The following is a 53,952-nucleotide window of genomic DNA, read 5'->3' as shown; positions in this document are numbered from 1 at the left end:
CGCGCAGGATTTCCATCTGCTGGATGTCGGCTGCAAGAAGATGCGCGTAGTCGAATGCGCCATTCGAGTTGCCGACATCACCGATGTCGATTCCATCGAGGATCACCTTGGTGTGGTTGGCGTTGGTGCCGCGCATGAAGACCGAGGTCTGGGCGCCTGGTCCGCCGGCTTGTATGACGTTCAAGCCGGGGACCGTGTTCAGGATGTCCGGAACGGTGCGGTGTTGCTGGGTCTGGATATCCTGCTCGGTAACGATGGTGAGCGTGCTTGCCAACTGGCCGGCTGGCGTCACGATTCCCGTCGGGCTGACCACCACCGGCACCGTTGCGCCGGGCGCGGCAGCGTCACCGGCCGGAAGTTGTTGAGGAGCAGCACGCACCGCGCGCCGCGAATGCGATGCTGCGCGGTGGGCAGGCGGCGGCGCATCCGCGCTTCTCACCGGCGGGGGAGCGATCTGGATTGGCGGCAGCAGGTTGGGCGAGGCGGATTGCTGCGCGAGGGAAGGCGCATTCAGGCCGATCGATCCCGCGGACGCGAGGAGGGCGGAGGCAAACAGGCTTCTGCGATTAAAGCTTTTGCGATTAAAAATGGCGGCGGACATGAGGAAACCTCGGCAGACGGCGGTGGCACGTCACAGCGAACGAGGTTTCACGAAAGCCCTGCGGCCCGGTGAAGCGGATGTCTGTAGTCCCCGACCGACATCTTCGCGTGTGACCACGGCTGACGGCAGGTCTCCTGGCTCGCGGATCGTGACCTTGCGTCGCCTTCCCGGGACCGAGATTCCCCAGTGGCTTGTGACGCAGATTAGCCGCTTACAGTTGCGGGGGCAGCCGTGGCGTTGGGATGATCCCGCACCACGTTCCCTTTTGATCTCCCAAGGGAGAACCGTCGTCGATCTGTTTGGAGGGGATCAAAGTCGATGTCAATTGACGGCGCGGTTGCGCAAAGGCTTTTCCCGTTGACGTTGCATATCCGCAGCACGACGGGGAGTGGTGCTGATCTGCCCCGCTTCCATTTTTGAAGATTGCCGACGTGAACAAGCCCGCCTGTTCGGCGGGCTTGTTGTTCGGCCATGGCCGGGAGTGATGCGCGGCCGGTACAGGTGTTTGCGTCAGACCAGTTCGCCCCGCGCCGCGGCGGCGGCGTTGCGGATCGCGTCCATGTTCGCCTTGTAGGATTCCATCGTGCCGCCCTTGAACACCGCCGAGCCGGCCACGAAGGCGTTGGCGCCCGCGGCGCCGAGTTCGCCCGCGACGTCGGGTCCGACCCCGCCGTCCACCTCGATGTCGATCGGCCGCCCGGCGATCATCGAACGCAGGTCCCGAATCTTGCCGACCGCTGAGGGAATGAATTTCTGCCCGCCGAAACCGGGGTTGACCGACATCACCAGCACGAGATCGACCATATCGAGCACGTATTCGATGGTGGAGAGCGGCGTCGCGGGATTGAGCGTGACTCCGGCCTTCTTGCCGAGGTTGCGAATAGCCTGCAGCGAGCGATGCAGATGCGGCCCGGCCTCGACATGAACCGTGATGTGGTCGCAGCCCGCCTTGGCGAAGGCTTCGAGATAGGGATCGCAGGGCGAGATCATCAGGTGGGCATCGAAGATCTTCTTCGTGTGCGGACGCATCGCCTTGATGACGTCGGGGCCGTAGGAGATGTTCGGCACGAAATGGCCGTCCATCACGTCGAGGTGGATCCAGTCGGCGCCCCCCTGATCGACGGCGCGAACTTCCTCGCCCAGCTTCGAGAAGTCCGAGGCCAGGATCGACGGTGCGATGACGAGAGGACGCGGCGCAAAAGTCTGAGACATGAACGTTTCCGGGAGTTTCTGCAGGGCTTGAGAGAGCCTCGCGTAACATGGGCCGCGCCCGGGGGCAATGCGCGGCATCGACTGATCGGGATGACGCGGGCGGCGGCAAGTTCTGCCGCGGACGGCATGTTCTGCCCCGGTTTCGCCGGGGCCTTTTGCCGAAACTCCATATTCTATCGGCTTTCCCAGGTGGCACGGCATTTGCTCGACTTGTTTCCGAAACGGGATTGCGCCGCGCGCGGCACGGATCGGGAGCTTGGCCATGCTGTTTGCCTTAGGGGCCGTGTCGTCGGCGATCGAAGCCTTTCAATCACTGGCGTCCTCGGCTTCCTCGAAGGTCAAGACCGGGGGCGGGCAGCCCGCACCGGCGTCATTCGATCCGGTCAGCGGCGCTGCGAGCCCAACGGCTTCATCGGGCTGCGGGTCGAAAGCCTGCATCTCGCCGGCCACCATGAGCGCCTTGCTTGCAGCACAGGGACAGTCGTCGGGCGCGCCAAGCGCCAGCGCCTCCGCTGCGTTGCAGGATCTGTTCTCGCAGATCGATGGCAACGGCGACGGCCGGATCAGCAAATCTGAGTTCGAAAGTGCGCTCGGCGCCGGCGGCACCAATCTGGCGCAGGCTGACGACGTGTTCGGCAAGCTGGACACGAATGGCGACGGCTCAGTGAGCCTCGACGAGATGTCCTCGGTCCTGAAGGGCGCGGGCGGACACGGTCATGGCCGCCATCACCATGTCGCGAGTTCGGATGGCTCCGGCAGCGCGGACGGATCGAACGGTGCCGGCGGGGCGAGTCCCGATTCACTGCTCGCGGCGATCGACTCATCCACTTCAACCACCAACAGCGACGGATCGGTCACCACCACAACCACGCTCGCGGATGGAACTCAGGTGACGCTGACGTCGCCGCCATCCTCGCCCCCATCCTCGTCGACATCAGGCACCGCATCATCGTCCTACAGCCTCATGCAGCAGGTGATCCCGCGCGAAGCCGAGGCGATCTCCTCCGCAGCCACTCAATCGCTCTCGGTCAGCGTCTAGGGTCCCGATTCCGAAGTTCGCATACCCTTGCAGCAACCTTTGATGCGAACCGTGTGGTTTAGGTTCAGAAGCTCGCTTGACGGACTCGATTGGGCATGAAGCGAACTTCTGAACCACCACACTAGCTGAAAGCCGAGTCGGGATAGCTGCGCCGCGGTCGGGAAATCCGGAAACCGTCGCTGTTGTGGCCCGCAACGGTAGCCATGGGTTCGCCCCATCCGTATCACTGCGCAGTCGATGCCGATTTTCATCATCCGATAACCATACGCGCCAAGTAATCGTTTCCTCTGCGAAGTATTGCGAGGAGCGTATGTATCTACCACAAGTATTTCTGCCCGCCGGCTGCCTCGGCCTCATCGGCTCCCACGCGTCCGCTGAAGACGACTTTACCGCGTCGTTCCGGTTGCGCGGCGGCTTCGATTCCAATCCTCAGTTTTCGAGCGGGCAGGGCAGCGGCAGCGCGTTCGTTGCTGCCGACACGGCATTGGCGGCGGGAACGAAAGCCGACGGCTATACGCTGGGCGTCGCGGCGGAAGCCGGTACGGTGCACTACGCCCAGCCGCTGTTGACGCCCTCGCGTGGCGGCAAGGTGATCCTGCGCGGTTCGATCGGCGACGATGATCTCAAACTGGATTCCACATCGACCATTGTCGACACCAGCACCTACAATCTGCGCTCGACCGATCTGATCCAGTCGGTCAGGGCTGAGGCCCGATACAAGTCGATCAAGTTGTTCGCGACCGCGGAAGGAGGCCGATCGAGCCTGAACCAGACCAATGCGATCTTCCAGGACTTTCTCCCCGATCCGCAGCAATACCTGCGGGGCACGCTGATCCCCGGCATCAGTCTCGTCAGCGGCAAGTCCGAACTCGGGGCGTCGGTGAACCTGTCGGTGCGGCACTATCTGCAGGAGTTCGACGTTTTCGGCTACCGCCGCAACAACGAGAGGGTGCAGCCGTTTCTGTTTGCGAAATATCGAGGCGACGCCGTGACTGCGTTTGTCTCCGTTTCGCGGTTATATGGAACGTGGCACGATCCGGATTTCACCAACGTCGATCGCACGCTGTTCGATGCAAGTTTGACCTGGCGCGCAGCGCCTTTTCGAATCGACCTGACCGCGTGGCGCCGCGCTGGCGAAACCACGTTTCCGATCTCGCCGATGACCATCGATACTGCGTATTCGGCGAAGGTGTCCTGGACCGCGGAACCGAAGGTGACGCTGGCGGCTTCGGTCGGTTATGCTGCGTCCGACTATCTGGACTCGCCGTTCCATGCGCGGACGCTGACCTGCGGCGTCGGCGCGTCCCGCGACGTTGACGATGATCTGACGCTCGGTATCGACGTCGCCTATGCGAAGGGCTCGCTGATCTCGGGCGATGATGTGAACGCGCTTGTGGTCACCTCGTCGATCACCAAGCGCTTTTCCGCAAGGCCGCCGGAGAAGAAACACGCTGGCGTGTAAGCTGCCGCGCGGACGGGGGTCAACCCGTCCGCTTTTCCAATCTAGTGGCAGCCGCATCCGCCACCGAGCAGCCCGCCCAGCACATTGCTGCGGCCGAGCACCGCGCCGAGCACGCCGTTCTTGCCGGTGGTGACCGCGGTGTTGACAACCAGCGCGCCGCGTCCGTCGAGCAGGCCAACCACGCCGCCTCGACCGGTTAGCACGTTTGCTCCGATGCCGATGCCCTGGCCCTTGGCGAAAGCCGGCGCAGCCATGAGCGTGCTGGCGGTCGCGGCGAGAACGAGGATCTTCTTCATGACGTTTCTCCACTGTTGACGTGCGCGATTGCGCGCACCGGGAGACCATCGGCCGGGTACATCGTCATCTCAAGCTATACTGTATATCAACCTTAAATTAGCCCGTTATTTCAAGTATATATACGTATTATACTTGAAAATGATACCGCGTTACATAAGCAAAAATCCTGCTCGCGCAAAATCGCGGCGGCCATCGCCGGTTTTAAAAGTGCGTGCAAAATCTTTATCGCGCAAACCGATCCTTCCATGCCGGCAGCGCATCGGGAAACGGCAGCGCCGTCGCTTCATAGACGCCGCGGGCGATTGCGCGGGCCACCGTATTGGCTGCGACCATGCCGAGTTCGGTCAATCCGATGAACGGATCGATCGGCTTCGCTCCGGTAGCAGCAGCAAACACGACATCGCCGTCGAGCGGGGCGTGCACCGGATAGATCGCCCGCGCGAATCCGGTCTGCGCGATGATCGCGAGCCGTTGTGCCTGCGGTTTGGTGAGTTCGGCGTCGGTGACGACGACGGCCAGCGTGGTGTTTTCGCTTGCCGTTGCCGCCGGGCCGCCCTTCAGCCGCATCGTCAGCATGTCCGGCGTGAACGATGGCGGCAATCCTCGTCCGCCATATTCGCCCTCGGATTCAAATGGCGCCGCCCAGAACCAGGGACCGTCGCCGATCGTGACGCTGCCCACCGCGTTGACTACCGCCAGCGCGGCTACCCGCACGCCGTCTGCCGTAGCGGCCGAAGCCGACCCGAGGCCTGCCTTCAAATTGGCCGTGGTGGCGCCGAGCCCGGCGCCGGCGCTGCCGAGCGCGAAATCGTCTGTCGCTGCCGCCGCGGCGGCGTAGCCGAGATCGCGATAAGGTGCGAAACGACCCCATTGCTTGTTGCCGCCGTTCAAAAGGTCAAAGCACACCGCGCCGGGCACGATGGGGATGACGGCGTCGCTGATCGCAAAGCCTCGCCCGCGTTCGGCGAGCCAGGCCTGAACGCCGCCGCCAGCCTCGATTCCAAAAGCGGATCCGCCCGACAGCGCCAGCGCGTCGACCCGCTCCACGGTGTTGACGGGATCGAGCAGGGTGCTGTCGCGCGTGCCCGGTCCGCCGCCGCGCACGTCGATTGCCGCGACGGCCGGAGAATCGAACAGGATCGCCGTGACGCCGGAGGCGAGCGCTGCATCGTCAGCGTGGCCGACACGAACGCCGGGAATGTCGGTGAGCAGGTTCTTCATGGTTCGGCCTCGTGGGGCTGGTGTGGTGGTGGCCAGAATTTGAAATTCGCCTGCCGGGCAGCGGCGGCGTCGTGAATTCCGGATAAACACTAACAAACCGACGGTTTTAGTGGGGTTTAGGTTCGGAGTTCGTTTTGAAGGACTTCCAGAGAAATGAAGCGAAAGTCTGAACCACCACACCAGACCGCTGGGGACCGGCCGGCCGCCAGATGACGCAGTGAGTCAGCGGGTCAACCGATCACGGTTCGATCACAAACGCAGTCGGACGGAAGCGAAGCTCTTGCGTCGGGGCGGCATCGCAGGGCAAGTAGCCCCATGATTCACGACGTTTCAATTCCCGCCGCGCTGGTCGCGGGCCTTGTCAGTTTCCTATCGCCCTGCGTCCTGCCGCTGGTCCCGCCCTATCTGATCTATCTTACCGGCGCGACCATCGAACATGTCTCCAACGACGAGACGGCGAAGGCTTCGAAGCGGGCCGTCATGCTGGCCGCATTGACGTTCGTGCTGGGATTTTCGACGGTTTTCGTCGCGCTCGGCGCCAGCGCCAGTTTCATCGGCAGCCTCATCCGGGCCTGGTCGGCGCAACTGTCGATCCTCGCCGGCATCGTCATCATCGTCATGGGCCTGCACTTCCTGGGACTGACGCGGATCGGATTCTTGATGCGCGAAGGACGGCTCACCGCGCCGAAGCCGGTTGGCCTGTGGGGCGCCTATGTGATGGGGCTCGCCTTCGCGTTCGGCTGGACGCCCTGCATCGGGCCGATCCTGGCGGCGATCCTGTCGGTCGCAGCGGCGGAGGCCACGGTCGTGAAGGGTGCCGGACTGCTTGCCGTCTATTCGGCGGGGCTCGGCATTCCGTTCCTGCTGGCGGCGTTCATGATCGAACGGTTCGCTTCGCTGTTCAACCGCATGAAACGCCACCTCAACACCATCGAGCGGGGGATCGGTGTGCTGATGGTGCTGACCGGCATCGCGTTTCTCACCGGCACGATCTCGAACGTCAGCATCTGGCTGCTGGAGACTTTTCCGGCGCTGCAGAATTTCGGGTGAGGTTCTCAAAAGCCCTCGTTGTTACTTCCGAAGTCGTGCCAGCGCTTGTCGCGAATCCAAACCGTCTGCGCGAGAAGATTGAAGGCGGGTTCGGCGCTCCGCGCCGCCTTCGGAAATGACGGCCGGGGAAATACCATCATGCCCTGTCGGGCTTACGCGATCAGGACCCGCGCTTGACAAAAAACGCCCCGGCGAACCGGGGCGTTGAATGTCGCGGTAAGGCATGTTGTTCAGGTACCCTTGCCGGGATCGAGTTCGGCATAATTGCCTTTGTCGTCCCATTTGTAGATGACGTAGTCGATCTGCTTGATGTCGCCCTTGGCATCGAACTCCAGCTTGCCGAGAACGGTGTCCCACGCACCCGCCTTGAGAGCCTTCATGACCTTCATCGGATCTGTCGTGCCGGCTTTGGCGGCCGCCTGTGCCCACACCTGCATCGCCGCATAGGTGTAGAGGGTGTAGCCCTCCGGATCGACGCCCTTGGCCTTGAATCGATCGACGATCGTCTTGGCTGTCGCCTTCTTGCGCGGATCGGGGCCGAAGGTGAACAGCGTGCCCGCGGCGGCCGGGCCGGTGATCGAAGCAAATTCCCTGTCGGCCAGCGCGTCGCCGGCCATCAGAACAGTTTTCATGCCCTGATCGCGCATCTGGCGCACAATCAGCCCGGCCTCCTGATGATAACCGCCGACGAACACGAGGTCGATATTATCCCGCTTCATGCGCGAAACGATCGCGCTGAAATCCTTGTCGCCCTTGTTGTAGGATTCGAACATTTTCTCCTGGAAGCCGGCCTTGTTGAGCGCCTTCTTGGTTTCGTCAGCGAGGCCTTTGCCATAGGTCGTCTTGTCGTTGAGAATGGCGACGTTCTTGCCCTTGTAATTTTTGAGAATGTACTCGGCGGAGACCAGGCCCTGCTGATCGTCGCGGCCGCAGACTCGGGCGACGTTCCAAAGCTTGCGCTCGGTGAACAGCGGATTGGTCGAAGCGGGCGTGATCTGCAGCACGTTGCCGTCGGCATAAGCTTCCGAGGCCGGGATGGACGAGGACGAACAGTAATGTCCCGCGACGAATGGAATGCCCTGACTCGCGATCTTCTCCGCGACCGAGCGGGCTTGCTTCGGATCGCAGGCGTCGTCGCCGACGAACAGAACAAGCTTTTTGCCAAGCACGCCGCCGGCCTCGTTCAGGTCGGCAACCGCTTGATCAGCGCCATTCTTGAGCTGGCGGCCGAACGCGGATTCGCTGCCGGTCATCGGGCCGGCCACTGCGATTGTGATGTCCTGCGCGAACGCGGCCGTCGAAAGAGCGAGCGATGCTCCCAGGGCCAGGCCGATGAGCTTCAAGGATGTCATACGTGGTCCTCGCGATGATGTTACGGAGGGTCCGGCGCGGTGCGAACCAGCGCCATTGTCGGCTGAATCGGCGGCGAAGTCATCGGCAATTTGGGGTTGCGCGACACCCAGCCACCTGAGCCGAGCGATGTTTTCACCCTCATTCCATCTTCTGATCGGGCGTGATCTTAGCCGAAACCCGGTGCTGTCGCGCGGCCTTTCGGTGGGGATCATGCCCTAGATTTTCCGGCCGCCCTCCAGATAGGCCGCGCGGATTTCCGGCTGCGCCAGCAGTTCAGCACCGGTTCCGCTGAGGGTGATCAGGCCATTGACCATGACGTAGCCGCGATGCGCCAGCCGCAGGGCATGGTTGGCATTCTGCTCGACCACCAGAACGGTCAGGCCATCCTCGCGATTGAGGCTGCGAATTGCATCGAAAATCTGGCGCGCGATCAAAGGCGCCAGACCGAGGGAGGGCTCGTCCAGCATCAGCAGTCGCGGGCGGCTCATCAGCGCACGGCCGATGGCCAGCATCTGCTGCTCGCCGCCGGACAGCGTGCCGCCGCGCTGGGTCAGGCGCTCCTTGAGGCGTGGAAACAGCGTCAGCACGCGATCGAGGCTCGCCGCGCGATCGCTTTGATTCGACTCGGTTGCATCAGCGCCCATCTGCAGATTTTCGGCGACGCTCATGCGCGGAAAAATCCGCCGGCCTTCGGGCGACTGTGCGATGCGCATGCGCGCGATCTCGTGGGTCGCCATGCCGGTGATGTCTCGGCCATCGAATTCGATGCTGCCAGCCTTGGCTCGGGGGCGGCCGAATATCGTCATCATCAGCGTCGATTTGCCGGCACCATTGGCGCCGATCAGCGTCACGATCTCGCCCGGCCTGATGACGAGGTCCACGCCCTTCAGCGCCTCGATCTTTCCGTAGGCCGCGCGGAGCCCGCGAATGACGAGGAGCGGCTGGCTCATCAGACGGCCTCCGCGCCCAGGACGCAAAGCAATGCGAAGCGTTGCTCTGCTGAGCCGTGGCGGCGCGCACGGTTCGTCAATGTCCTGGTTCCGCGGAGCGGCGCCGCAGCGTCGCAGCGCGCCCACGTTTTAGTGCGAAAGGCCGTCATGCGTCGTCCTCCATGACGGCGGCGGCGGTGTCCTCGTCGGTGCCGAGATAAGCCGCGATCACCTTGGGGTCGTCGCGAATGGCGCGCGGTGCGCCGTCAGCGATCTTGACGCCGTAGTCCAGCACAACGATGTGATCGGAAATCTCCATCACCACGGACATGTCATGCTCGATCAGCAGGATCGAGGTGCCGTAGTCAGCACGGATCGCCAGCAGAAGTTCGTTGAGCGCCGCGCTTTCCCGCGCGTTCAGCCCGGCGGCAGGCTCGTCGAGGCAGAGCAGTACCGGCTCGGTGCACATCGCGCGGGCGATTTCCAGGCGGCGCTGGTCGCCATAGGGCAGGTTGCCGGCGGCGTCATCGCCGCGTGCAAGCAGGCCGATGCGACCGAGCCAGGATCGCGCCCGCTCGATCGCGTCGCGCTCCGCTATGCGCCACGACGGGAGGCCGAGCAACCCGAGCAGCGTGAAGCCCGACGCGCGCATCAGCGTGTTGTGCTGAGCGACCATCAGATTCTCAAGCGCCGTCATCCCCGGAAACAGGCGGATGTTCTGGAAGGTGCGGGCGACTTTCGCCACCTTGGAAATCCGGAAATCATTCAGCCGTTCGAGGCGCAAAATGCCGCCCCCGGCCTGCGCCAGCCGTATCGAACCGCCGCTCGGTCTGTAAAATCCGGTGATGCAGTTGAAGACGGTAGTCTTGCCCGCGCCGTTCGGCCCGATCAGCGCCGTGATCCTGTTTCGCCTCGCCGAGAAAGACAGGTCGTTGACCGCGACGATGCCGCCGAAGCGCATCGACAGGTGCTCGACGGCAAGGATGTCGTCGCCGCCGTTCATCCGTGGCCTTCCTTGACGAGGTCGGACGAGATCGCCCGGTTGTGCTCAAGAAAAACGGTTGGCGAGCGGTGCCCGACCAGGCCGCGCGGACGCCAGATCATCAGGAGCACCATCACGGCTCCGAACACCAGCATGCGGTACTGGTCGAAACCGCGAAATAATTCGAAGCCGCCGATCATGGCCAGCGCTGCGAGCGCGACGCCGAGTTGCGAACCCATGCCGCCCAGCACGACGATGGCGAGAACCAGCGCCGATTCCTGGAAGGTGAAGGATTCCGGGCTGATGAAGCCTTGACGGGTCGCGAAGAATGCGCCGGCGAAACCGCCAAACATGGCGCCGGTGGCGAATGCCGTCAATTTCGTCGTCGTAGTATTGATGCCGAGCGCTCGGCACGCGACCTCGTCCTCGCGCAACGCTTCCCAGGCGCGCCCGATGGGAAGGCGGCGCAAGCGGATCGTCACCCAGTTCGTCAGCAGCGCCAGCGCAAGAATGATATAGAACAGGAACACGATGCGATGGGTCGGCGAGAATGGAATCCCGAGCTTTGCGGCAAGGCCGCTCTCGCCCGGCATCAGTGGGATGCCGAAGAAGGTCGGGCGCGGAATGCCGCTGATCCCGTTGGGCCCGCCGGTCAGATCCTGCCAGTTGATGATGACGAGGCGGATGATCTCGCCGAACGCGAGCGTGACGATGGCCAGATAGTCGCCGCGCAGCCGCAGCACGGGAAAGCCGAGCATCACACCCCAGCACGCCGCGAGCAATCCGGAGATCGGCAGCAGTACCCAGAATGCCCATGGGCCGAGCTGCAGGAAATCAATGGAGATATAGGGATAGCTGGTCGTGAGCTGCGGAAACGGCAGGCCGCTTTGCGCCAGCAGCGCGAAGGAATAGGCGCCGACGGCGTAGAAGGCCACATAGCCGAGGTCGAGCAGACCGGCGAGACCGACCACCACATTCAGGCCCCATCCCAGCATGACGTAGGTCAGCACGAGAATTGCAAGATCAAGGATGTAGCGGTTGTCGTAGAAGATCACCGGAACGAGAAGCGTGAAGATCAGGAGCGCCGGTCCGAGCAACCGCCCCGCGAAGCGGAGACCGGCCTGAAGCGGCAACGGAACGCCGCGCGCAGGGTCCGCCGGACCCCACCACAGCCGAAACAATTCGACCAAGATGCTGCCGGCGAACACGATGCCGACCATCATGGCGAGTTCGCCGAAGCGTGTTTCGTAGGTCAGTTGCCCGTTTTCACCGGGAAAGGTGCGGATGCCGACCATCAGGGAAAACAGGATCAACGCCACGAAAGCGCTGATCACGGATTTCTTCAAAATGAAGATGACGGCCGGTTCGCGCGCCACGGTCGGTTGTCTCGAAGCTGGCGCTGCCACGTCGGGTCCGTCAGACTTTTTCGACTTCGGGCCGGCCGAGCAGGCCGGTCGGCATGAAGATCAGCACGACGATGAGGATCGAGAAGGCGGCGACGTCCTTGTACTCGACCGAAAAATAGGCCGACCAGAATGTCTCGATCAATCCGATCGCGAGGCCGCCGAGCATCGCGCCCGGCAGTGAGCCGATGCCGCCGAGTACCGCCGCCGTGAACGCCTTGATGCCGGCGACAAAGCCCATGAAGAAATCAACGAGGCCGTAATAGAGCAGGTACATCATGCCGGCCACGGCGGCGAGCGCTGCCCCGATCACGAAGGTCATCGAGATCGTGCGGTCGACGTCGACGCCGAGCAGCGCCGCCATGGTCTGGTCCTGCTCGCAGGCGCGCATGTCGCGGCCGAAGCGGGTGCGCGACACCATGTAGCTGAAGATCGCGAGCAGCACGATGGTGGCGACCACCACCACGATCTGGATGTTGGACAATTGCACCGCGAAATTGCCGGAATCATGCAGCGTGTAGCCGCCGGTGATGAGGGGCGGTATCGGCTTGACCTGCGCGCCCTGGGCAACCTGTGAAAAGTTGGACAGCACGAACGACATGCCGATCGCCGACAGCAACGGCGCCAGGCGGAACGAGTGCCGCAGCGGCCTGTAGGCGATGCGCTCGACGACCCAGCCATAAACAGCGGTGATCGCCATCGAGACCAGCAGCACAATGAGCAGGATCAGCGGCACGGCCGAGATGCCCATCGATACCAGGATCAGGAAGGTGATGAGAGCGATGAAGCCGCCGATCATGAAGATGTCGCCGTGAGCGAAATTGATCATGCCGACGATGCCGTAGACCATCGTGTAGCCGATCGCGATCAGGCCGTAGATCGAGCCGAGCACAAGGCCGTTGATCAGTTGCTGGGCGAAATAATCCATGCGCTGCCGTTGCGTGTCCCCAAACGCGGCCAATCAGACGCGGGCGATGGAGGTCCGGCAGCCGGACCGGCGCGTCTTGAATCAATGTCTAACAGTGGCAACGGAGTGCGGCAACCGCAGGCGGCGATATCCCGGCGTCCGGCGGTTTGGCATTTCGCGCGCCTTCGGGTTCCGGCGGGGCCGTACGCGTGGGCGACCAGGGCAAAATGGCGGGAAGCTTGCGTCGATCGCCGCGAGAGTTCCCGGAGGCGGCATTGGGTTTTGCGGGGCAGGCTGGTCCCAAAGTTGTCCACAGGTCCGAGGGCCGATTAAGGTAAATAAAGGGTTTCAATTGTCCGCGCGAGTTTACGGGCGTTACCTCGCCGCCAAAGGCCGCGACAGATAGGCGGCCACGCAGAAGCGGGATGGCGGCATGGCGACGAATTCCTGGCGGATCAGCACCGTCAACGGTGCATTGCTGGCGCTCTATTTCATTCCGGCATGGACCATGGTGGCGTTCAACATCATGATATCGCCGGTACACGGGCTCTATACCCTTCCGAACGTCTCCGTGGCGCTCTTTCTCAGCGACCATATGAATTTCGCGACGGTAAGCATGGTGCGCATGGCCTGGCTTCTCGCACTCGGCAAGATGACCGTGGTCGCGTTCTTCGCGGTGTTTCTGATGATGACGATGCGCGCCTCGGTCCGGAAATCCGGTGGCTGCGACGAGGCGCTGGCGCTGGCGCTCGGTATCGGCAGCCTCATTACATTCGGCAGCATGGTGATGGCGTCACGAGTCGGCGAGATGGCGGCGCTGCGCCTGCACTCGACCGAACTGCTGTTGCTGGTCGGTGGTGCGATCCTGATGGCGATCGAGCCGCCGTTCCAGCGCAATCCGGCGCCGATGCGGCAATGGCCTCCGCAGCCGGAAATCCACCCTTTCAGCACTACCGGTTCCTGAACGGATCGCATTGCGGTCGCGGTTGTGCGAAGCGGCGTGAGAACGCCGCCTCGCGCCGGGACGCGCCTATCGTTGCATCAGGAAGCCAGCCACCGCCTCCGTGAAGGCGTGCGATTGCTCGACATTGGAGATGTGCGCGGCGTCGAGAATGGTCATGCTGGCGCCGGGAATCTGGCTGCGGATATATTCCGCCCCTGCGATGGGCGTCGACTTGTCGTGTCGGCCGGCGATGACGAGCGTCGGGCTCTTGATCCGCGGCAGCAGCGCACGCTGGTCGAGCGTGCTCAGCACTTCGCAGCAGGCGATGTAGCCCTCCGGCGGTGACGCGCTCAGCATGGCTTTTATCTTCGCCGCAGTCTGCGGTTCGCGTTCGCGAAAATCCGCAGTCAGCCAGCCGCTGATCACGGTATCCACGATCGCTTTGAGGCCACCGTCCCTGACGGCCTTAATGCGGGCGTGCCAGTTGGCCGGGTCCGGATAATAGCAACCGGCATTGGCGAGAACGATGCGGTCGAAACGCTCCGGGGCGTTGGCTCCGAGCCATTGCCCGACCATGCCGCCCATGGACAATCCGCACCAGTGCGTTTTCGCGATGTTGAGGTCGTCCAGAATCGCCAGCACGTCGCGGCCGAATCGCTCCATCGAGTAGGGACCGGGCGGCACACCGGACTTGCCATGGCCGCGCCTGTCATAACGAACGATGCGGAACAGTTTCGACAACGGGGCGATCTGCGGCTCCCACATCTGCATCGTGCAGCCGAGCGCATGCGACAGCATCAGGGTCGGGCCGCTGTCGCGCCCTTCGACGGAGACATTCAGCAGGCAGCCGTCGGCATCGATCATAGGCATTGTGTTTTCTCCTGCGCACAGCGAACGTTTTTGAGGCGCGGACTCAACCTCGTACGCAGCCGAATGCAGATGGATTATCGTGCGTTTCACCGGTGGTGTGCAAGGTGGGCGGACTACCATGCACCGCGTGAACTGGATGCAGATGTGCTGAACTGGTAGAACCGCGGCGGGCCGGTGGAGATCATCGACAACCGTGTCATGGAAATGCGAGGATGAAGCCATGCCTGGTCTTTTCCGCGACGAACTGCACGAGGATTTCGGTACCTGGCCGGTCGCTTACATTCCCTATGGCGGGGCGGACTTCGGAGAGGTCCAAGCGATCGCGGAGGCCATTGGCGACGGCGATGACAGCGCCTATTACGACGCTTGGACCGCCGCGGCAGGTCGGCTGAGCACTGAAGCTGACGATGCGCTCGCCAGGGGACATATCACGAGCGCACGCGCACTTTACCTCAAGGCCAGCGCTTTTTACGGCGCGTCCTTTCACCCCATCTACGGCGCCCCCGTCGATCCACGCCTGACAGCCGCTTTCGCCAGGCAGATGGCGGCGTTCGACAAGGGACTGGCGCTCGGTCCCAATCCTGTTGCACCGCTCGCCATTCCGTTCGGTCGGACGCCGCTTCCGGCTTATTTCATTCCGGCGGAAGGTTTCGAAGCTGAGACACGGCCGCTCATCGTCTTCAACAACGGCTACGACGGCACCATCACGGATATGTATTTCGCCAGCGCTGTCGCGGCGTCGCGGCGGGGCTATCACAGCCTGCTGTTCGACGGCCCCGGTCAGGGCGCCATGCTGTATAAATGCGGCGTCCCGCTGCGGCCCGACTGGGAGGTTGTCATCAAGGCGGTGGTCGACTTTGCCGAAACGCTGCCGCTGGTCGATGCGAAGCGCATCGTGCTCTCCGGCTGGAGCCTCGGCGGTCACCTTGCCCCGCGCGGCGCGTCGGGCGAGCCGCGCATCGCCGCACTGATCGCCGATCCCGGCACCTGGAGCATCGCGGATGGATTCCGCGATGTCTTGGTGCGCTCGTTCGGCGTTCCGCCTGAGGCGGCGGCCGATCTTGGCGCTTTGCACCAGGCTATCATCGACAAGGCGGATGCCTTCATCCGCAGCAACCGTCAACTGAACTGGAAAGTGGTCCAGCGCGGCTTCTGGGTGCATGGCGTCAACGATCTGCGTGCCTATCTTGCGTCGACGGAGCTTTTCACGATGCGGGGGCGGGCGAACCTGATCCGATGCCCGACCTTGATCACGCAGGCCGAGAATGACGGTTTGGCGGCAGGGGCCGGGGCTTTCTTCGACGCCCTCGAATGCCCCAAGACTCTGATGCGCTTCAGCGCGATGGAGGGTGCGGGCGGACATTGCGAGATGGGCAATCGCTCTCTCCTCAACGGGCGCGTGCTGGATTGGCTCGACGAGCAATTCGACAAGCATCGCTGAAAAAAGATTGGGCTGAAAAAGATCAGACAGCCGATCGGATTGGAATGGTTCGTTTCGCCACCGAATTGTAGTCCTCTTTCATTTGCCCAGATCGGCGCTTACCTGAAAGGTCGCTCGCCCTCGAACGGGCGGCGCGCGGACGGAGGAGGCAGCGCATGGCGATGACGATGAACGGCGAAGTCCAGCTTCCGGCATCCCGCGAAGCGGTCTGGGCCAGGCTCAACGATCCCGAGGTTTTGAAAGCCTGCATTCCCGGCTGCGAGGAATTGACCCGGACCGACGCCAACGAATTTCATGCCGTCGCTAAAATGAAGATCGGTCCGGTATCCGCTCGCTTCAAAGGCAAGATCACGCTCAGCGATCTCGACCCGCCGAACGGGTACAGGATTTCGGGCGAGGGGGAGGGCGGCGTCGCCGGTTTTGCCAAAGGTGACGCAACGGTGGTGCTGACCGAGCACGACGGCGGCACCCTGCTCAAATACGATGTGGAAGCGCAGACCGGCGGCAAGCTGGCGCAACTGGGTCAACGGCTGATCGGCGGTACGGCCAAAAAGCTCGCTGACGAATTTTTTGCGAACTTCGCCAGGGCAACTCAGGAATAAAGGCGGTTCAGGGTTAGGCCTGAGGTCGCGCTGATCGTGGCCGGCCGCGGACCACCCGCGAGGTTGCTCATTACCGGGATGGCCCATATCATGGATCACCTCGCGGACAACCGTTCGGATGTGCGGCACTGGATTCGAAGAGAGCGCCGATGGCCAAGATTTCGCTGATCGTGAACGGCAAACCGACGGCCGCCAATATCGATCCCCGCACGCTACTGGTGCAGTTCCTGCGCGAAAACCTCCGCCTGACCGGCACCCATGTCGGATGCGACACCTCGCAATGCGGCGCCTGTGTCGTGCATCTCGACGGCAAGGCCGTGAAGTCCTGCACCCTGCTGGCGGTGATGGCGGACGGTCACGAGGTCACGACCATCGAGGGTCTCGCCGCGGACGGCGCGCCGCTGCATCCGATGCAGGAAGCCTTCCGCGAGCATCATGGTTTGCAATGCGGCTTCTGCACACCGGGCATGATCATGAGCGCGATCGATATGGTTCATCGCAAGGGCTACGAACTCGACGATCAGACCATTCGTGAGGAGTTGGAGGGCAATCTCTGCCGCTGCACCGGCTATCAGAATATCGTCCAATCGATTGCAGCCGGAGCCATGGCGATGGCGAAATCGGATCCCGCATGAGTCACGGCGTGATGATGCCGAGGACCTGAGCCATGTACGAATTCAAATATCATCGACCGGCGACGGTGCGGCAGGCCGCCAACCTGCTGGTCAGGAACGAAGACGCCAGGCTGATCGCCGGCGGCCACACGCTGCTGCCGGTCATGAAGCAGCGGCTCGCCAGTCCTGCGCACCTGATCGATCTCTCCCACATCGAAGGTCTCGACGGCATCGAGATGAAGGGACGCTCGCTCGTGATCGGCGCGACCGCGAAGCACGCCGACGTCGCTGGCTCGCCTGTCGTAGGCGAGGCTATCCCGGCACTGGCCGAACTCGCCGCGCTGATCGGCGATCCGGCCGTGCGCCACAGTGGTACCATCGGCGGCTCGCTCGCGAACAACGATCCGACCGCCGATTATCCGGCGGCGTGCCTGGCGCTCGACGCCACCATCGTCACCAACAAGCGCCGCCTGAAGGCGGAGGAATTTTTTCAGGGAATGTTTTCCACCGCGCTGGACAGCGACGAGATCATCACCCGGGTGATGTTTCCGCTGCCGAAGAAGGCGGCCTATCAGAAATTCCGCAACCATGCCTCGCGCTATGCGCTGGTTGGCGTCTTCGTCGCCAGGCGGCCGTTGGATGTGCGCGTCGCGGTTACCGGCGCCGGCGCTGGTGGCGTCTTCCGCGTGACGGCATTCGAAGAGGCTTTGAAGAAGAGCTTCAAGTCGAAATCGCTGGAGGGATTGACGGTGCCTGCCACGGGCCTCAACAGCGACCTGCATGGCAGCGCGGACTATCGCGCGCATCTGATCGGGGTACTTGCGCGGCGTGCTGTCGATGCCGCGAACGGCAGGGCATGACATTCATGACGACATCAGCGCTGCCGCCGTCCGTCGACGCGACGCTCGATATGCTGGCGAAGCACAGCTATTTCGCCGAGCGATCGCTGGCGACGGTCGTGTTTCTTTCGCTGCGCATGGGGCGACCGCTGTTTCTCGAAGGCGAGGCCGGCGTCGGCAAGACCGAGATCGCGAAAGTGCTCTCGGCCGCCTTGGGACGCAAGCTGATCCGGCTGCAATGCTACGAGGGGCTCGATATCGCGTCCGCCGTTTACGAATGGAATAGTGCGGCGCAAATGATTGCCATCCGGCTGGCGGAAGCAGCCGGCGATGCCGATCGCGAGCAGTTGTCCAGCGACATCTTTGCCGAGCGATATCTGATCAAACGGCCGTTGCTTCAGGCGCTGGAGCCGGATGTGGCGGGGCCGCCCGTGCTTCTGATCGACGAGCTTGATCGCGCCGACGAGGCTTTCGAGGCCTATCTTCTGGAAATCCTCAGCGACTTCCAGGTGACGATTCCCGAATTCGGCACCGTCAAGGCGTCGACACCGCCTATCGTCATCGTGACCTCAAACCGGACCCGCGAAATTCATGATGCGTTGAAGCGGCGGTGCCTCTATCACTGGATCGATTATCCCTCGGCCGAGCGGGAGCTTGCGATCGTCAAATCGCGGGTGCCGGGCATTTCCGCGAAGCTGTCGCAGCAGGTGGTCGATTTCGTGCAGGCGCTGCGCAATCAGGATCTCTACAAGAATCCGGGCGTCGCCGAGACCATCGACTGGGCGACGGCGCTGACCGAACTCGACGCGCGGTCGCTGACGCCGCAGGTTATCGGCGACACCGTGGGCGCGCTCCTGAAATACCAGGACGATATCGGCCGAATGCAGGGCGATACCTTGCAGAAGGTGTTGAAGGAAGCGAACGGCGATCGATAGAGCAGGACTGCATGGCCATCAATCATCTCGATCCGCCGACCGGACAGATCGCGGACAACGTCGTCGGCTTTGCGCGGACGCTGCGCGCCGCAGGCCTTCCGGTCGGGCCGGGCGCTGTGATCGACGCATTGAACGCTTTGCGCTTGATCGACATTGGAAAGCGCGCGGACGTCTTCACCACGCTTGAATCGGTTTTCGTCACACGCCACGATCACGCACTGATCTTCGCCCAGGTTTTCGATCTGTTCTTTCGCGCTGCGGAGGAATGGAAGAGCATGCTGGATTCGGTTGCGCTGCCGGTTCAGGCAAAGAAGTCGCCGCCGCCTGCGACGCGGCGCGTTCAGGAGGCGCTGGCGCAGCCGGCGATTGCCGGCGATAGCGACGTGTCCGAGGAGCGGGAGGTCCGGCTCTCGGTCTCCGACCGCGAGGTGCTGCAGAAAAAAGACTTTGCCCAGATGAGTGCGGCGGAGATCGTCGAAGTTACGCAGGTCATCGCGAAGATGAGGCTGCCGCAGGCGGAGCTTCGCACCCGGCGCACCCGGCCCGATCACCGCGGGCTGCGGCTCGACCTGCGCCGGACGCTGCGCGGCAGCCTGCGGACCGGTGGCGATATCGTCGATATCCATCGCCTGGGCCTCGTCGACAAGCCGGCTCCGATCGTGGCGCTCCTGGATATATCGGGCTCCATGAGCGAATATACCCGGCTGTTCCTGCATTTTCTCCATGCCATCACCGATGCGCGCAAGCGCGTCTCGGTCTTTCTGTTCGGGACGCGGCTGACCAACGTGACCCGCGCGTTGCGGACGCGCGATCCGGACGAGGCGCTGGCCGCCTGCTCATCCGCGGTCGAGGACTGGGCCGGCGGAACGCGGATCGCGACCTCGTTGCATGGTTTCAACAAGCTGTGGGGCCGGCGCGTGCTGGCGCAGGGCGCGATCGTGCTGTTGATCACCGACGGGCTGGAGCGTGAGGCCGACTCAAGACTGGCGTTCGAGATGGACCGGCTGCACCGCTCCTGCCGCCGATTGATCTGGCTCAACCCACTATTGCGCTATGATAGCTTTGAACCGAAGGCGCAAGGAATTAAATTGATGCTGCCGCACGTTGACGAATTTCGCCCGGTGCATAATTTGTCGTCTATCAAGGGGCTGATGGCCGCGCTGTCCCCGGCGCCCGTATCGCGTCGCCGCGATCTCCACCGCCATGCAGCTTGAATAGAAGTAGTCCGCCATGCTCGATCGCGACGAGGATATTCTGAAGGCTGCCGAGGACTGGCGGAAAGCCGGTCACGGCGTTGCGCTCGCGACGGTGGTTGAAACCTGGGGATCGGCACCACGTCCCGCCGGTTCGAACCTCGTCGTCAACGACGACGGCACGTTTCTCGGCTCGGTCTCCGGTGGCTGCGTCGAAGGCGCCGTGGTGACCGAGGCGCTGGACGTGATCTCCAGCGGCACGCCCAGGATGCTCGAGTTCGGCGTGACTGACGACACGGCCTGGAAGGTCGGACTGTCTTGCGGCGGCACCATCCGTGTCTTCGTCGAGAAAGTCGGCTGAGCGTGAAATGAAACTCGCCACGCTCGCAGAGATCAACAGGGAGCGGGCCGCGCGGCGGCCGGTGATCGTGGTGACCGATATCGCCAACGGCGAGCAGCGTATCGTCAAGGCAGCCGATCTCGCTGGCGATCCATTGCATACGGAACTGGAAAGACACCTGCGCATGGGCAAGAGCGGAACGGTCGAAATGGACGGCCGAAAACTGTTCCTGAATGTCCATGCGCCGACGGCGAGGCTTGTGATCGTCGGCGCGGTCCACATCAGCCAGGCATTGGCGCCTCTCGCGCGGTCGCTTGGCTATGACGTCACCGTGGTAGATCCGCGCACGGCATTTGCGAGTCCTGAGCGGTTTCCGGACATGCCGCTGATCGCCGAATGGCCGGACGTCGCGCTGCCGCCGCTCGATATCGACCACTATACCGCCTTTGTCGCGCTGACCCACGATCCCAAAATCGACGATCCGGCGCTGCTGCACGCTCTCGAGCACGATTGCTTTTACATCGGCGCGCTGGGTTCGCCGAAAACCCACGAGAGGCGCGCAGAGCGATTGAAGGCACAGGGGGTTTCCGACGCTGGCCTCGCGCGCATCCATGCGCCGATCGGGCTGGAGATCGGCGCTATTTCGCCCTCCGAGATCGCAGTAGCCATCATGGCGGAAATCACGGCGCAGCTACGGCTGCCGAAAGCGAGCGCGGCATGAAATTTGGTCCTGCTGCCCCGGACGATGCGATCGGCGGCGTCACCGTTCATACCCTGCGTCAGGGGGCATTCGTGCTCAAGAAGGGCACCACTATCGGTCCGGTGGAGGTCGAGGCTCTGAACAGGGCGGGCGTGAAGGAGGTGGTCGTCGTCCGTCTCGAGGACGGCGATGTGTCCGAGGACGAAGCGGCGTCGGGTGTCGCCAAAGCCGTCGCCGGCGAGGGCGTCACGGTCGAGCGGGCTTTCACCGGCCGCGCCAACCTGTTCGCAGCGCGCACCGGCGTGCTGGTGATCGATCGCGCGGCGGTCAACCGCATCAACAATGTCGACGAAGCCATCACGTTTGCAACGCTTCCGGCCTACAAGCCGGTGGTTCAGGGCGAGATGATCGCAACCGTCAAGCTGATCCCATTCGGTGTCAGGGCGGAACTGCGCGACGCAGCGGTGGCGGCCGCGCGGCGCGACGTTCTGCGCGTCGCGCCTTATCGCATCAAGCGCGTCGGTGTCGTTTCCACCATCCTTCCCGGCCTGGCGCCGAAGGTGATCGACAAGACATTGCGGGTGACCGCCGATCGTCTTGCGCCGGCCGGCGCGACGATGATCGCCGAGCGGCGGGTGCCTCACGACCAGACGGTGTTGTCGGCCACGATCAAGGAGATGCTCGATCTCGGCGCCGAACTGGTCATCGTGTTCGGCGCGTCCGCGATCGCCGATCGCCGCGATGTCATTCCCGCGGCTCTCACTGCCGCCGGCGGCGTGATCGAACACTTCGGCATGCCGGTCGATCCCGGTAACCTGCTTCTGATCGGAAGGGCGCGCGGCGTGCCGGTTGTGGGTGCGCCGGGCTGTGCTCGTTCTCCTGTTGAAAACGGCTTTGATTGGGTGCTGATGCGCCTGCTCGCCGGATTGAAGGTCGCACGACGCGACCTGACCGGGATGGGGGTGGGCGGCCTGCTGATGGAAATCGTGACGCGGCCGCAACCGCGTATTTCGCCAGGAGCCGACAGCAACAACAATATTGCGGCGGTGATCCTCGCGGCCGGACGTTCGACCCGCATGGGCGGCCATAACAAGCTGCTGGCCGAACTGCATGGCAAGCCGCTGGTTCGCGTCGTGGTGGAGCAGGTACTGGCGTCAAAAGTATCAAGCGTGACTGTCGTCACCGGCCATCAGGCCGCGGAAGTCGAGCGCGCGTTGCGCGGGCTGAACGTGACGTTCGTGTACAATCCGGATTTTCCCACAGGGTTGGCCAGTTCGCTCAAGGCCGGCATCGGCGTGGTTCCGAAAGAGGCGGGCGGCGCGTTGATCTGTCTCGGTGACATGCCGCTGATCGACGCGCATCTCCTCGATCGGCTGATCGCGGCCTTCGCGCCGGATCGCGGCATGCTGATCGCGGTCCCGGTCAGCGATGGCAGTCGCGGCAATCCGGTGCTGTGGTCGCGCCGGTTCTTCGGCGAACTGATGTCGCTCGAGGGCGATATCGGAGCGCGCAATCTGATCGCGCAGCACACGGAGGTCGTGGCGGAAGTCGCGGTGGAAGATCAAGGGGCGTTTCTCGACATCGATACGCCGCAGGCGCTGGCGGCGATGCAGCGCGGCTGATCGCGCCTCCCGGCAAGCGGTTCGCCTTCCTCAGCCTATCCGATCCGACCAGATGTGCCGATAAGACGCCTCTGTCTGAAATTCTCTAGATAATACAGTAATATGATTGGCATCACGGCGGATTGAGCGCTCGCGTCACATACATATCTTGAATATGACTGACCAGTCAGTCATATTGTTTTTATGAAAGCTGCAAAAGCAAAGCCACGAAAAACCGCAACCGCGACCGCGAGCTCCGCCAAATCGCGAGCGATTGCAGGCCCAGAGGGCGCCGCGGGGTCCGCGCAAACCGGCAGGACTGTCAAACCCCCGAACCGCGCGGCGCGCGCGGCGCAACGGCGTGCGGCGATCATCGCGGCGGGCCTCGATGAGTTCACCGCGCGTGGTTTTGCCGCCACCCGTCTGGACGACGTGGCGAAGCGGGCCGGAGTGGCCAAAGGCACGATCTATCTGCACTTCAAGGACAAGGAGGCGCTATTTCAGGAACTGGTGAGAACGGCGCTCGTGCCGCTGATCGGAAACCTGGCGGCCGCGCCTGCTGCCGGTGGATCGGTGCGGGATATCCTCGAACGCTTCGCCGAGACTTTTGTGCGCGAGATCGCTGAGACCAAGCGCGGCGATATCGTTCGTTTGATCGTCGCGGAGGGCGCGCGCTTTCCGTCGCTCGCCGATTTCTACTTTCGTGAAGTCGTTTCGCGCGGCCTCGCGGCCATGCGCAAGCTGATCGAGAGTGGCATCGCGCGCGGAGAGATCCGTCATGAGCGCCTTGCCGACTTCCCCCAGATCGTCGTTGCGCCTGCTTTGGTCGCCGTGATGTGGCAGGGCCTGTTCGGCCGGCATGCGCCGCTCGATGCCGTGGCGATGCTCAAGGTCCATCTCGATCTGATCTTTGGCGAACGGAGGGTGTCATGACCACTCGGGGCGTCATCGTGCGTGCCGGCGCCGTGTTGGCGTTGACGGTTCTCGTTGCCGGCTGCGGTGCGAAGTCGTCGCCGGGTTATCAGGGCTGGGTCGAGGCCGACATGATTTTTGTCAGTCCTGACGAGAGCGGCCGTGTCACCAGACTGAATGTGCGCGAAGGCGACGCTGTCGAGGTCGGCGCACTTCTCTATTCGGTCGACGACGACCTGCAACAGGCCGATCTCAATCAGAACAAGGCGACGCTGGCGAATGCGCAGCAGACTTATGACCGCGCGGCATCGCTGAGGAAGACCGGGGCGGGCACGCAGGCCACCCTGGATTCCGCCGTTTCGGCGCTGCGTGTCGCCGAAGCGCGGGTCAACACCTCGGAAACGCGGCTGGCGCGCCGCAAGGGTTTTGCGCCGGTCGCGGGGACCATCCAGCAAATCTATTTTCGCGAAGGCGAGATGGCGCCGGCGCAACGGCCGGTGCTGTCGATCATGCCGCCCGGCAACATGAAGATTCGTTTTTTTGTGTCGGAGCCCGATTTGCCGAAACTCAAGATCGGGCAGGACGTCCGCATCACCTGCGATAACTGTGTGTCCGATCTGGCGGCCAAGATTTATTTCATCGCCACTCAGGCCGAATACACGCCGCCGGTGATCTACAGCCTCGAGGAGCGCAACAAGCTGGTGTTCCTGATTCAGGCGCGACCCAACAGGCCAGACAATCTTCGGGTGGGGCAGCCGATCACCGTTCAACTCGACGCCGCGACACACTGAGGGCCGCGCCATGAGTCAGGCAGCCGTGAAAGCATCCGACATCGCGATCGAGGTTTCCGGCCTCTCGAAGTCGTTCAAGGGCCGCGAGGTCGTGCATGATCTGTCCATGACGGTGAAGCGTGGGATGATCTACGGTTTCCTCGGTCCCAACGGCTCCGGCAAGACAACCACCATCCGTATGCTTTGCGGACTGCTGACGCCGGACAGCGGCGAGGGCACCTGCCTCGGCTATGACATCCGCCGCGACGCGGACAAGATCAAGCGCCGGGTCGGCTACATGACCCAGCGCTTCAGCCTGTATCAGGACCTGTCGGTGCGCGAGAACCTGGAGTTCGTCGCACGGCTCTATGGCATGCGGAATGCGCCCGGCGCGGCGTTGGCAATGATCAAACGGCTCGGTCTCAATGGCCGCGAGGAGCAGCTTGCGGGCGAATTGTCCGGGGGCTGGAAGCAGCGCCTCGCACTCGGCGCCTGCACGCTGCCGAACCCCCAACTCCTCCTGCTCGACGAGCCGACCGCCGGTGTCGATCCCAAGGCGCGACGCGAGTTCTGGAACGAGATTCATGCGCTGGCCGCGGATGGCCTGACGGTGCTGGTCTCGACGCATTACATGGACGAGGCTGAACGCTGTCACGAGATCGCCTATATCGCCTATGGTCATCTGCTGGTGCACGGCACCGTGGATGACGTCATCGCAAAGTCGGCGCTGACCACCTATACGGTCGCGGGCGGCGATATCAATGCGCTGTCGGCCGAACTCGCAGGCAAGCCGGGCATCGACATGGCCGCGCCCTTCGGCGCCAGCCTGCATGTCTCAGGCCGCGACAAGGCCGCGCTCGAAGCGACGATCGCGCCGTATCGCGGCCGTGGCGATCTGCACTGGCAGCAGAGTGAGCCGTCGCTGGAAGACGTGTTCATCGAACTGATGAACCGTTCGAAGGATAATTTCCAATGAGCGCCGCGGACGACCATTCCGCCGAAAGGGAGATGTCGTTCGGCTTCTGGCGGCGCAGCTACGCCATGCTGGTGAAGGAGTTCATCCAGCTCCGGCGCGACCGGGTATCGTTCGCGATGATCGTGATGATTCCGGTGATGCAGCTTCTGCTGTTCGGCTATGCCATCAACACCACGCCGCGCCATCTGCCCACCGCGGTTCTGATGCAGGAGGACAGCGATCTCGCACGCTCGATTCTCAAGGCGCTGGAAAATACATCCTATTTCCGCTTCACGCAGGAGGTGCACGACGTTGAAACCTTCGACAATCTCCTGAAATCGGGCAAGGTGCTGTTCGGCGTCGAAATTCCGCGCGGCTTCGAGCGCGGCGTGCGGCGTGGTGACCGTCCGGCGCTGCTGGTTGCCGCCGACGCCACCGATCCCGTGGCCGCCGGCTCCGCATTGGGTGCGCTCGGCCCGATCGTACAGACCGCGCTGGCGCACGATCTGTTCATCGGCAATCCGCCTGATCCGCCATTCGAAATCCGGGCGCATGCGCGTTACAACCCTGCGGCGTCTTCGCGGCTGAACATCGTGCCCGGGCTTGTCGGCACCATCCTCACCATGACCATGCTGATCTTCACGGCCTTGTCGGTCACGCGCGAGATCGAGCGGGGCACCATGGAAAGCCTGCTGTCGATGCCGATCACCCCGGTCGAGGTGATGATCGGCAAGATCCTGCCTTACGTGCTGGTGGGTTTCATCCAGGCGGCATTGATCATCGGCATCGGGGCGTTGCTGTTCGGCGTGCCCATCGACGGAAGCCTGACGCTGCTGGCGTTGCTGTCGACGCTGTTCATCACGACCAATCTCGCTGTTGGATACACGTTCTCGACAATCGTGCAGAACCAGCTCCAGGCGATGCAGATGTCGATGATGTTCTTTCTGCCAAGCATCCTGCTGTCCGGCTTCATGTTCCCGTTCGCGGGCATGCCGGTTTGGGCGCAGTATGTCGGTGAATGCCTGCCGCTGACGCACTACGTCCGGATTGTCCGCGCCATCATGCTGAAGGGAGCGACGCTGCAAAACCTGCAATACGATACGCTCGCACTGCTGGCGCTCATGCTGGTGGCGATGGTGATCGCGGTGACACGATTCCGCCGCACACTGGATTAGGGCATGATCCCGAAAGTGGAAAACGGCTTTCGGTCAGCCCGATCAAATGATTCCGAAAACGTCACTTCCGGAACAGAACGCCGATCCGCCCATAGATGCCGTTGCGGTCGAAACTGTCCTCAAGAAAGCCGGCGCCGACCGACCATTCCGCCGGTCCGGTCCTGAAACCCGTGAGGTGCGCGCCGATCCGGTATTGGGTGGAATACTCGTCGGCGGATGCGGAGATTTCAGGCCCGATCCAGAATCTGTCCAACAAACGCCAGCCGGCCGCCGCGCGAGCGCTGTATCCCGATCCGATCGTCGTGGCCGAGGCGGCCGCCGCCACCATCATCGTGGGCGTGGGCTCCCACCATACCTCGGTCGCGATGCGAGCGCCGAAGTGGCTGCCGCGCAGCTTGTCGGTTGGAACATCCGGTTTCAACGCATGGCTTTCGAGGGCGGGCCCCGCGAAGATCTTGATCTCGACATTGCCGCGCTTGACGCGCCATCCCGGCAAGACAGAGGCGCGGAAGATGTTGGTGGTGAAGCGCTGCGTCGGCGTGTCGTAACGCTCGAAATCATCGGACATGAACAGGCGGACCAGAAAGCCGTCGTTATTCAGGCCGCCTTGCGGCGCCAGCAGCATCCCTGCATAGCCGGCCTGGCCGTTGCGCCAGAGATCGACGCCGCTGAAAAACAGGAAACGTTCGGGTTTTGAGCCGCCGATGAGTGTGTCGGCCAACGGGGGACCGGCTGCCGGCTGGGCCAATGACCGACCCATCACCGCGCATGCCAGCACGGCGGCCAAAGCGATTGCGCGCTTTTCACAACGCACTGAGCCCCCCAAGCCCTCATCCGTACAACTACTGATAGCAGGTGGGCACAACGTCGCGTAAGGGAACAATGAGCGAACTTCCACATGGCCCGGAGCTGCTTCTGATAGAATCGGACAGGGCTCCAAGCCCGAGGACATGCTTCGCCCGAAAATGATTCAGGACGCCATCGGCTCTCGCATCTGCGGTGCGGCCAGATCCTGGCGCCGACGCGGTCGTTGATGATCTCGGCGATCCAGCGGCGGTGGCAATGCCAGTGATCGCGCTCATAGCAGAGAATGCAGACCGGTCCAGCTTGCTGGACGAGCGCTGAGAGTTCGTCCAGTTCCTCGCGCGCCTGCGGCGTCTTCAGATGCGCTGTGTAGATGTCGTGCAGCACATCGAATTTGCCGCTGCGCCGGGCCAGCCGGCCCTGCTTCGGCGTGCCGAGCCCGCGCAAGTGCAGGTAGGCAATGCCGCGGCCGTCGAGGCTCGCGGCGAGCTGGTTCTTTGAAAAGCCGGGACGGCGGGATGAGGTGACGGCGCGGACATCGACGAGCAGTTTGACGCCGACGTGTTCCAGTTCATCGAGCACGGCTCTAGCTGGCGCTTGCTCATAACCGATGGTGAAGAGCCGGCTTTCCGGCGTCATGTCGTGTCCTCCCGTCACCTGACGCGTTCGATCAGCTCCATCGCGCCTGCCGGTGCGCGCACCTTGCCTTCGTGGATCACGTAAGCGAAGACGTCGCGCGGTATTTTCTTCGGTCTGGCAGTGTCGATGCGGGGCAGGTCGTCCGGCTCGCCGCCTGAGGCCCACGTCTGAAGTCGCTCGGCCCAGGCGTCGAGTTGTTTCGGAGGATAACAGGTCTTGATGTCGTCGCTTCCCTTCTGCAGGCGGGCATAGACGAAATCCGCGGTGATGTCGGCGATCGCCGGATATTTGCCGTGCTCGGCGAAGACGACGGGCACCTCGAACTGCCGCAGCAGCGCGATGAACGCCGGCGTGCAAAAGCTGTCGTGGCGGACTTCGACCACATGCCGCAGCGCGCGCTTTTCCAACTCCCGTGGCAACAGCTCCAGGAACCTGCCGAAATCGGCTTCGTCGAACGCCTTGGTCGGGGCGAATTGCCACAGCACCGGTCCAAGGCGGTCCCCAAGTTCCAGCACTCCGGAATCATAGAAACGTTTCACCGAATCGCCGGCTTCGGCCAGCACGCGCCGATTGGTGGCGAAGCGCGGCCCTTTGAGCGAGAACACAAAGCCATCGGGCACCTCGCGCGCCCATTTGCGGAAACTTTCGGGCTTCTGCGATCCGTAATACGTGCCGTTGATTTCGATCGAGGTGAGTTTTGAGGCGGCGTAGGTGAGCTCTTTCGCCTGCGCCAGCTTGTCTGGATAGAAAACGCCGCGCCACGGCGCGAAGGTCCAGCCGCCGATGCCGATGTAGATCCTGCCTGCCTTGCCTGCCATCTGACCTGCCTCTTGCGAACGTTGCGGCCGTACCTATCTCAGTATCAACGGCGGTGTCGAAGCCCGCTCCATCGCCGGAACGACCACGGGATAACTCGGCTGCGCCGGATGTACGCGCGCCCTGTTGTTCGTGGTCGTTGTCGTTCCGGTCGTCGGCATTCAGCCTGATTTCCATACATTTTCGGCTTTTGGAAGATTTCGAGACCCGCTGATTTGGCTGTGCCTAGGCCGGCTGCCTCGATTCTGGTCGCCTTGGCATCTGCGACCGCCACGGATATATGCTGGCGCCATGAATGAAGCCATCAGACCGGATCCGGTCGAGTTATCAACCAGAACGTCGCCCCAGCTTTCCGTCATCGTGCCGACCTTCAACGAGCACGACAACGTCGTCGCGTTGTACCGCAAGTTGTCCACCGCGCTGGCGGGAATTGCGTGGGAAGTCATCTATGTCGATGACAATTCGCCCGACGGCACTTCCGGGGTGCTGCGGAAACTTGCCGCGAGCGATCCGCGCGTGCGCTGCATCAGGCGGATCGGGAGGCGCGGCCTGTCGGGCGCCTGCATCGAGGGCATTCTGGCGTCGAGCGCGCCGTGCGCTGCGGTAATGGATGCCGATCTTCAGCACGACGAAACCCGGTTGCCGGCGATGCTCGCGCTTCTGGAAAACGGCTCCGCCGACCTCGTCGTCGGCAGCCGCTACATCGAGGGTGGCAGTGCCGATAGCTTCGACAGGCAGCGCGCCGGATTCAGCATGCTTGCGACTTCGGTCGCAAGAAAATTGCTGCGCGTCGAGGTCGCTGATCCCATGAGCGGCTTTTTCATGATCCGCCGCGACCGCTTCGAACAGCTTGCGCCTGAGCTTTCGATCCAGGGATTCAAGATACTGCTCGACGTGATCGCCACTGCCCGAGGTCAACTGCGCATCACGGAAATTCCTTTCACCTTCGGTTCGCGGCTGCATGGAGAAAGCAAGCTGGATTCGATGGTCGCGCTGGACTTCCTCGGCCTCGTGCTGGCGAAGTTGACGCGCGACGCGGTGTCGTTACGATTCCTGTTGTTCGCGCTGGTCGGATCGGTCGGCGTCGTCGTGCATTTCGTCGGTCTACTCATTGCGCTTGACGCGCTGCGATGGCCGTTCCCACACTCGCAGGCCTTCGGCGCGCTTCTGGCGATGACCAGCAATTTCCTGCTCAACAATTTCCTGACCTATCGCGACCAGCGTCTGAAAGGGTTTGGACTCCTGCGCGGGCTTCTTGTTTTCTATCTGGTTTGCAGCGTCGGCCTGCTCGCCAATGTCGGCGTCGCGTTCTCGGTCTACGATCAGGAGCCGATCTGGTGGCTGGCGGGAGCCGCCGGTGCGCTGATGGGCGTAGTCTGGAATTACGCGGTGTCCAGCCTGTTCGTCTGGCGAAGACGATAGCACGGCGATGACCGAGACGCGGACCGTCCGCGCCGTTGTTGTCACGGTCCTTGCGCTGGTGGGGCTGAGACTCGTCTGCGCGGCGGTGACGCCGCTGACGTTCGACGAAGCCTATTACTGGACGTGGTCAAAACATCTGGCCGGCGGCTATTACGATCATCCGCCATTGGTGGCGATCGTGATCCGCCTCGGCACCATGCTCGCCGGCGATACCGAGTTCGGCGTCCGCCTCGTATCGATCCTGCTGGCGCTGCCGATGAGCTTTGCCGTCTACCGGACGGCGGAGCTGCTGTTCGACAGCGCGAAGGCTGCGGCGTCGGCGACCGTTCTTCTCAACGTCACGCTGATGGTCGCGGCCGGCACCGTGATCGTGACGCCGGACGCGCCGCTGATGGCGGCGTCGAGTTTCGTGCTGCTGGGCCTCGCCAAATTGCTGGTGAGCGGACGCGGCGCATGGTGGCTCGCGGTAGGCGCGGCTGTGGGGGTGGCGCTGCTGTCGAAATACACCGCGCTGTTCTTCGGTCCGGTGATCCTGATCTGGCTGCTCGCCGTGCCGGAGTTGCGGCGCTGGCTGAAGTCGCCGTGGCCTTATCTCGGCGGGCTGGTCGCGCTCGCGATCTTTTCACCGGTCATCATCTGGAACGCCGATCATCACTGGGCATCCTTCGCCAAGCAGTTCGGCCGCGCGCGCGTTGACCAGTTCACCCTTCGCTATATCGTCGAACTGATCCCGACGCAGATCGTTTTCGCGACGCCGCCGGTGTTCGCTCTCGCCGCGATGGGGCTATTTGCTAAACACGGCGAAGGCACGCGAGCCGCCCGAACGCTCATCAGTACGACGGTGTGGACGCTTGCGCTCTATTTCGTCTGGCACTCTCTGCACGGCCGTGTCGAGGCCAACTGGTTCGCGCCCGTCTACCCGGCGCTCGCGATCGCGGCGGCAGTGGCTTCAGACATCACGAACTGGCAGCCGCGCGGGCGGCGTTTCGCCGATCTTTGCCGGCGCTGCGCGGTGCCGGTGGGCGTTGCGATGCTGGGGGCGCTGGTGGTGCAGGTGAACACCGGCGTTCTCTCCGGCTATCGGCGCGACGCTTCCGTGCGCAGCGTTGGCGTCGGCTGGCGCGAGCTTGCAGCCGAGATCGAAGCGGTGCGCGTGAGAAGCGGCGCGCACTGCGTGCTCGCTCAAGGCTATGGCGTGACGAGCTGGCTTCGTTTCTATCTGCCGAAGGGCACATGCGTCGCGCAGCACTTCGAGCGCATTCGGTGGATCAACGCGCCGCCACCGGACGCGGACCAGCTCACGGGCAGGCTGCTTTACGTCGATGACGGATCCGACAACTGGCCGCGCGTCGCACAGTATTTCGACCACGTCGAGAAAGTCGCGACTCTCGAACGCAAGCGTGGCCCGCTGACCGTCGACACATTCGAGATCGACGTGGTGGCGGACCCCAAGGGCAACGTGCTGGAGCCATTGCCGGCGGAACTCGAGTAGCGTCCGCCGCGGCAAGGTTCCCGCTCCAGGCCGAGGAACCACGCCCTGTGCGAACCGTTGTCGCCGGATGATCCGCGGGACGGGGGCTGTTTCGCGGCACAACGTCCTCCCGATACAAGGATTCATGCCATGAAAAAAATTCTGATCGCTCTCGCGGCGGCCACCGCATTGACAGGGGCCGCATATGGCCAGTCTCTCGGCGAGAAAACCGGCGTCAACTCCGCGCTCGGTGTCGCGCCGTCCACGGCTGACTTCGTTAAGCAGGCTGCCACCAGTGATATGCTGGAAATCGAGGCGGCAAGAATCGCGCAGCAGAAGGGTAATGACGAGGAAAAGAAGTTCGCCGCACAGATGATCGCAGATCACACCAAGACTTCGAACGATCTCAAGGGCATGGTGAAGGACGGCGAGGTGAAGGCGGAGTTGCCGACGATGCTCGACAGTTCCGCGCAAGGCAAGCTCGACAAGCTGAGGGCTGCGTCATCTCAAGACTTTGCCGGAATTTACGATCCAATGCAGGTTGATGCCCATGAGGATGCGGTGTCGCTGTTCGATCGGTACGCCAAGAGCGGCGATAACGCCAAGCTGAAGAACTGGGCGGACCAGACGTTGCCGACGCTCAAGCATCATCTCTCGATGGCGCAGCAGATGAACGAACATCGCGGCTCTGCCACAGTCGGCAGATCGACGACGAGGCCGTCGAACGGCATGGCCAAGTAACGACATCGCTTCAAGGGCCCGGCGTGACGCGCAGCATTGAGCCCCGCCTGCACAAGCAGTTTGGACTAAAGAAAAAGGCCCGGTGTGTACCGGGCCTTTTGCATTCGTAAGAAATCCATGCCGCCACTGAAAGCCGGGCTTGCCCGGCTTTCAGCATTTTGACTCAGCGGCGGCGATTTCTGGCACTGCGCGTCAGAAATCCATGCCGCCGACTGAAAGTCGGGCTTGCCCGGCTTCCAGCATTTTGATTTAGGGGCGGCGATTTCTGATGCTGTGCGTCAGAAATCCATGCCGCCCATGCCGCCGCCCGGCATCGCCGGGGCAGGGGCGTTCTTCTTGGGCAGTTCGGCGACCATCGCCTCGGTGGTGATCAGGAGGGAGGCGACGGACGCGGCGTTCTGGATCGCGGTGCGCACGACCTTGGTCGGGTCGATGATGCCCTTGGAGATCAGGTTGCCGTATTCGCCGGTCTGCGAGTCGAAGCCGTAGGAATACTGCTCCTTCTCGAGGATCTTGCCGACGATGACGCTACCGTCCTCGCCCGCGTTGATCGCGATCTGGCGGGCCGGCGCGGAGAGCGCCTTGCGCACGATCTCGACACCGGTCTTCTGGTCGTCGTTCTGGGTCTTGATGCGCTTGAGCTGTTCGGAGGCACGGAGCAGCGCAACGCCGCCGCCCGGCACGATGCCTTCCTCGACCGCGGCGCGGGTCGCGTGCATCGCGTCGTCCACGCGATCCTTGCGCTCTTTCACCTCGACCTCGGTCGCGCCGCCGACGCGGATCACCGCGACGCCGCCGGCGAGCTTGGCCAGACGCTCCTGCAGCTTCTCGCGGTCGTAGTCCGAGGTGGTTTCCTCGATCTGCGCCTTGATCTGCGCCACCCGCGCCTCGATGTCGGCCTTCTTGCCGGCGCCGTTGACGATGGTGGTGTTCTCCTTGTCGATCATCACCTTCTTGGCGCGGCCGAGCATCTGCAGCGTGACGTTCTCAAGCTTGATGCCGAGGTCTTCGCTGATCGCCTGACCGCCGGTCAGGATGGCGATGTCCTGCAGCATGGACTTGCGGCGATCGCCGAAGCCCGGCGCCTTGACGGCCGCAACCTTGAGGCCGCCGCGAAGCCGGTTGACCACCAGGGTCGCAAGCGCTTCGCCTTCGACGTCTTCCGCCACGATCACCAGCGGCTTGCCGGTCTGCACCACGGCTTCCAGCAACGGCAGCAGCTCGTTCAGCGACGACAGCTTCTTCTCGTTGATCAGGATGTAGGCGTCGTCCATCTCGACACGCATCTTTTCGGCGTTGGTGACGAAGTAGGGCGAGATATAGCCGCGGTCGAACTGCATGCCCTCGACGACGTCGAGTTCGGTCTCCAGCGACTTGGCTTCTTCAACCGTGATGACGCCCTCGTTGCCGACCTTCTTCATGGCGTCGGCGAGGAACTTGCCAATTTCGGAATCGCCGTTGGCGGAGATGGTGCCGACTTGCGCGATCTCTTCGTTCGAGGTGACTTTCTTGGAGTTGCGACCCAGGTCCGCGACCACGGCTTCGACGGCAAGGTCGATGCCGCGCTTCAGGTCCATCGGGTTCATGCCGGCGGCGACCGACTTGGCGCCTTCCTTCACGATCGCCTGGGCCAGAACGGTGGCGGTGGTGGTGCCGTCGCCCGCCGCATCGGCGGATTTGGAAGCGACTTCGCGCACCATCTGCGCGCCCATGTTCTCGAACTTGTCGTCGAGTTCGATCTCCTTGGCGACGGTGACGCCGTCCTTGGTGATGCGCGGCGCACCGAACGACTTGTCGAGCACGACATTTCGGCCCTTCGGGCCCAGCGTGACCTTCACGGCGTTGGCAAGGATGTCCACGCCGCGCAGCATCTTGTCGCGGGCGTCGACGCCGAATTTGACATCTTTGGCTGACATTGGTGATCTCCAGAATTGTTTTCAGTGAGTGTCATCATCGGGCTTGTCCGGTGATCCACGTCTGTGGATGTCCCGGTCAGCCGCGGCCATGACGAACGGAATTTTCTCAGGCGGCCTTCTTCTTGGCGGGAGCGACGTCGGTGAGAACGCCCATGATGTCGGACTCCTTCATGATGAGGAGATCCTGGCCGTCGATCTTGACCTCGGTGCCCGACCACTTGCCGAACAGCACCCTGTCGCCGACCTTGAGATCGATCGGGATCAGCTTGCCGGTCTCGTCACGGCCTCCGGGGCCGACGGCCAGGACTTCGCCCTGCGAGGGCTTCTCTTTGGCCGTATCCGGAATGATGATGCCGCCAGCGGTCTTCTCTTCGGCGTCGATGCGCTTGACCACGACGCGGTCGTGAAGCGGACGGAATTTCATGCAGTCCTCCTAAGTTTATGAAGATAGACGATATTTCTGAATTTTTGGCAGTCGCGGCCAACGAGTGCCAAGGCGACCGGTCAGGACATAAGCCGTCGTGAAGACCCGGGCAAGGGCAGAAGGCAGATTTTTTAAAGACTCAAAAGAAGACGAGCGCCTGCCCGGTCGGCCAATCTTCGGGCTCAGTCCGAGCGACTGTTAGCAGACGCGGTAAGCCGCTGCCAGCACTGATTTATTAGCAATTTATTGAATTTTTAGGCTTGTGATTGGCGTGTCGTGAGTCACATTTGTTTATGGGCTTTCCTTGGGGCGGCGGCCGTCAGGGCGCCGGTCCCGGAGGGCGGGTTCATCGAGGGGCTGGAGCGTTATTGAAAGAGGTTGCCATTTTGCCGATAGCGCTGCCTCCCTCCAGGGAGATTGGGCATGGTCTCGAAAGGTGAAGTACAATCCCGCGGAGTTTCAGATGACTTCCGCAAGCAGGTGGCGGGTTACGGATTGACCACGGCAGAAATCCTGTATCGCCGGCCGGACCGGCAGTGGCTGCTGCAAAGCTACGTCTGGCAAAACTACGACCTGTTTCCAAAATTCCCGGCGCTGCGCGACTTCCTCGCTTTTTGGGAGAGGCAACTCGAAGGACCGCTGGTCTCGGTGACGGTCGCACATTCGAGACTGATCAAGCCTGCGGAACTGCGCGCGGTGGATGGCGTGTTCCGCTTGCATTGAGCAGTCCGCCGTGATGTGGCGTTGTCAGTGGTTACGCGATGAGACGCGCGCCGATCGCTGGAAGCGCCGCATATTTCCGTGCAATAGATGCAATAGAGGAAACATGTTCGCTGTCTTGACGCTGGAGCGGCCGCGCGTCATGTCATGATCGCTGCTGACGTCAAGGAGAGGTCATGGGTGACATCATCACCGCGGGCGTTCTGGTGATTGGCGATGAAATCCTGTCCGGGCGGACCAAGGACAAGAACATCGGTTTCATCGCCGAATATCTGACGAATATCGGAATCGACCTCAAGGAAGCTCGCATCGTTGCCGACGATGAAGCCGATATCGTCGCGGCGCTGAACGCACTGCGCGGCCGCTACACCTATGTTTTCACCACCGGCGGCATCGGTCCCACGCATGACGACATCACCGCCGACAGCATCGGGAAGGCGTTTGGCGTCAGCGTCGATTATCATCCCGAGGTGGTGGCGCGGTTCAAGGAACGCTACAAAAATCCGGGCGAATTGAACGAGGCGCGGTTGCGCATGGCGCGCATTCCCGAAGGCGCCGAGCTTATTCAAAGCGCGACCATTCTGGCGCCCGGTTTCAGGATCGGCAACGTCATCGTCATGGCGGGGGTGCCTTCGATCATGCAGGCGATGATGGATATCATCGCGCCGACGCTGCAGGCCGGCGAGCGGATGCTGTCGGAATCGGTGCGCGGCAATTGCCGCGAAGGCGACATCGGCACGCCGTTGCGTGCCATCGCCGAGGCGCATCCGGACACCACTATCGGCAGCTACCCGTTCCTCGACGAAAACGGCTTGCCGAACACAAGCCTTGTGGTGCGCTCGCGCGATCAGGCCAAATTGACGGCAGCGATGGATGCGGTGAACGCGATGCTGGCGGGACTCAAGGCGGGGCAGTAGACTATCCTTGTCCCTGTATTCCGGATGCGCGTTCTCATGCGCGGCTTCGGAATCTGAATATGATCGAACAGGATTATGAGTTCACTCGCGCAAATGCGCTTGTGTTCCGGAAACGACGACAAGGACTCATGTGACCCAGACTCCCGACAAGGCTTTTCCGGTGTCCTGGGATCAGTTCCATCGCGATTGCCGGGCACTGACCTGGCGACTGAACGAGACCGGACCATTTCATGCGGTGGTGGCGATCACCCGCGGCGGGCTGGTGCCCGCGGCGATCGTGGCGCGTGAACTCGGCGTCCGCATCATCGATACCGTTTGTATCGCGAGCTATGATCATACCAGGCAAGGCAAGCTGACGGTACTGAAGGGCATTTCCGATGCGACCGCGAAGCTCGGCGGCGGCACCGGCAAGGGACTTCTGATTGTAGACGACCTCGTCGATACCGGAGCGACTGCGCGGATGGTGCGCGCCATGATTCCGGATGCGCACTTCGCCGCCGTCTACGCCAAGCCGCTCGGCAAGCCGCTGGTCGATACGTTCATCACCGAGGTCTCACAGGACACCTGGATTTACTTTCCGTGGGATCTCGGCCTTGCCTTCGCTCCGCCGCTGCGCGACGGCGCGGCGTGATTGGGGTGCATCCAGTATGTGGGAATAGGCAAAGTCCAAGGGCAAGGTCGACCGGTGGCCCTGCAAAATCGCGTCACGCCTACAGGCGATATCGTCGCCGTGCCCCAGCGCGGCACCTTCACCGGCAATCGTGGGATCATTCACGATCCGGCGACGCGGACGCTTTTGCAGCGTCGCTGGACCACGAAGGCCTGGATCGTCTGCGTCTGCGAGTTCCGTGGCCGTCGCCGCGATGTAATGGCGATGCGGAGTTGGACCGAACTGTTCTTTCTCGACGAGGCGACTGCGCTCGCGGCAGGACACCGTCCGTGCTATTATTGCCGTCGCGCGAATGCCGACGCATTTCGTCTGGCGTGGGCGCGCGGCAACGGGTCCGGCAATGCGCGCGCGCCCGCGATTGACTCGGTGCTTCATCAGGAACGGCTTGACGGCCGCGCAAAGCGGCTGCACCCGCTGCCGATCCCACTCAACGGATTGCCTGACGGCGCGATGGTGCAGGCAGGCGGCGAAAGCTATCTGATTGCAGGCAAACGGCCATGGCTGTGGACCTTCGACGGCTATCGCGAGGCGAGTTTGCCGCTCGCCGATGCGCGGCTGATCACGCCGCCATCCACGGTACGAGCGTTGCAGGCCGGTTATCGCGCGACGCTGCACGACAGTGTGGCAAGTTCGGTTCCACAACAGAATAAGACATCACAGAATAAAGATATGTGAGCTTTTCGACGCTGTGTGTCGGGTTTGTGTTGCCATCCAGGTTTGTCGGGAGCAACAGTTGACAGGACATGGACGACCGGGCCAATCCGATCACACGAAACAGAGGAAGCTCGCTATGATCGAATTCTTTTTCGATTGCTCCAGTCCCTGGACGTATCTCGCCTTTCACAACATCCAGCCGCTGGCAAAAGAGTTTGGCGAGAAGATCTCGTGGCGGCCGATTCTGGTGGGAGGAATATTCAATTCCGTCAATCCGAGCGTTTATGCTTCGCGGGAGCACCCCGTGCCGGCGAAGGTTCGCTACATGCATAAAGATCTCGCCGATTGGGCGCGGCTCGCGGGTCTCACGATCAAGATGCCGCCGACTGTATTTCCCGTGAACAGCGTCAAGGCCATGCGCGGCTGTCTCTGGCTCGGTAACGACGCGATGGTTCCTTTCGCCAAGGCGGTGTTCGAAGCCTATTGGCGTGATGACAAGGATATCTCGCGCGAGCCGGTGCTCGCCGAGATTTGCAAATCGCTCGAGATCGATCCGGAAAAACTTCTAACCGGCATCGGCGATGAAGGCATTAAAAACGAACTCAAGGCAAATACCGACGAGGCGATCACGCGCGGCGCGTTCGGGTCGCCGACGATTTTCCTGAACAAGACCGATATGTATTTCGGCAACGACCGCCTGCCGCTGATCCGCGAGACGTTGCAACGGAAGAAGGCCGCATGACGCACGCACGCCGCTTGCCGCGAACAGACATTCCGCGAACGCGCGTCCTTACCCCCTCCTTGGATTGAGGAACGCGCGGGCGCACGCAATCAATTTCGCATGCTCAGTGTTGTCCGTTTGCATCGCCGCGATCAGTTCGATCATCTTCTCGGCTTCCTTCAGCCTGGTTTCAGCGGCAATGCGACGCCTGCCTTCGCGGCCGAGTTGCTCGCCGATCGACCGGTGGGATTGATCCAGCGCATCCCATTCCGCCGCGGCGTCGCTCAGCGCCCGGGATTGCGACTCGATAAGGTCGGCGGCCGCCGTGCAAGCCTTCGCGGCATCCTTTACGACGACGCCATGCCAAAGTTCGGTGAGATTGCGCTGGTAGCCGTCACTGAGCATTTCGGCGTCCTGCCGCAATCTCTCAACCAGCGCGTCCACATCCTCGCTCGAAGGCATCGTCGTCTCCTGCATCTCAAACCGGCCGCGAAAATACTTCGACCATTGTCAATGCGACAGGCGCATCAACCGCTTGCTTGCTCTATCCCTTGGACCTCCGGCAGAAAAGTCGCTGCGCGTCTCCCGCACCGTCTCCTGAGAACGGGAGATGAACGCAATTTGCAAAAGACGCGGGTGCATTGCCATTGCATTTCGGCTCTAAGTGTTTGAAAAGAAAAGCGCGCGGGCATGGCGGAATCGGTAGACGCAAGGGACTTAAAATCCCTCGGCTCGCAGGAGCTGTGCCGGTTCGAGTCCGGCTGCCCGCACCACTTGTCCGAGGATAAGTTCGATGACCCAGCACCAGCGCAATATTGTCACGCCGATCGATCCGGTGAAGCTGGACCGTCTGGCCGAAGTCGCGGTCAAGGTCGGCCTGCAACTCGCAAGGGGACAGGACCTCCTGATCACCGCGCCCGCCGCCGCGCTGCCGCTGGTGCGGCGAATTACCGAACATGCCTACAAGGCCGGCGCCGGACTGGTCACGCCGTTCTTTTCCGATGAAGAGGTCACGCTGTCGCGCTACAGGTTCGGACCGGATGAGAGTTTCGATCGGGCCGCCGGCTGGCTCTATGAGGGCATGGCGAAGGCGTTCGGCGCGAACACCGCGCGGCTCGCCGTCGTCGGCGACAATCCGATGCTGCTGTCGGGCGAGGATGGTGCGAAAGTCGCTCGCGCCAACAAGGCGAATTCCATGGCCTATCAGCCGGCGCTGGAGAAAATCGTCGGCTTCGACGTCAACTGGAACATCGTCGCCTATCCCGGCGCGGCATGGGCGAAATTGATGTTTCCCGACGATGGCGAGAGCGAAGCGGTGGCGAAACTCGCGGCCGCCATTTTTTCCGCTTCGCGCGTTGACAATGATGATCCAATCGCGAACTGGACAGCGCACAACGCCGCCTTGCGCCAGCGCACCGACTGGCTCAACGGCCAGCGCTTTCATGCCCTGCATTATTCGGGGCCCGGCACAGATCTCACGGTCGGCCTGGCCGACGGCCATGAATGGGTCGGCGGCGCTTCAATGGCGAAAAACGGCATCGTCTGCAATCCGAATATTCCGACCGAGGAGGTGTTCACGACGCCGCATGCGCTGCGGGTCGAAGGTCACGTCCGCAGCACCAAGCCGCTGTCGTATCAGGGCACGTTGATCGACGATATCGCGGTACGATTCGAGAAGGGTCGCATCGTCGAAGCCACAGCGTCGCGCGGCGCCGATGTTCTAAACAAGGTGCTGGATACGGACGAGGGCGCGCGACGGCTCGGCGAGGTGGCGCTGGTGCCGCATTCCTCTCCGATCTCCAAGAGCGGGTTGTTGTTCTACAACACCCTGTTCGACGAAAACGCGGCCTGTCACATCGCGCTCGGCCAGTGCTACTCGAAGTGCTTCGTCGATGGCGGCAAGCTGTCGCCGGAGCAGATCGCGGCACAAGGCGGCAACAAAAGCTTCATTCACATCGACTGGATGATCGGATCGGACGAAACCGATATCGACGGCATCACCAACGACGGCCGCTGCATTCCCGTTTTCCGCAAGGGGGAATGGGCGTAAGCCGCCTGCACTTGGCCGCATGGCCTCAATGCGGTCATGAGCCGGTGCTCTACGCAGCTCGATCACGCTTGGTGTAACTTGATGACAGGCTGAGCAGGGGACCAATGTCGGACCGCGTCGCCAAAAACAGCCGTTCGGGAATGATGGATCACGATGATTTTGGATCGAGCCGACCAAAAATCATGAACGTGATCGATTCCAATATCTTCGCGCGGGATGCGGACGGAAAACCGCATCACGCTTTTCTTCATCCCGCTTTGATCGCTGCGATCGCGGTGGTCATCGCGAGCAGTGGTCTTGGCGGTTGCGCCGACCTTGGCGACGGCGCGATGTCGGGTGCGTTCGTCGATCCCGCGAAATACGCTCTCTATGACTGCGCGCAGCTTGACGCGCAACGCAAGTCTCTGGCGGCCCGCACGGCCCAGTTGCAGCGGCTGATCGACAAGGCTCGCACCGGCGCCGCCGGCACCGTCGTTGCCGAGGTGGCGTATCGCAACGACTACATTACCACTCGCGCATCCGCCAAGCTCGCCGAAGAGGAATGGCAACGCAACAAATGTCATGAGACGGCCGCACCGGCCGCACCGGCGGCTCCCGGAGCGGTCGGTCCGGGCAGCGCGCCGCGGTCGGGAGGCTCTCGTGGCGCTGTCGATGGATATCCGGCGAACCGGCAATGACCGTCATTGCGCTCCGCCTGATTCAGGGCCGCCAATTGTAGATCCAGTCCTGACGCGCCAGCATGCGCTGGGGTCCGATTGCCTTGATGACGAGATCGCGCGCCAGCGCAGCCGCTCCCGCGAGATGGCTGATCCGCCCGTTCCGCTCCGCAAGCGCCTGCACCTGTGCGACGCGTGCGCGGCGCAAGCCCGTGTAACGCGCAAGCGCAGCCGCGGCGCCATCGGCATTTTCGGTCGCGGCCTCGCCAAGACATTGAGCGAGTATCGCGGCATCCTCGATCGCCATGCCCGCGCCTTGCGCCGCAAACGGCAGCATCGCATGGGCGGCATCCCCGAGGAGGGCCATTGCATCACGGTGCCATGAGGCCATCGGCGGAATTGTAAACAACGCCCACTTGCGCCAACCGTCAGCGGCTACGGCATCGATCAGCGTGCGCGCCGGCTCAGACCAGCGCGCTTGCGCGAACCTGTGCTTGATGTCGGCGGCGTCGCCGGAGGCGCTCCATCCGGGCTGTTTCCATGTGTCCGGCACCACCGCGACGATGTTGACCTGCCTTCCGCCCGACATCGGATAGGACACGAGATGCGCGTGCGGTCCCATCCAGAGCCGCACGCGGCGCGCGGCCATGTCGTGCGGCAATTGAGACGCCTCGACAGTGCCGCGCCATGCGATCAGGCCGGAAAATTGCGGACTCGCCTCTGGAAACAGTCGAGTGCGGAGCGCGGACCACACGCCGTCGGCGCCGATCATCGCCCATGCGGTCTTTGCGTGATCTGTGCCGCCGCGCAAATTCACGGTGACGCCATCAGCATGGCAGGTCGTGTCTTCGACCGCTGCGCCGAGGCGCAATTCAATGTCAGGATGATCGCGAACCTGCTCCAGCAGCGCCGCCTGCAGGCCGCCGCGATGCATCACCCAATAGGGCGCGCCGGCGCGCAACGCGGCCGCTTCGCCGAGCGGCAGGCGGCAGATTTCGCCGCCGTGCCGCGCGCTCATGATGCTGATGGCCTCAGGCACGAGCGCGCGTGCGGACAGCCGCGCGTGCAGGCCGAGGCCGATCAGGATGCGCGTGGCGTTCGGGGAGAGTTGCAGGCCTGCGCCGATTTCTTCGAGGCGTTCGGATGTCTCGATGACGAGAACGCGAAAGCCCTTGGCGGCCAGCGCAAGCGATGCCGTCAGACCTCCGATTCCGGCACCGGCGACAACGACCGTGCGGGTCGGGGTCACAGGCAGATCAGGCCACCTTGTCTCTCACCACGCACTCCGGAGGTCGGGCTTGTCCGGCGCCGAGATCGGCTGAGAAGCGGTACAGCGTCGAGCAATACGGGCAGATGATTTCGCTGTCATTGCCGAGATCGAGAAAAACGTGCGGATGGTCGAACGGTGGATTGGCTCCGACACACATGAATTCCCGGGAGCCGATCTGGATGACGGCCACGCCCGCATCGTTATGAAAGTGAGGGACTACGTGATCAGACATGCTTTCCACCTTGGGTCGCTGCGTGGCATTCGACGCGCCGGATACGCAACGATATCGCGCGGCACCATACTGGCCGGCGGCTTCGATTCCTAGCTCGCCGGAAACAGATTTGGAAAAATTCGCGGGTCAATTATCCATACAAATTCGACATAATCCTGTCGTTGGGAGAAGCCCTTCTTTCGTCGGGGAAGTTGTGATTGAAAACCGGCACACCACCTTTTTACATATGACGAAGGTGGATTTTACGGGATTTCGATGATGCGATGGCGAATTTGCAGCGCGATGACGGGAGCGGCGGTATGCGCAACGGCGTTCGCCCTGCTATGGCCGCATGCCAGGGACGCCGGCGCTGTGCTGAGCGCACAAGACGATCCCGCCCGTCTCTCCGATCTTCGACTCGATTCCGCGTTCCGGAATGATCCGACGCTGGCGGTAGAAAACATCGAAGCCGCGTTGGCCGCGCAAGATGCCGATCTCGCGAAGAGCTTTGTCGATCTTGCGGCGGCGAGAGGAATATCGACGCCTGACGAACTGTCTCTACGCGTCGCCGCAGCCGTGAGAGAAGAAAATTCTACCGAGCACATCGCCAAGAGATTTTTAATCGGGCTGGTCACCGGCAATGCTGATGACGGCGCGAGCCTCTCGGGCACGGTCGCCGGCGATCTCAGCGCGTTCGGTGATGTCCGGGACATCATGCGCGAGGGCAAGCATCTCGCGATGGGCGAGGAGACCGACCGGCTCCTGCTCGGGCTTGCCGCTGCGGGGCTCGCTGTGACGGCGGCTACCTTCGTGTCGGTCGGCGGCGCGGCCCCGGTCCGCGCCGGCCTCACTCTGGTTAAGGATGCCCGGAAGACCGGGCGGCTTGGCGAGGGGCTGAGCCGCTGGGCAGGCCGTTCGGCGCGCGAAATGATCGATCTGCGGAAACTGCAAAATGCGGCCGCGGCGGGGACGCTGGCGCGGCCGCGTCAGACCGCCGTCGCGCTCAAGGCGGCGATCCGCGCCGAGAAGGCCGGCGGGTTGGTGCGTCTCGCCAAGGACGTCGGCCGCATCGGCGAGAAGACCGGGACGCGGGGCGCACTCGATACGCTGCGGATCGCGGAAGGACCGAAAGATGTCGCGCGTGCGGCGCGGCTCGCCGAAGCCAAGGGTGGCCAGACCCGCGCGATTATCAAGACCCTGGGACGCGGCGCGTTGTTGCTCACCGCCGGCGCATTCAATCTCGCGATGTGGGTGTTGAGTGCGGTGCTCGCGCTGTTCGGCTTCCTGTCATCGATCAAGGCCACGAGCGAGCGCCTGACGTTGTCGTGGCTGCAACGCTCAAAAGCCAGACGTCTGCGTCGGCAGCTTGCTGCGCAGTCTGTCAGCAGCGGCGCGCTTGCATAGGCGTTTCATCGGTCGTTTGCCGACCATCCCTTTTCCATCCCGTTCACGGAATTCCTGATGCCGAACTTTCATCACGGCGGCGTTGAAATTTCCTATATCGACGAGGGTGAGGGCGATCCCGTCATTCTCGTGCACGGCTTCGCATCGAGCAAGAACGTGAACTGGGTGTATCCGGCCTGGGTGTCGGAGTTGCGCAAGAACGGCTTCAGGGCGATCGCGTTCGACAATCGCGGTCACGGCGACTCCAGCAAGCTCTACGATCCGGAAGACTACCACATCGGTACGATGACGAGCGACATCACCGCGCTGATGGATCATCTTGCCATCGCACACGCCGATGTCATGGGATATTCGCTCGGTGCGCGGATGACGGGAATTCTGGCGCAGACCCGGCCGGAGCGGGTACGCTCAGCGATTTTCGGCGGCCTGGGAATCGGTCTGATCGAAGGCGGCGGCCCCGGCGAAAGCGTTGCCAAAGCGCTGGAAGCGCGATCGCTCGACGACGTGACCGATCCGTTTGGTCGCATGTTCCGCGTGTTCGCCGATCAGACCCGCTCCGATCGTCGTGCGCTGGCGGCGTGTTTGCGTGGATCGCGGCGGCTGATGACGCAAGCCGAGGTCGCCAGCATCAAGGTGCCGACGCTGATTGCCGTCGGCACCAAGGACGAGATCGCAGGATCGGCGCAGGCGCTTGCCAACGTCATAGTGGGTGCCGAAGTGTTGGACATTCCCAATCGCGATCACATGCGCGCGGTCGGTGACAAAGTCTACAAGGAAGGCGTGCTGAAATTTCTCTCACGCCGGCCGTGAGGCCGATCCGTAGCGGGCGGCGAGGGATCGCGACGCCGCGATCAGCACAACGAATGTCGCGATCCAAACCATGCGCGCACCGTAGCGGTTGTGCGGGCCCGATATCACGCCACAGATGAAGGCGTTGCCCAGCAGTGCGACGCAAACCGTTATGGCAAGCAATTCGAGGTCGTCGATGCGCCGTCGCCACAAAGCCGCCAAGGCGATCCCGGCGAGCAACAGCATCGAGACCAGCGCGACCGGGACGTGAACCCAGTTGATCGCGGCGAATTTGATATTCCAGTGCTGCTGCCGTGCGGCGCGCATGGCCTTCACCTGTTCGGGCAGATAGCGCTCGATGATCCCATAGGTATGCGGAATCCAGCCGCTGCTGCCTTCGCCAGTGCCGACCTGCACGAGTTGTTCTGCCGTGGCTTCGACCGCGGCTTCGGTCTGCCACAGCGGATAGGCGGCCAATGCTTGCGTGGCGATGAATTCCATCTCGTCGTTCATGCCTTCGAAGCGGCCGAGCTTGTTGAATATGCTGTCGTTGCCCCAGAGAAAATCGTCGGCTGTCGCCGGCAGTTGGTTGCGATAGGGACAGAGCTTCAGCTTGATCTTGTCGCAATGGTCGTTGAGGTAGCGCGCGACGATGCCGTCCTGCATCATGCGCCCGAACGAGACGCCGGCGCCTCCCGGCGTCCACGCAAGCCGGCCCGACAGCGCGTAATTCGCAGCCAGCAGCATGAGCGCGCCGGCGACGAGCGTCAGGCAGCCCTGAATCAGGCCGGCGATCGGAAGTCTTCGGCCGAGAAACGGCTTGACGACCCAGCCGGCGCAGCACAGGCCGAACAGCACGCCGAAGGTCGCCGTGTGGGTCGCAGCCGCGAATGATGTGTAGAGAAACAGCGCAACCTTTTCGGTCGTCGAGAGCTTGCCGTTGTGCACGACGAGGATAAATAGCGCGAGCACTGCCAGTCCCGCGAAAATATCGGTCAGCAGCATGCTGGCGAGCCAGGGCAGCGCGGTGCTGAGGATCAGGATCACGGCGATGCCGAGAAGCCGCAGCGGCTGCGCCATGCCGAGCACGCGCAACGTCAGTTGCAGGATCCATAGCGTCAGCAGCGCCTGACATCCCAGATTGAGCCAGAAAAACGAGTCCTTTCCCAAATGAAGATAGATGCCGTACACGGTCGAGCGGCTTGGCTCGAGATAGCCCTCATACCATCGCGCCAGATAGCCGCCAGTGTCGTATTCGAGCAGCGGATAGCCGTTCCAGATCGCGGGGGCGAGCAGGAGAACAGGAATGATGATCGCCGCGATCCAGGCCCAAGGTGCTTCCGCGACGCGCCTGTTGAGGACTCGGGTAGAAATGGGGATGTTCTCCGGTGCCGGCCCGCCAGTTTCGCATATTGAGTGTCTGGCGCAAATGCATAACTTGTTTGACGTAAATTGGTCCGAAGGTGGCCTGAACCGTGAAGGGTCAAAGGCTGCCGGAGCCGGTGCGAAGTCCTGCCGCTGGACAATATCATGCGGTCGTTCAATTGCTTAGCCTCGGTTAACCAAAGTCGGTCCGGACGATTATGGCCTGAACGGCGGGGACAAGGACTTCGCGTCATGTTATGCTTGGGGACGTTTTTTTAGGTGCGAGACGACTATGGCGATCCAGCACGTCAACCCGCAGAGTTCGAAGCTAGCGACGCTCGATCCGATCTGGGATCGGATCCGCGGCGAGGCCGAGGACATCGTTCGCCGCGAACCCGAACTGGCGTCCTTCATCTATTCGGCCGTTCTGCATCACGATCGCCTTGAGGCGGCTGTGGTTCATCGCGTCGCCGAGCGGCTCGACCATTCGGCGCTGTCGGGCGACCTGATCCGTCAGACGTTCGAGGAGGCGCTGCGCGACGACCCCGATATCGGCAATGCGTTTCGTGCCGATCTGGTCGCGGTGTTCGACCGCGACCCGGCGACATCGCGGTTCATCGATCCGCTGCTCTACTTCAAGGGCTTTCACGCGATCCAGATTCATCGGCTGGCGCACTGGCTCCATCAGAAGGGCCGCAAGGATTTCGCCTATTATCTGCAGAGCCGCTCCTCATCGGTGTTCCAGGTCGACATCAACCCCGCCGCCAGGATCGGTCGAGGCATCTTCCTCGATCATGCAACCGGGTTCGTGGTCGGCGAAACCGCCCTCATCGAGGATGACGTCTCGATCCTGCATGGCGTCACGCTCGGCGGCACAGGCAAGGAAAACGAGGATCGGCACCCGAAGATACGTCACGGCGTGCTGATCGGCGCAGGCGCGAAGATTCTCGGCAATATCGAGGTTGGACATTGCGCGCGCATCGCCGCCGGGTCGGTCGTCGTAAAGCCTGTGCCGAACAACGTCACGGTCGCGGGCGTGCCGGCCAAAATTGTCGGCGCGGCCGGTTGCTCGGAACCGTCGCGCACGATGAACCAGATGCTCAATGCAATGGGACTTTGATCGCTAAAAATTTTCTTCGAATATCTGAAATCCGAACAAACCTGTGGCGGCGTAAGCCGTCTCGATCTATAGCGTTTTTCGAGCGAAACATGTCCTCGGACTTGCCCCGGGGATGGATACCATTGGCGTGAAGAAAACGCCTCAATGCAACAATCTGGAGCTTCGCTTCTGATTCGATCAGACGCGAAATGCTTCGAGCCCTCAGATTACAGCGGAGACCGCCGTGGACGTTCAGGAAGTCAGGAAACTCGACGCCTATCTCAAGCGCGTGTTCGGCAATCCGAAGATTCGCGTGGTGCCGCGTCCGAAGAAGGATGACTCCGCCGAGGTCTATATCGGGGAGGAATTCATCGGCGTGCTGTTCGTCGATGACGAGGATGACGACCGCTCATTCCAGTTTCAGATGGCGATCCTCGAGGAGGATCTGGCTGACGTCGGCTAGATCGCGACAGTTTGAGGCGGGATCGGTTTTCCAGTGGTTGCGGGTTTGCGACAAGATTGGCCTTGCCAATTGCGCTGAGCAAAGCGATCGCGAAGCTACTTCGATTACCCAATTGTCGCGCTCAGCGCAGTAACAATGATTGCAACGCCCGCTCTAGTTTTGCGGTCCCTGTAGCTGCTGCGCCAGTCGCTCCATCGCGCCGACCACCTCGTGCCAGTCTGTCAGCCATTGCCGCGGAAAGCGAAACGTCAGATCGGCGCCGCCGATGCGGCGTTCGCTCAGGCACATGCCTGGCGTTGCCGCGTCGCGGGTGCAGCGCGCTGCCAGCGCCGGCGTTTCCGCGACGAACAGGTCTTCGCCGGCATATGGCGTGCGGTCGCGGAACGCGGTGATCGACAGCCCGTCCTGAGACTGCGTTCGGGTCTCATCGAGATACCGAGGATAGATCGTGCGAAGGCGAACGTCCGGCGCCAATGTGTCGTGATGCGCCGCAATCGACAGAAAGATGCGATCGATCGGCTGCGGCGTCTCATCGATGGTTTCGGCGGTGACGCGCCTGGGCGCGCCCGGCATTGCCAGTGACGGATAGACGAAATTCAGATCGACGCTTTCCTGCGGTCCCGAGTGACGCTGGACTTTCCTGCGGAAGGCGTGAGGCGGGATATTGAATAGCGTTTCGCCGATGCTGACCGGAAGCTGCTCATTGTTGTCGAACGTTTTGGACCCCCAGGTCGGCCACAACAGCCAGGCGACGAGGGTCATCGCGATCGTCGCGATCAGCCCGGAGGCGAGAAGCGGGGCGAGATGACCCCGTCGCAGTTTATCGACTTCGCGCGATCGGCGCGGGACGGACGACAGCAGGGTCATGCGGCGGGCGAGACTATTTCCGGGGACGACGAATCAGCCGCGACTATGACACGCATTGTGGAGTTTTCGTGCTGCGGTCGGCCGGAACCGAGGGGACCGCAGATTACAGCGGGACCCGTGTTAACCCTTCCTTAAGGATAAGGTGGCGGGGAAAGCGGTATTTTGCGAAGCAAGGGACATCGTTGTCGTGCAGCGGATGTCCTTTCGATGTCGCCGGATACGTTGAACTCCTTTTTTTCCCTGGGCATCGGGTTCGCCATCGCGGGGGCGCTGGCCAGCGGCTATCAGCTATTCGTCAAACATCCGGCCGGCTTCGGATTGCTGCAGCAGGGCGTGGTGGCGAAGGCCTTTGCCGCGGTCCCGTTCCTGGTCTTTGCTGCCCCTTTCATCATCATGCGCAACACGCTTCGCGGACGGCGCATCGAACGCCGCCGCTTTGAATTTGTCATGATGGCGACCGTGATTGCCGGGTTCTGGAGCCTGATGTCAGGCACCTGCGTGGTCATGACGCTGCGGGCTGTCGGGTTGCTCGCCTGAATTGCGCCATGGCATGATCGCCTCGGCGGAGCAGGACGCCGGCAGAAAGCCGCCGCGTGCTTTTCCTCCATCCCGCTCCAGCAGGAGACGTTATGGCGGTTTACGAACTCGACGGGCAGGCGCCCGACCTTCCGGAAAGCGGACGTTATTTCATTGCCGATACCGCCGCGGTGATCGGCAGGGTTCGCTTGCGCGAGAACGCGAGTATCTGGTTCGGGGCGGTGCTGCGCGGTGACAACGCGTGGATCGAGGTCGGCGAGGGATCAAACATCCAGGACAGCAGCACATGCCATACCGATGAAGGCTTTCCGCTGACGATCGGCGTCCACTGTACCATCGGCCATAACGTTATCCTGCACGGCTGCACCATCGAGGACGGCGCGCTGATCGGCATGGGCTCGATCGTCATGAACGGCGCTCGGGTCGGTCGTCATTGCATCGTCGGCGCCGGTGCGCTTATCACCGAAGGCAAGCAATTCCCTGAATATTCCCTGATCGTCGGCGCGCCCGCGCGTGCGATCCGTACGCTGAAGCCGGCCGAGGTCGAAGTAATGGGAGAGGGCGCGAAATTCTATGCTGCGAACGGACTGCGTTTCAAACAGGGCCTGAAGCGGATCGGTTGAGATTCCGGCGAAACCTTGCAGGGATCGCGAAGAATTGAGCCAAGATTCCAGCAAATGAGTGTCATCGGAAGAAACAATCAGGTGCAGGCAGCGTATGTCATCGGTGGGACGAAAAAGGAAGTTGGACGGAGTTTGATGATGTTGCGCAAAACGATGATCGCATTGCTGGCGGCTCTCGCATTAGGACTCGTCGCGCCCACGACAGCCTCCGCGCGCGGCGGATTTGGCGGCTTTCATGGCGGCGGATTTCATCATGGCGGCGGTTTTCATGGCGGTTTTCATGGCGGCTTCCATGGTGGCGGTTTTGGCCACCACGGATTTTATCGCCACGGCTTCGGCTGGGGACGCGGCTTTGGCTGGGGTCTCGGGCTCGGTTTCGCCGCGCCCTATGCCTATTATGGCTGGGGTTATCCCTATGACTATTACGGTTATCCCTATGGCTACAGCAGCTACTACGACGACGGCTGCTATCTGACCCGCCGCCGGGTTCACACCCGCCATGGATGGCGTTGGCGCCGGGTTGAAGTCTGCGGCTGATCGCGAACTTCTAACGATTTGGATTGGGTGGCGCGCGCAAGGTCGCGCGCCCCTCGCGTGGGGTTTTTCCGCGAAGGGCCCGCAGAAAGCCTTGGCCGCATCCGGTGCTTGGGTTAGACACGTGCGCCGGACACCGGTTGGAGAATGCGGCGATGCGGACGTTTCGATGCGCTGGCGTTTTGACGTTTGCGCTTGCGGTTGCGTCAACCGGCATCGTCCTGATCGATGCTCCAGCCACAGCAGCGGCCCAGGCCGCGGAGAAAACCATGACCACAGCATCGGGTTTGCAGATCACGGACACCAAGGTGGGCGAGGGTCCATCGCCGAAGCCGGGCCAGGTCTGCATCATGCATTATACCGGCTGGCTCTATGTGAACGGGGAGAAGGGCGACAAGTTCGACAGTTCGGTCGACCGCAACGAGCCCTTTGAATTTCCCATCGGCAAACGCCGAGTGATCGCGGGTTGGGACGAAGGCATCGCGACCATGAAGGTCGGCGGCAAGCGCACGCTCATCATCCCGCCGGAACTCGGTTACGGCATGCGCGGTGCCGGCGGCGTCATTCCGCCCAATGCCACGCTGATCTTTGACGTCGAATTGCTCGGCCTGAGAGGCTGAGACGGCTGTCCATCCTCGTTCGCTGCAGCGTGCAGGTCACGCTCAGCGAACGTGGATCGCGCGAGTTTCCGGCTGGTCTGCGTCAAACCTTGCCGGCTGCTCGTTAAGTCTGTGAAGCGCAATCGAACGACGTCAGTTCGAAGCTTGACCGCCCCCTGACTTCCGATAGATCAAACCGGGCGAAATGAGACATTCATTCTTTTCGAGCTGCGACGGTTCAAGGCCGCCATCGCCGCCCTCGAGAGCGATGCGATCAAATTCAAACCGGTCCCCGTTCGAATCGACGATGTATTCCGGAATGGACTCGCGGCGGTATTCGCCGATGGAAGGGCCTTGTTCGACAATCGTCTTATCTTCCGTATCGTCCGTCTTCTCACCGTCACTCATCTGATATCCATCCTGCACGCAATCCGGTCCGGGTTTGCTGACTACCATAGTCCGTGCCGTTTTTATTCTAATTCTTTGCCACAGGAAGGGTGGATCCGCAGCCATGCCGTGCCCCGGCCATGACGGATCAGTGCGCTTCGATCAACGCAAACCGCATGCAGAAAAGGGTGCGGCCAGCCTCTTGGGGAAAGGCTGGCCGCGCGCGAACCGGTCTGGGACGGGGAGGGGTATGACCGGTCGCGGGTCTCGTGTTTTCCTGTTTATCGAGAACTGGCCGTCGCAACAGCCGGATGGTTGTCGTCGAGCGCGACCCAGACATTGGGGTCGCTTTGCGACTGCCGCTTCATGAAGCGGTAGCCGGTCTGGGTCCAGGCCACGACATCCTCGTTCTGGTTGTCGAGAATGAACTCGCCCTTGTTGGTTTTGACGGTCAGGACGGCATGACCGTCGCCCTGCTTGTCGCGCACCACCGTGACCAGCAGCGCCTCGCGCGGCCATCCCGCGTCGATCAGCATCTTGCGCTTCAGCAGGACGTAATCCTCGCAGTCGCCATAGCCGTCGGTCGGCAGCGACCATTTTTCGACGACGCCCCAGTGCTCCTTGTCCGTCATCGGCTTGATGGTTTCGTTGACCCAGCGATTGACCTTCAGGAGATCGCGCCAGGTGTCGGGCGTCATCACGATGTCGCGGGGCTCTGTTGCGCCACCGCCGCATTCCTTCGGGCTGTCGTTGCAGAATTCGACCCAGCCTATCGGCGCCCGCGTGACATCGCCGAGACTTGCATAAAGCTGCCGCGCTTCCGCGGCTCCCGCCGGCGTCGCCAGCCCCCACAGGACGGCGGCAGCGACTGCCAGCCCAATTCCCTGTCCCCTGTTGACCATTGTGGCCCCCGTTTCTTGTTGGGACCACATTTCGCACAAAGAATTTGCATCGCCGCTAAGTAGTCGAAGTGTATTCGAGGCAAATGCAAGTAAAGTTCGCGGCGAATTGAATCTGTACTTGAATCGAATTCGACTAAAATTTTAACAAACCGCCTTTGATTCAAATTTTAGATATTAGGATTGGAAGCCCTCTCGAATCGGGGTTTCCGCGGCGAAACGCGGCCGGCGTTAACCGAAAAAACGCGGGGCCAGCGCAGCTCCCCGCTCGACAGCGGCGGCCGGCAGGAAGGGCGAAGGCGGGAATTTACGGGGGCCGCCGTTTACCGGGCGGTGACGTTATCTTCGAGAGTTTCGGGATGCTGCTCGTGAACGAACTCGAGCGCAAAACCTTCTTCGAGATTCCGGACGACGCGGGCAAGCACCTTGCCGAGCGCAACCCGGGACTGCAGCGGGGGCTTCTTTTCGGCCGAGACGGCGGCGCCGGACATGGACAGGTCGATAATCCGGCACGTCATCCTGGTGCCATCCTCCAGTGTGAGGATCGCGATCGGGTTGCGCGGCACGATGCGATCGTGGCGGCGGTCTTCGGGAAGGTTGAGGATGTCGCGATTGGCGAGCCAGGTGAGCTGCGCCGCCAGCTTGTCGCGCTTGCGGGGCGTGGCGCTGACGCTCATGGCGAACCCGCTGTCGATAATCCGGGTGATCTTGCCTTCGACCCGGCCGATGTGATCGAGATAGGCGACGATCCGGTCGCCGACGTTGCCGATGCCGGGCGCCAGCATGGCCAGTCCGCCGGGAGACATATTGATGACCTGGCAGGGATATTCACGCCGGTCCGGCAGCATGTAGCGGCCCAGCAGGTGAACCCCGACCCGCTGAAATCGCCGGCGCTCGACTGGAAGGTTTGAGATTTTCTGCGCCAACGCCATAATCGGTCCGCCGGTCGAACGGCAATAATTCGGTATTGATAAACCCTACGGTTGTCAGGGTTAACGCGGCGTTAGCGAGCCGGCCGTTCTCCCGGGATCGACGGGCAGCCTGTGTCCGGGAACAAAATACTTTAGATTGAAATCGGTCCGGTGGCGTCGGCGGGACTTGTTAAAACCTCCCAGCCGTGGCCTCTGGGAGAAATGTAACCGCCGACCTGAGGGCAAGAGCCGGTCATGCTTCGGAATTCAACCACCGCCTGGGGCACTCTGTCCCGTGCCTTTCACGGAATCCTCGGCATCGCGATCATCGGCATGCTGGCCTATGGATTATGGTTCAATCATTTCCTGCCGAAGGAGGCCAAGCTCTTCCATCGCTCGATCCATGCCGATATCGGTTACGTCATCCTGCTGCTGATGGTCCTGCGCCTGATCTGGCGCGGCCTCAATCCGGTGCCGGCTGCGCCGGACGGCTCGCGGTGGTGGGAGCGGGCGCTGGCGCACGTCAACCATTGGGCGCTCTATGCGACCACGATCGTCGTCGCGCTGCTCGGCTGGGCTCATTCCGGTGCCCACAAGCCGGATTATGCCGACTGGTTCGGCTTGTTCCGGGTGCCGCAGTTTACATCGGAGAACCGCGACAACGCGCGCTTCTTCGAGCACTGGCACATCTGGCTGGCTTACGTGCTGATCGGACTGGTCGTGTTGCATTTCCTCGCCGCGCTCTACCATCGATTCATCAAGGGCGATCGCGTGGTTGCGCGGATGATCGGCGGGGCGGAGTGACCCCACTGGAATGGTGTCGTCCCTGCGAAAGCAGAGACCCTGAATCAAAAATGATCAGGATGCCTAACACCGACCGGCGCTTCCAGAAATATCAACTACTCGGGGTATGGACCGTGCTTTCGCAGGTACGACGCAAGGTCGTGAGACGCGCGGAGTTAGAAGACGCCTCGCTCAAGCGCTGCCGAACACGCGCCTGAAGATCGTGTCGACGTGCTTGAGGTGG

At 62.4% G+C, this 53,952-nt stretch carries 60 protein-coding genes, 1 tRNA gene, 1 pseudogene and 1 riboswitch (2 of these 63 running past the window's edge); of the genes and pseudogenes, 37 read left to right on the top strand and 25 right to left on the bottom strand.

Annotated features, from left to right (window positions below; genetic code table 11):
* Positions 1 to 601 carry the 5' end (the start) of a TonB-dependent receptor plug domain-containing protein gene (locus tag ACS3WB_RS07825; protein WP_438275001.1) on the bottom strand. 1,493 nt of this gene lie to the left of the window's left edge, so only the first 601 of its 2,094 coding nucleotides appear in the window; it begins with the start codon at positions 599 to 601; its stop codon lies off the left edge, out of view.
* Positions 602 to 708: 107 nt separating this feature from the next.
* Positions 709 to 905, bottom strand: a riboswitch (cobalamin riboswitch).
* 206 nt (positions 906 to 1,111) lie between these two features.
* Entirely contained in the window at positions 1,112 to 1,813 is a 702-nt protein-coding gene (rpe, locus tag ACS3WB_RS07820; protein ID WP_438275000.1) for a ribulose-phosphate 3-epimerase, read from the bottom strand.
* A 262-nt stretch (positions 1,814 to 2,075) separates the two neighbouring features.
* On the opposite strand from rpe, the gene ACS3WB_RS07815 reads away from it, so the two are divergent.
* The gene (locus tag ACS3WB_RS07815; RefSeq protein ID WP_438274999.1) at positions 2,076 to 2,852 is read left to right on the top strand and encodes an EF-hand domain-containing protein; all 777 of its coding nucleotides are present in this window, start codon (positions 2,076 to 2,078) and stop codon (positions 2,850 to 2,852) included.
* A 310-nt stretch (positions 2,853 to 3,162) separates the two neighbouring features.
* Positions 3,163 to 4,314 (top strand): outer membrane beta-barrel protein, encoded by a 1,152-nt coding sequence (locus ACS3WB_RS07810; protein WP_438274998.1) that lies wholly within the window; start codon positions 3,163 to 3,165, stop codon positions 4,312 to 4,314.
* A 41-nt stretch (positions 4,315 to 4,355) separates the two neighbouring features.
* Here ACS3WB_RS07810 and ACS3WB_RS07805 read toward each other — a convergent pair whose 3' ends face one another.
* On the bottom strand, positions 4,356 to 4,610 hold the full coding sequence (locus ACS3WB_RS07805; RefSeq protein ID WP_438274997.1) for a hypothetical protein: 255 nt from the start codon (positions 4,608 to 4,610) through the stop codon (positions 4,356 to 4,358).
* A 223-nt stretch (positions 4,611 to 4,833) separates the two neighbouring features.
* Complete coding sequence (locus ACS3WB_RS07800) at positions 4,834 to 5,832, bottom strand: P1 family peptidase (protein WP_438274996.1); 999 nt, start codon at positions 5,830 to 5,832, stop codon at positions 4,834 to 4,836.
* Positions 5,833 to 6,147: 315 nt separating this feature from the next.
* Between ACS3WB_RS07800 and ACS3WB_RS07795 the strand changes: the two genes are divergently transcribed.
* Complete coding sequence (locus ACS3WB_RS07795) at positions 6,148 to 6,882, top strand: cytochrome c biogenesis CcdA family protein (protein WP_438274995.1); 735 nt, start codon at positions 6,148 to 6,150, stop codon at positions 6,880 to 6,882.
* Positions 6,883 to 6,887: 5 nt separating this feature from the next.
* On the opposite strand, the gene ACS3WB_RS07790 is transcribed toward ACS3WB_RS07795, so the two are convergent.
* From ACS3WB_RS07790 to ACS3WB_RS07765, 6 genes are all read right to left on the bottom strand, one after another.
* Positions 6,888 to 7,022 carry a hypothetical protein gene (locus tag ACS3WB_RS07790; protein ID WP_438274994.1) on the bottom strand — a complete coding sequence of 45 codons (135 nt, stop codon included), beginning with the start codon at positions 7,020 to 7,022 and terminating at the stop codon, positions 6,888 to 6,890.
* A gap of 90 nt (positions 7,023 to 7,112) precedes the next feature.
* Positions 7,113 to 8,234, bottom strand: coding sequence for a branched-chain amino acid ABC transporter substrate-binding protein (locus ACS3WB_RS07785; RefSeq protein ID WP_438274993.1), 1,122 nt, complete (start codon positions 8,232 to 8,234; stop codon positions 7,113 to 7,115).
* Positions 8,235 to 8,450: 216 nt separating this feature from the next.
* Positions 8,451 to 9,185 (bottom strand): ABC transporter ATP-binding protein, encoded by a 735-nt coding sequence (locus ACS3WB_RS07780; protein WP_438274992.1) that lies wholly within the window; start codon positions 9,183 to 9,185, stop codon positions 8,451 to 8,453.
* A gap of 145 nt (positions 9,186 to 9,330) precedes the next feature.
* Positions 9,331 to 10,167, bottom strand: a complete 837-nt coding sequence (locus tag ACS3WB_RS07775; RefSeq protein ID WP_438274991.1) for an ABC transporter ATP-binding protein — start codon at positions 10,165 to 10,167, stop codon at positions 9,331 to 9,333.
* The gene (livM, locus tag ACS3WB_RS07770) at positions 10,164 to 11,522 is read right to left on the bottom strand and encodes a high-affinity branched-chain amino acid ABC transporter permease LivM (RefSeq protein WP_438274990.1); all 1,359 of its coding nucleotides are present in this window, start codon (positions 11,520 to 11,522) and stop codon (positions 10,164 to 10,166) included. Before livM ends, ACS3WB_RS07775 begins: the two co-directional genes overlap by 4 nt.
* Before the next feature lie 40 nt (positions 11,523 to 11,562).
* On the bottom strand, positions 11,563 to 12,477 hold the full coding sequence (locus ACS3WB_RS07765) for an ABC transporter permease subunit (protein ID WP_438274989.1): 915 nt from the start codon (positions 12,475 to 12,477) through the stop codon (positions 11,563 to 11,565).
* A gap of 412 nt (positions 12,478 to 12,889) precedes the next feature.
* Between ACS3WB_RS07765 and ACS3WB_RS07760 the strand changes: the two genes are divergently transcribed.
* Positions 12,890 to 13,420, top strand: a complete 531-nt coding sequence (locus ACS3WB_RS07760; RefSeq protein WP_438274988.1) for a hypothetical protein — start codon at positions 12,890 to 12,892, stop codon at positions 13,418 to 13,420.
* Between the two features lie 66 nt (positions 13,421 to 13,486).
* On the opposite strand, the gene pcaD is transcribed toward ACS3WB_RS07760, so the two are convergent.
* Positions 13,487 to 14,269, bottom strand: coding sequence for a 3-oxoadipate enol-lactonase (gene pcaD, locus ACS3WB_RS07755; protein ID WP_438274987.1), 783 nt, complete (start codon positions 14,267 to 14,269; stop codon positions 13,487 to 13,489).
* A gap of 220 nt (positions 14,270 to 14,489) precedes the next feature.
* Between pcaD and ACS3WB_RS07750 the strand changes: the two genes are divergently transcribed.
* From ACS3WB_RS07750 to ACS3WB_RS07690, 13 genes are all read left to right on the top strand, one after another.
* Positions 14,490 to 15,710 carry an alpha/beta hydrolase family protein gene (locus ACS3WB_RS07750; protein WP_438274986.1) on the top strand — a complete coding sequence of 407 codons (1,221 nt, stop codon included), beginning with the start codon at positions 14,490 to 14,492 and terminating at the stop codon, positions 15,708 to 15,710.
* 155 nt (positions 15,711 to 15,865) lie between these two features.
* A complete protein-coding gene (locus ACS3WB_RS07745; protein ID WP_438274985.1) occupies positions 15,866 to 16,312 on the top strand; it encodes an SRPBCC family protein in 447 nt (148 codons plus the stop codon).
* A 149-nt stretch (positions 16,313 to 16,461) separates the two neighbouring features.
* Complete coding sequence (locus tag ACS3WB_RS07740) at positions 16,462 to 16,947, top strand: (2Fe-2S)-binding protein (RefSeq protein ID WP_438274984.1); 486 nt, start codon at positions 16,462 to 16,464, stop codon at positions 16,945 to 16,947.
* Positions 16,948 to 16,979: 32 nt separating this feature from the next.
* On the top strand, positions 16,980 to 17,786 hold the full coding sequence (locus ACS3WB_RS07735) for an FAD binding domain-containing protein (protein WP_438274983.1): 807 nt from the start codon (positions 16,980 to 16,982) through the stop codon (positions 17,784 to 17,786).
* Positions 17,787 to 17,791: 5 nt separating this feature from the next.
* Positions 17,792 to 18,700, top strand: a complete 909-nt coding sequence (locus tag ACS3WB_RS07730; RefSeq protein ID WP_438274982.1) for an AAA family ATPase — start codon at positions 17,792 to 17,794, stop codon at positions 18,698 to 18,700.
* 11 nt (positions 18,701 to 18,711) lie between these two features.
* Positions 18,712 to 19,914, top strand: a complete 1,203-nt coding sequence (locus tag ACS3WB_RS07725; RefSeq protein WP_438274981.1) for a vWA domain-containing protein — start codon at positions 18,712 to 18,714, stop codon at positions 19,912 to 19,914.
* A 16-nt stretch (positions 19,915 to 19,930) separates the two neighbouring features.
* Positions 19,931 to 20,254 (top strand): XdhC family protein, encoded by a 324-nt coding sequence (locus tag ACS3WB_RS07720; RefSeq protein ID WP_438274980.1) that lies wholly within the window; start codon positions 19,931 to 19,933, stop codon positions 20,252 to 20,254.
* Between the two features lie 7 nt (positions 20,255 to 20,261).
* A complete protein-coding gene (locus ACS3WB_RS07715; protein WP_438274979.1) occupies positions 20,262 to 20,954 on the top strand; it encodes an XdhC family protein in 693 nt (230 codons plus the stop codon).
* Positions 20,951 to 22,555, top strand: coding sequence for an NTP transferase domain-containing protein (locus ACS3WB_RS07710; RefSeq protein ID WP_438274978.1), 1,605 nt, complete (start codon positions 20,951 to 20,953; stop codon positions 22,553 to 22,555). The genes ACS3WB_RS07715 and ACS3WB_RS07710 overlap by 4 nt, the downstream gene beginning before the upstream one ends.
* A gap of 183 nt (positions 22,556 to 22,738) precedes the next feature.
* Positions 22,739 to 23,467: a TetR/AcrR family transcriptional regulator gene (locus ACS3WB_RS07705; protein WP_438274977.1), complete on the top strand. Its 729-nt coding sequence runs from the start codon at positions 22,739 to 22,741 to the stop codon at positions 23,465 to 23,467.
* Positions 23,464 to 24,237, top strand: coding sequence for an HlyD family secretion protein (locus ACS3WB_RS07700; RefSeq protein WP_438274976.1), 774 nt, complete (start codon positions 23,464 to 23,466; stop codon positions 24,235 to 24,237). The genes ACS3WB_RS07705 and ACS3WB_RS07700 overlap by 4 nt, the downstream gene beginning before the upstream one ends.
* A gap of 10 nt (positions 24,238 to 24,247) precedes the next feature.
* Positions 24,248 to 25,192 carry an ATP-binding cassette domain-containing protein gene (locus ACS3WB_RS07695; RefSeq protein ID WP_438274975.1) on the top strand — a complete coding sequence of 315 codons (945 nt, stop codon included), beginning with the start codon at positions 24,248 to 24,250 and terminating at the stop codon, positions 25,190 to 25,192.
* Positions 25,189 to 26,346 carry an ABC transporter permease gene (locus ACS3WB_RS07690; protein ID WP_438274974.1) on the top strand — a complete coding sequence of 386 codons (1,158 nt, stop codon included), beginning with the start codon at positions 25,189 to 25,191 and terminating at the stop codon, positions 26,344 to 26,346. The genes ACS3WB_RS07695 and ACS3WB_RS07690 overlap by 4 nt, the downstream gene beginning before the upstream one ends.
* A 61-nt stretch (positions 26,347 to 26,407) precedes the next feature.
* Here ACS3WB_RS07690 and bcsS read toward each other — a convergent pair whose 3' ends face one another.
* From bcsS to ACS3WB_RS07675, 3 genes and pseudogenes are all read right to left on the bottom strand, one after another.
* On the bottom strand, positions 26,408 to 27,067 hold the full coding sequence (gene bcsS / locus ACS3WB_RS07685) for a cellulose biosynthesis protein BcsS (RefSeq protein ID WP_438274973.1): 660 nt from the start codon (positions 27,065 to 27,067) through the stop codon (positions 26,408 to 26,410).
* Between the two features lie 287 nt (positions 27,068 to 27,354).
* Positions 27,355 to 27,789: pseudogene (locus ACS3WB_RS07680) on the bottom strand (DUF488 domain-containing protein); the annotation flags it as partial.
* A 14-nt stretch (positions 27,790 to 27,803) separates the two neighbouring features.
* Positions 27,804 to 28,607 (bottom strand): DUF72 domain-containing protein, encoded by an 804-nt coding sequence (locus ACS3WB_RS07675; RefSeq protein ID WP_438274972.1) that lies wholly within the window; start codon positions 28,605 to 28,607, stop codon positions 27,804 to 27,806.
* A 289-nt stretch (positions 28,608 to 28,896) separates the two neighbouring features.
* Here ACS3WB_RS07675 and ACS3WB_RS07670 point away from each other — a divergent pair, with 289 nt between their 5' ends.
* From ACS3WB_RS07670 to ACS3WB_RS07660, 3 genes are all read left to right on the top strand, one after another.
* Positions 28,897 to 30,027 carry a glycosyltransferase gene (locus ACS3WB_RS07670; RefSeq protein ID WP_438274971.1) on the top strand — a complete coding sequence of 377 codons (1,131 nt, stop codon included), beginning with the start codon at positions 28,897 to 28,899 and terminating at the stop codon, positions 30,025 to 30,027.
* A 7-nt stretch (positions 30,028 to 30,034) separates the two neighbouring features.
* Complete coding sequence (locus tag ACS3WB_RS07665; RefSeq protein WP_438274970.1) at positions 30,035 to 31,519, top strand: glycosyltransferase family 39 protein; 1,485 nt, start codon at positions 30,035 to 30,037, stop codon at positions 31,517 to 31,519.
* A 129-nt stretch (positions 31,520 to 31,648) separates the two neighbouring features.
* The gene (locus tag ACS3WB_RS07660; RefSeq protein ID WP_438274969.1) at positions 31,649 to 32,239 is read left to right on the top strand and encodes a DUF4142 domain-containing protein; all 591 of its coding nucleotides are present in this window, start codon (positions 31,649 to 31,651) and stop codon (positions 32,237 to 32,239) included.
* A gap of 278 nt (positions 32,240 to 32,517) precedes the next feature.
* Here the strand turns inward: ACS3WB_RS07660 and groL are convergent, their stop codons facing one another.
* Both groL and ACS3WB_RS07650 read right to left on the bottom strand, forming a co-directional pair.
* Positions 32,518 to 34,155, bottom strand: a complete 1,638-nt coding sequence (gene groL, locus ACS3WB_RS07655; RefSeq protein ID WP_438274968.1) for a chaperonin GroEL — start codon at positions 34,153 to 34,155, stop codon at positions 32,518 to 32,520.
* A 106-nt stretch (positions 34,156 to 34,261) separates the two neighbouring features.
* Positions 34,262 to 34,579 carry a co-chaperone GroES gene (locus tag ACS3WB_RS07650; protein ID WP_438274967.1) on the bottom strand — a complete coding sequence of 106 codons (318 nt, stop codon included), beginning with the start codon at positions 34,577 to 34,579 and terminating at the stop codon, positions 34,262 to 34,264.
* A gap of 423 nt (positions 34,580 to 35,002) precedes the next feature.
* On the opposite strand from ACS3WB_RS07650, the gene ACS3WB_RS07645 reads away from it, so the two are divergent.
* From ACS3WB_RS07645 to ACS3WB_RS07625, 5 genes are all read left to right on the top strand, one after another.
* Positions 35,003 to 35,302 carry an usg protein gene (locus tag ACS3WB_RS07645; protein WP_438274966.1) on the top strand — a complete coding sequence of 100 codons (300 nt, stop codon included), beginning with the start codon at positions 35,003 to 35,005 and terminating at the stop codon, positions 35,300 to 35,302.
* Positions 35,303 to 35,475: 173 nt separating this feature from the next.
* Positions 35,476 to 36,216, top strand: coding sequence for a competence/damage-inducible protein A (locus tag ACS3WB_RS07640; protein ID WP_438274965.1), 741 nt, complete (start codon positions 35,476 to 35,478; stop codon positions 36,214 to 36,216).
* 130 nt (positions 36,217 to 36,346) lie between these two features.
* Complete coding sequence (gene gpt / locus ACS3WB_RS07635; RefSeq protein WP_438274964.1) at positions 36,347 to 36,847, top strand: xanthine phosphoribosyltransferase; 501 nt, start codon at positions 36,347 to 36,349, stop codon at positions 36,845 to 36,847.
* 54 nt (positions 36,848 to 36,901) lie between these two features.
* A complete protein-coding gene (locus tag ACS3WB_RS07630; RefSeq protein ID WP_438274963.1) occupies positions 36,902 to 37,561 on the top strand; it encodes a hypothetical protein in 660 nt (219 codons plus the stop codon).
* Positions 37,562 to 37,676: 115 nt separating this feature from the next.
* Complete coding sequence (locus ACS3WB_RS07625) at positions 37,677 to 38,282, top strand: 2-hydroxychromene-2-carboxylate isomerase (RefSeq protein ID WP_438274962.1); 606 nt, start codon at positions 37,677 to 37,679, stop codon at positions 38,280 to 38,282.
* A 48-nt stretch (positions 38,283 to 38,330) separates the two neighbouring features.
* On the opposite strand, the gene ACS3WB_RS07620 is transcribed toward ACS3WB_RS07625, so the two are convergent.
* Positions 38,331 to 38,723, bottom strand: coding sequence for a hypothetical protein (locus ACS3WB_RS07620; protein WP_438274961.1), 393 nt, complete (start codon positions 38,721 to 38,723; stop codon positions 38,331 to 38,333).
* A gap of 222 nt (positions 38,724 to 38,945) precedes the next feature.
* On the opposite strand from ACS3WB_RS07620, the gene ACS3WB_RS07615 reads away from it, so the two are divergent.
* From ACS3WB_RS07615 to ACS3WB_RS07605, 3 genes are all read left to right on the top strand, one after another.
* Positions 38,946 to 39,034: transfer RNA gene (locus ACS3WB_RS07615), tRNA-Leu, on the top strand.
* A 20-nt stretch (positions 39,035 to 39,054) separates the two neighbouring features.
* Entirely contained in the window at positions 39,055 to 40,311 is a 1,257-nt protein-coding gene (locus ACS3WB_RS07610; RefSeq protein ID WP_438274960.1) for an aminopeptidase, read from the top strand.
* Between the two features lie 182 nt (positions 40,312 to 40,493).
* Positions 40,494 to 40,988 carry a twin-arginine translocation pathway signal gene (locus ACS3WB_RS07605; protein WP_438274959.1) on the top strand — a complete coding sequence of 165 codons (495 nt, stop codon included), beginning with the start codon at positions 40,494 to 40,496 and terminating at the stop codon, positions 40,986 to 40,988.
* Positions 40,989 to 41,010: 22 nt separating this feature from the next.
* On the opposite strand, the gene ACS3WB_RS07600 is transcribed toward ACS3WB_RS07605, so the two are convergent.
* Positions 41,011 to 42,216, bottom strand: coding sequence for an FAD-dependent monooxygenase (locus ACS3WB_RS07600; protein ID WP_438274958.1), 1,206 nt, complete (start codon positions 42,214 to 42,216; stop codon positions 41,011 to 41,013).
* Positions 42,217 to 42,223: 7 nt separating this feature from the next.
* On the bottom strand, positions 42,224 to 42,469 hold the full coding sequence (locus ACS3WB_RS07595) for a zinc-finger domain-containing protein (protein ID WP_292617350.1): 246 nt from the start codon (positions 42,467 to 42,469) through the stop codon (positions 42,224 to 42,226).
* A gap of 258 nt (positions 42,470 to 42,727) precedes the next feature.
* Here ACS3WB_RS07595 and ACS3WB_RS07590 point away from each other — a divergent pair, with 258 nt between their 5' ends.
* A complete protein-coding gene (locus tag ACS3WB_RS07590) occupies positions 42,728 to 43,852 on the top strand; it encodes a hypothetical protein (RefSeq protein ID WP_438274957.1) in 1,125 nt (374 codons plus the stop codon).
* A 57-nt stretch (positions 43,853 to 43,909) separates the two neighbouring features.
* Positions 43,910 to 44,662 carry an alpha/beta fold hydrolase gene (locus tag ACS3WB_RS07585; RefSeq protein WP_438274956.1) on the top strand — a complete coding sequence of 251 codons (753 nt, stop codon included), beginning with the start codon at positions 43,910 to 43,912 and terminating at the stop codon, positions 44,660 to 44,662.
* Here ACS3WB_RS07585 and ACS3WB_RS07580 read toward each other — a convergent pair.
* Positions 44,648 to 45,832, bottom strand: coding sequence for a hypothetical protein (locus ACS3WB_RS07580; RefSeq protein WP_438274955.1), 1,185 nt, complete (start codon positions 45,830 to 45,832; stop codon positions 44,648 to 44,650). The two genes, ACS3WB_RS07585 and ACS3WB_RS07580, sit on opposite strands and share 15 nt — an antisense overlap.
* Before the next feature lie 466 nt (positions 45,833 to 46,298).
* On the opposite strand from ACS3WB_RS07580, the gene cysE reads away from it, so the two are divergent.
* Positions 46,299 to 47,126 (top strand): serine O-acetyltransferase, encoded by an 828-nt coding sequence (gene cysE, locus ACS3WB_RS07575; protein WP_438274954.1) that lies wholly within the window; start codon positions 46,299 to 46,301, stop codon positions 47,124 to 47,126.
* A gap of 223 nt (positions 47,127 to 47,349) precedes the next feature.
* Entirely contained in the window at positions 47,350 to 47,568 is a 219-nt protein-coding gene (locus ACS3WB_RS07570; RefSeq protein WP_025590201.1) for a DUF3126 family protein, read from the top strand.
* A gap of 153 nt (positions 47,569 to 47,721) precedes the next feature.
* Here ACS3WB_RS07570 and ACS3WB_RS07565 read toward each other — a convergent pair whose 3' ends face one another.
* Entirely contained in the window at positions 47,722 to 48,435 is a 714-nt protein-coding gene (locus ACS3WB_RS07565; protein ID WP_438274953.1) for a hypothetical protein, read from the bottom strand.
* A 207-nt stretch (positions 48,436 to 48,642) separates the two neighbouring features.
* On the opposite strand from ACS3WB_RS07565, the gene ACS3WB_RS07560 reads away from it, so the two are divergent.
* The 4 genes from ACS3WB_RS07560 (at position 48,643) to ACS3WB_RS07545 (ending at position 50,749) form a co-directional block, all read left to right on the top strand.
* Entirely contained in the window at positions 48,643 to 48,972 is a 330-nt protein-coding gene (locus ACS3WB_RS07560) for a DUF6949 family protein (RefSeq protein ID WP_438274952.1), read from the top strand.
* 92 nt (positions 48,973 to 49,064) lie between these two features.
* Positions 49,065 to 49,595 (top strand): gamma carbonic anhydrase family protein, encoded by a 531-nt coding sequence (locus ACS3WB_RS07555; protein ID WP_438274951.1) that lies wholly within the window; start codon positions 49,065 to 49,067, stop codon positions 49,593 to 49,595.
* Between the two features lie 135 nt (positions 49,596 to 49,730).
* A complete protein-coding gene (locus ACS3WB_RS07550) occupies positions 49,731 to 50,132 on the top strand; it encodes a hypothetical protein (RefSeq protein ID WP_438274950.1) in 402 nt (133 codons plus the stop codon).
* Between the two features lie 152 nt (positions 50,133 to 50,284).
* On the top strand, positions 50,285 to 50,749 hold the full coding sequence (locus tag ACS3WB_RS07545) for an FKBP-type peptidyl-prolyl cis-trans isomerase (protein ID WP_438274949.1): 465 nt from the start codon (positions 50,285 to 50,287) through the stop codon (positions 50,747 to 50,749).
* 132 nt (positions 50,750 to 50,881) lie between these two features.
* Here ACS3WB_RS07545 and ACS3WB_RS07540 read toward each other — a convergent pair whose 3' ends face one another.
* The 3 genes from ACS3WB_RS07540 to ACS3WB_RS07530 all read right to left on the bottom strand — a co-directional run bounded on the left by ACS3WB_RS07540 (position 50,882) and on the right by ACS3WB_RS07530 (position 52,946).
* Positions 50,882 to 51,136: a hypothetical protein gene (locus ACS3WB_RS07540; RefSeq protein WP_438274948.1), complete on the bottom strand. Its 255-nt coding sequence runs from the start codon at positions 51,134 to 51,136 to the stop codon at positions 50,882 to 50,884.
* A gap of 260 nt (positions 51,137 to 51,396) precedes the next feature.
* Entirely contained in the window at positions 51,397 to 52,017 is a 621-nt protein-coding gene (locus ACS3WB_RS07535; protein ID WP_438274947.1) for a transglutaminase-like cysteine peptidase, read from the bottom strand.
* Between the two features lie 320 nt (positions 52,018 to 52,337).
* A complete protein-coding gene (locus ACS3WB_RS07530) occupies positions 52,338 to 52,946 on the bottom strand; it encodes a PilZ domain-containing protein (protein WP_438274946.1) in 609 nt (202 codons plus the stop codon).
* Positions 52,947 to 53,180: 234 nt separating this feature from the next.
* Here ACS3WB_RS07530 and ACS3WB_RS07525 point away from each other — a divergent pair, with 234 nt between their 5' ends.
* Complete coding sequence (locus ACS3WB_RS07525) at positions 53,181 to 53,729, top strand: cytochrome b (RefSeq protein ID WP_438274945.1); 549 nt, start codon at positions 53,181 to 53,183, stop codon at positions 53,727 to 53,729.
* A 171-nt stretch (positions 53,730 to 53,900) separates the two neighbouring features.
* Here the strand turns inward: ACS3WB_RS07525 and purB are convergent, their stop codons facing one another.
* Positions 53,901 to 53,952 carry the final stretch of an adenylosuccinate lyase gene (purB, locus tag ACS3WB_RS07520; protein WP_438274944.1) on the bottom strand. It continues 1,256 nt past the right edge of the window, so the window shows 52 of its 1,308 coding nt (coding positions 1,257-1,308); the start codon falls outside the window, past its right edge; its stop codon occupies positions 53,901 to 53,903.

The organism is Nitrobacter sp. (assembly GCF_051535215.1).
Taxonomy (GTDB): Bacteria; Pseudomonadota; Alphaproteobacteria; order Rhizobiales; family Xanthobacteraceae; genus Nitrobacter.
The sequence above is the reverse complement of the archived record's forward strand: the minus strand, read 5'-3'. Positions and strand labels throughout refer to the sequence as shown.

Excerpts from the sequence above, each read along its gene's own strand:
- groL (WP_438274968.1), bottom strand. The coding sequence starts at position 34,155 with ATGTCAGCCAAAGATGTCAAATTCGGCGTCGACGCCCGCGACAAGATG.
- ACS3WB_RS07700 (WP_438274976.1), top strand. The coding sequence starts at position 23,464 with ATGACCACTCGGGGCGTCATCGTGCGTGCCGGCGCCGTGTTGGCGTTG.
- ACS3WB_RS07545 (WP_438274949.1), top strand. The coding sequence starts at position 50,285 with ATGCGGACGTTTCGATGCGCTGGCGTTTTGACGTTTGCGCTTGCGGTT.
- ACS3WB_RS07625 (WP_438274962.1), top strand. The coding sequence starts at position 37,677 with ATGATCGAATTCTTTTTCGATTGCTCCAGTCCCTGGACGTATCTCGCC.
- ACS3WB_RS07730 (WP_438274982.1), top strand. The coding sequence starts at position 17,792 with ATGACGACATCAGCGCTGCCGCCGTCCGTCGACGCGACGCTCGATATG.
- ACS3WB_RS07565 (WP_438274953.1), bottom strand. The coding sequence starts at position 48,435 with ATGACCCTGCTGTCGTCCGTCCCGCGCCGATCGCGCGAAGTCGATAAA.
- ACS3WB_RS07785 (WP_438274993.1), bottom strand. The coding sequence starts at position 8,234 with ATGACATCCTTGAAGCTCATCGGCCTGGCCCTGGGAGCATCGCTCGCT.
- ACS3WB_RS07690 (WP_438274974.1), top strand. The coding sequence starts at position 25,189 with ATGAGCGCCGCGGACGACCATTCCGCCGAAAGGGAGATGTCGTTCGGC.
- ACS3WB_RS07810 (WP_438274998.1), top strand. The coding sequence starts at position 3,163 with ATGTATCTACCACAAGTATTTCTGCCCGCCGGCTGCCTCGGCCTCATC.
- ACS3WB_RS07740 (WP_438274984.1), top strand. The coding sequence starts at position 16,462 with ATGGCCAAGATTTCGCTGATCGTGAACGGCAAACCGACGGCCGCCAAT.
- ACS3WB_RS07720 (WP_438274980.1), top strand. The coding sequence starts at position 19,931 with ATGCTCGATCGCGACGAGGATATTCTGAAGGCTGCCGAGGACTGGCGG.
- ACS3WB_RS07745 (WP_438274985.1), top strand. The coding sequence starts at position 15,866 with ATGGCGATGACGATGAACGGCGAAGTCCAGCTTCCGGCATCCCGCGAA.
- ACS3WB_RS07790 (WP_438274994.1), bottom strand. The coding sequence starts at position 7,022 with ATGATGGTATTTCCCCGGCCGTCATTTCCGAAGGCGGCGCGGAGCGCC.
- ACS3WB_RS07750 (WP_438274986.1), top strand. The coding sequence starts at position 14,490 with ATGCCTGGTCTTTTCCGCGACGAACTGCACGAGGATTTCGGTACCTGG.
- cysE (WP_438274954.1), top strand. The coding sequence starts at position 46,299 with ATGGCGATCCAGCACGTCAACCCGCAGAGTTCGAAGCTAGCGACGCTC.
- ACS3WB_RS07705 (WP_438274977.1), top strand. The coding sequence starts at position 22,739 with ATGAAAGCTGCAAAAGCAAAGCCACGAAAAACCGCAACCGCGACCGCG.
- ACS3WB_RS07665 (WP_438274970.1), top strand. The coding sequence starts at position 30,035 with ATGACCGAGACGCGGACCGTCCGCGCCGTTGTTGTCACGGTCCTTGCG.
- ACS3WB_RS07725 (WP_438274981.1), top strand. The coding sequence starts at position 18,712 with ATGGCCATCAATCATCTCGATCCGCCGACCGGACAGATCGCGGACAAC.
- ACS3WB_RS07535 (WP_438274947.1), bottom strand. The coding sequence starts at position 52,017 with ATGGTCAACAGGGGACAGGGAATTGGGCTGGCAGTCGCTGCCGCCGTC.
- ACS3WB_RS07640 (WP_438274965.1), top strand. The coding sequence starts at position 35,476 with ATGGGTGACATCATCACCGCGGGCGTTCTGGTGATTGGCGATGAAATC.
- ACS3WB_RS07590 (WP_438274957.1), top strand. The coding sequence starts at position 42,728 with ATGCGATGGCGAATTTGCAGCGCGATGACGGGAGCGGCGGTATGCGCA.
- ACS3WB_RS07735 (WP_438274983.1), top strand. The coding sequence starts at position 16,980 with ATGTACGAATTCAAATATCATCGACCGGCGACGGTGCGGCAGGCCGCC.
- ACS3WB_RS07595 (WP_292617350.1), bottom strand. The coding sequence starts at position 42,469 with ATGTCTGATCACGTAGTCCCTCACTTTCATAACGATGCGGGCGTGGCC.
- ACS3WB_RS07555 (WP_438274951.1), top strand. The coding sequence starts at position 49,065 with ATGGCGGTTTACGAACTCGACGGGCAGGCGCCCGACCTTCCGGAAAGC.
- ACS3WB_RS07550 (WP_438274950.1), top strand. The coding sequence starts at position 49,731 with ATGATGTTGCGCAAAACGATGATCGCATTGCTGGCGGCTCTCGCATTA.
- ACS3WB_RS07715 (WP_438274979.1), top strand. The coding sequence starts at position 20,262 with ATGAAACTCGCCACGCTCGCAGAGATCAACAGGGAGCGGGCCGCGCGG.
- ACS3WB_RS07620 (WP_438274961.1), bottom strand. The coding sequence starts at position 38,723 with ATGCCTTCGAGCGAGGATGTGGACGCGCTGGTTGAGAGATTGCGGCAG.
- ACS3WB_RS07585 (WP_438274956.1), top strand. The coding sequence starts at position 43,910 with ATGCCGAACTTTCATCACGGCGGCGTTGAAATTTCCTATATCGACGAG.
- ACS3WB_RS07560 (WP_438274952.1), top strand. The coding sequence starts at position 48,643 with ATGTCGCCGGATACGTTGAACTCCTTTTTTTCCCTGGGCATCGGGTTC.
- ACS3WB_RS07815 (WP_438274999.1), top strand. The coding sequence starts at position 2,076 with ATGCTGTTTGCCTTAGGGGCCGTGTCGTCGGCGATCGAAGCCTTTCAA.
- ACS3WB_RS07760 (WP_438274988.1), top strand. The coding sequence starts at position 12,890 with ATGGCGACGAATTCCTGGCGGATCAGCACCGTCAACGGTGCATTGCTG.
- ACS3WB_RS07610 (WP_438274960.1), top strand. The coding sequence starts at position 39,055 with ATGACCCAGCACCAGCGCAATATTGTCACGCCGATCGATCCGGTGAAG.
- ACS3WB_RS07765 (WP_438274989.1), bottom strand. The coding sequence starts at position 12,477 with ATGGATTATTTCGCCCAGCAACTGATCAACGGCCTTGTGCTCGGCTCG.
- ACS3WB_RS07650 (WP_438274967.1), bottom strand. The coding sequence starts at position 34,579 with ATGAAATTCCGTCCGCTTCACGACCGCGTCGTGGTCAAGCGCATCGAC.
- ACS3WB_RS07675 (WP_438274972.1), bottom strand. The coding sequence starts at position 28,607 with ATGGCAGGCAAGGCAGGCAGGATCTACATCGGCATCGGCGGCTGGACC.
- ACS3WB_RS07605 (WP_438274959.1), top strand. The coding sequence starts at position 40,494 with ATGAACGTGATCGATTCCAATATCTTCGCGCGGGATGCGGACGGAAAA.
- ACS3WB_RS07670 (WP_438274971.1), top strand. The coding sequence starts at position 28,897 with ATGAATGAAGCCATCAGACCGGATCCGGTCGAGTTATCAACCAGAACG.
- ACS3WB_RS07800 (WP_438274996.1), bottom strand. The coding sequence starts at position 5,832 with ATGAAGAACCTGCTCACCGACATTCCCGGCGTTCGTGTCGGCCACGCT.
- ACS3WB_RS07645 (WP_438274966.1), top strand. The coding sequence starts at position 35,003 with ATGGTCTCGAAAGGTGAAGTACAATCCCGCGGAGTTTCAGATGACTTC.
- ACS3WB_RS07780 (WP_438274992.1), bottom strand. The coding sequence starts at position 9,185 with ATGAGCCAGCCGCTCCTCGTCATTCGCGGGCTCCGCGCGGCCTACGGA.
- ACS3WB_RS07540 (WP_438274948.1), bottom strand. The coding sequence starts at position 51,136 with ATGAGTGACGGTGAGAAGACGGACGATACGGAAGATAAGACGATTGTC.
- ACS3WB_RS07805 (WP_438274997.1), bottom strand. The coding sequence starts at position 4,610 with ATGAAGAAGATCCTCGTTCTCGCCGCGACCGCCAGCACGCTCATGGCT.
- ACS3WB_RS07525 (WP_438274945.1), top strand. The coding sequence starts at position 53,181 with ATGCTTCGGAATTCAACCACCGCCTGGGGCACTCTGTCCCGTGCCTTT.
- rpe (WP_438275000.1), bottom strand. The coding sequence starts at position 1,813 with ATGTCTCAGACTTTTGCGCCGCGTCCTCTCGTCATCGCACCGTCGATC.
- ACS3WB_RS07795 (WP_438274995.1), top strand. The coding sequence starts at position 6,148 with ATGATTCACGACGTTTCAATTCCCGCCGCGCTGGTCGCGGGCCTTGTC.
- pcaD (WP_438274987.1), bottom strand. The coding sequence starts at position 14,269 with ATGCCTATGATCGATGCCGACGGCTGCCTGCTGAATGTCTCCGTCGAA.
- ACS3WB_RS07530 (WP_438274946.1), bottom strand. The coding sequence starts at position 52,946 with ATGGCGTTGGCGCAGAAAATCTCAAACCTTCCAGTCGAGCGCCGGCGA.
- ACS3WB_RS07695 (WP_438274975.1), top strand. The coding sequence starts at position 24,248 with ATGAGTCAGGCAGCCGTGAAAGCATCCGACATCGCGATCGAGGTTTCC.
- ACS3WB_RS07660 (WP_438274969.1), top strand. The coding sequence starts at position 31,649 with ATGAAAAAAATTCTGATCGCTCTCGCGGCGGCCACCGCATTGACAGGG.
- ACS3WB_RS07775 (WP_438274991.1), bottom strand. The coding sequence starts at position 10,167 with ATGAACGGCGGCGACGACATCCTTGCCGTCGAGCACCTGTCGATGCGC.
- ACS3WB_RS07710 (WP_438274978.1), top strand. The coding sequence starts at position 20,951 with ATGAAATTTGGTCCTGCTGCCCCGGACGATGCGATCGGCGGCGTCACC.